The following is a 57,671-nucleotide window of genomic DNA, read 5'->3' on the forward strand; positions in this document are numbered from 1 at the left end:
CCCAGCAAAGTACTATTATGAATATGACATCTCTTGATGAACAAATTATTAAAACAAAACAACTAATTAATGAAGATATTTTACAAAAGGTAATCGATAAAATTGAAAGTGCCGATCAGATTCTTTTCTTTGCCGTAGGATTATCAAGATTTGCTGCGGAAAGTCTTCACCATCGACTTCGAATTGTTGGGAAAATGAGTCACACCTTTGTTGATCCACATATAATGAAGCATAGCGCAAAATTAGTAGGACCGAATGACTTAACTTTTACTATAAGCGTAAGCGGATCTACAGATACCCCACTCCACGCGACTACTATCGCTAGAGCCGCTGGAGCTACAACAGTTAGTATTACTGGATTTTCAAACAACCCACTATCAAAACTAACCGATTATCAATTTTATGGAATGACATCAGAAACGTATATTGATGGGATTGATATTTCTGAACGTCTCAGCTTTCATTATTTAACGAATTATATTTTAAATGAGTATGTTAAAAAGTATCATTTATAGGAATATCTAGCGGAAAAACCATTCATTTTCCATTGTTTTTTTCTAAACTCATCACACGAAAAAAATTGCCATAATAGCTTTTATACCATTGGAAACAAGAGACTTTATTCCTTTTTCAATACTTCCTGAAAAATTTATGGCAGGTACTTTAGACGCAATTCTTGGTAATCCTTCATTAACTTTTCCTCGAATTGATTATTTGTAATCCACCTTTCCTTTGATCCGCAAATCATAGTACGGAAGGATTGTTTGGGAGTACTAATCACTGACTAATTAAAACAAAGCGAGATCCATAGGATCCCGCTCCTTGTAATGATTTTTTAGAGACAATCTGTTTACATTATTTTAACTCTGGCCAATATTCTTTATTAGCTTCAATTAGAGCATCTAGAACAAGTCTTGCCTTTTTGGCATCCACAATTGTACGATTTAACGTCAAAGCTTGAAGAGCCTTGGTGTATGATCCTTCAAGATATGCTTCGACCGTCAACTTTTCATATGCATGCTGACCTTCAATTAGTCCTTTATAGAACGATTCTATTTCTCCTACTGCATAAGGTGCAGGTCCATTAATACCTAATGATGCCGCTACCTCTATCATTACATCATTCGACAGATTAGAGACAATCCCGTTATTTGGAACAATAACAATATAGGTGCGCCGTAAGTTATTTGATATAGATGCTGCTACCTCTACAATCATATCACCATGTGCATCGTTATGAACAACTTGAGATTTTTTAGCTGTTCCTTTTAAAACAATATCTCGACATTCTTCAAAAACTTTCTTTTCACGACCTTCCATCACTTCGTTTGCGCGAGTATGATGACTATCCAACTTTGCCGCTTTATACTGTGGATATAAATAGTATTGCAGGTATGTGTTCGGTAGATATTCCGGAAAATCTCTTACCATATCTTCGACTAATGCGTACGTATCTAACCATGATTGATCACGTTGTTCCGCATCAACTGGGCGGAATCCACCCTGTAAAATCATCTCTTTTATTTTTGGCGCAAGGTCATTTCCATTTTCATCAAAAATATGTGTGAACCATCCAAAATGGTTAAGCCCGAAATATGTTGGTTCAAACTTATTGTAATCATAATTTATTAGGCGACCATAAGAGCGGAGTAAGTTAACTGGCTGGTCACAAATATTTAGAATTTTTTTGTCATCTGGAAACACTCTATCTAGTGCTAGTGCGACAATAGCAGCCGGGTTAGTGTAGTTTAAAATCCAAGCATCGGCACTATAATGTCTTACATCATTGACCATTTCAATCATATCCCGAATAGATCGCATTCCATATGCGAAACCACCAGCTCCACATGTTTCTTGCCCAATTACTCCAAAACCGAGCGGGATTTTTTCATCCTTTTCACGCATTGGATATCCACCTGTACGCATTTGACAGAAGACAAAATCCATATCGCTGTATGCTTCAATTTTGTTTGTGGTATAAGTAAATTCTACTTCTGGCGCTTCTTCAGCGAATAAAATCTTGGCAAACTCTCCTATTACTTCCTGACGTTCTTCGTCAACATCATATAGTACAACACGTTTTAACGGAAATTCATGTAAATGTTTTGTGAGTGCTTTTAAAATTCCCGGTGTCCATGTTGAACCTCCACCTACTAGTACTATGTTATGTTGTTTCATTTAGTCCAACTCCTTTTTACTTCTAAAGCTATTTTTTCGACTTGCGGCCCATAAACGACCTGAAGATTATTTTCATTTATTTTTACAATTCCTGCAGCTCCTGTTGCTTTTATTGCTGCTTCATCAATTTTGTCGATTGATCCTAGTACAAGTCGTAAGCGGGTGAAGCAATTCTCTACTTCTTTAATATTTTCTGATCCACCTAGTGCTGCTACGATTGCATCACCTTTATCGGAAGTGGTTGATGCGACCGTTTCTTTATAAGCATCAGGAGATAAATTCGAATCTTCTTCGCGACCTGGGGTTTTCACATCAAAACGCTCAATTACCCATTTAAAAACAAAGTAGTAAGAAATTGCATAAACAGCTCCTACAATAATTGTTGCAATCCAATTCGTTGATGTTCCTTGAAGTACTCCAAAAACGGCTAGGTCAATTATCCCGCCTTGAACGTTACCGATCGCTACATTCAAAATGTCCATTAAAAAGAATGACATACCTGCCATAAAAGCATGGAAGAAGAATAATAATGGTGATACAAATAAGAAAGCAAATTCTATTGGTTCTGTAATTCCAGTTGTGAAACTAGCAAGTGCTGCCGCATATAATAAACCTTTAACATGCTTCTTCTGACTTGGCTTGGCTGCTTTATACATTGCCAAGGTAGCAGCCGGAAGACCAAATACCATAAAAGGAATTTTTCCTTGCGCTAGAAAACGTGTAGCTTCCTGCATAACATTCCAATCAAAGGTACCCTGAGCTAGCAGTGTATTAAAAATATTTAACGCACCAACAGTCTGTTCCCCATTAATATCTGTTACGCCACCGACAGGTGTGAAACGAACTAGTTGGTTAAGGATATGATGCAAGCCAGTTGGTACAAGCAGGCGCTCGAATGACCCAAATAAAAATGAACCGACTGCTCCAGAGCTAGCTATGACTCCACCTACCCAAACAATTGCATCATTAAAGAATGGCCAGATGAAAAACATCCCTAAAGCAAGTATGGGAATTGTTACTGTGACAATAATCGGAATAAATCGTTTTCCACCAAAGAAGCTGATTGCCATAGGAAGCTCGATTTGGTAAAAACGATTGTGCATAAATGCCGTCCACATACCGACAATAATTCCACCAAATACATTCATACGGAAACTAAATATTCCAAGGACTAATTCATATTGAGATGCAATTGTGGTTGCTTCAAGTTCATTCAACCCATTCTCTTTAAGAGCATCAATTGATGTGGAATCTGGTGTAATTCCTTGAATACCTAGCACATAACTGATTGTGACATGAAATAAAAGAAATCCAATTATTGCTCCAAATGCAGCTGTTGCTTTCTCATCCTTCGCTAAACCGATGGCTACAGATACAGCAAAGAGGATCGGTAAATTTCCAAATAAAGTTCCAACTAACTTTCTAACAAATCCCAGAAATTGTTGAACAGTCTCGATTTGAACAAAACTTTCACCGACAATATTTGGGTTTTGAAGTACCGCGGCCAACCCTAAAAAGATACCCGCTGCAGCTATAATAGATATTGGCATCATCAGCGATTTTCCTAGTTTCTGCATAAACCCTTTCACTTTAGCTTCCTCCTTATTTATATTTTGTTTGATCGATCATGTTTAGATTATATAAATAACTGTAAACGTTTCCAATAGTATTCAGGTAAGTTCGCATAGATACACAAAGGTTATAACTGTACACATTTTCGTGTACAAATACACAAATGAATGGGGGGAGGGAAATTTATTTGAGAGGAATTTATTTATTGAAAAAAGGTATTGTGGATAACATAAAAAAAGACCGATCTCTATAAATAGAGAGACGATCAATTTTTAATAGAATTACATCTTATTTGTTAGTAGATGACTTCAGATTGAGATAGTAGAAGTGCGCTTCCAGCTAACATGGAACAGAATCGACTGTATACGAATTGTATAGTATTCAAAAAAAGTTTTAAGATAGAGTCCCACTTGCATACCATCATCTAAATTGATTACTCTTTTGCATTCACAAAAGCATTTGTTTCTTTGACGGGATACCCAACTGTCTCTCTCGTTTCCTTTGCTGCTTCGATCATGATTTTAAGTGCTTCGATGGTTTCTTCGGTTCCTCTTGTTTTCAGCCCGCAGTCTGGATTGATCCAGAATCGTTTTGGATCGAGGACTTTCAGGGCGCGTGAAATGTTGGTGGACATTTCCTCAATAGTTGGTACTCGTTTACTATGAATATCATAAACACCGAGCCCAATTCCCTTTTCATAGGTGGTATCTTCGAACGATTGGATAAGCTCTCCATGGCTTCGCGACGTTTCGATTGAAATTACATCAGCATCTAAAGCGTTGATGGCATCCATTATTTCCTCAAAATCGGAATAGCACATATGAGTGTGGATCTGGGTTTCATTTTTTACTGTGGAGACTGCCAGCTTAAAGGCGTGAACAGCTGCATTTAAGTAGTTGTCCCATTTTTCTTTTTTTAATGGCAAGCCCTCGCGAAGCGCCGGTTCGTCTACTTGAATCATCTGGATTCCATTCTTTTCGAGAATGTTAATTTCTTCTCTTAATGCAAGCGCGATCTGGTTAGCAACGGTAAACCGGGAAAGATCATCGCGTACAAAGGACCAGTTCAGGATGGTGATCGGACCTGTCAACATGCCTTTTACAGGCTTCGAAGTTAACGATTGGGCATAAACGGACTCTTTCAGCGTCATCGGAGCCAAAAATGCTACATCCCCAAAAATGAGCGGTGGTTTGACGCATCTGGAACCATATGACTGCACCCAGCCAAATTTCGTAAATTGAAAGCCGCCTAATTTCTCGCCAAAATATTCGACCATGTCGGTACGTTCAAATTCTCCATGGACAAAAACATCCAGTCCTAACTTTTCTTGAATTTCAATCCACTTTTTGATTTCAGCTTTGATAAAATCTTCATATTGTTCCGTGGTCAGCTCTTTTTTACGCCATTTTAACCGTTGCTTTCTGATTTCCTGTGTCTGCGGGAAGCTGCCAATGGTGGTTGTCGGCAAAATGGGCAACTGAAAAGCGGACTCCTGCAGTTTGCTGCGGCTTTCAAAAGGAGCTTGGCGCTCGGCGTTCATTGCTTCTAGATTGGCAGTAGCAAGCTGGACTTTTGTATTGTTTCGTTCAGGAGAACCATTCAACGTCTCAATTGCAGCTTTACTGGCTTTGATATCTTTCTCAATTGCTGCTTTTCCCTCTTTTACTCCTTTTGAAAGAAGAGCAACTTCCTGCAGTTTTTCATCTGCAAACGAAAGGGCATTTTTGAGAGTGGGCGTTAATTCAGTTTCATTATTCACAGTTATTGGTACATGCAAGAGGCTTGAAGCTGGCTGAATCATCAACTGTTCACACTTTGCTGCTGCAGCAATTTTTTCAAGAAGGGTGATTCGTTCTTCTATATTTGCTCGCCACACATTTCGCCCATCAATCACACCTGCTGCAAGCATTTTGTCCTGAGGGAAGCCGAACGTATTTAATGCTTTCAAGTTTTGCCCATCATCATGGACAAAATCTAAGCCAATTCCGTGCACAGGAAGACTTGTAATTTCTTCAAAATAATCAAGATGGTCAAAATACGTCTGTAAAATCATTTTTATTTTTGGAGCCGCTTTGGTTAGTGTCTCGTATGTTTCTTTCAACAAATGAATTTCTTCGGCAGATAGGGTAGTGCACAATATCGGTTCATCGATTTGAACCCACTCCACTCCAGCCGCTTCTAATTCACCTAGCATCTGGGCATACAGAGGGGTAAAAAGCTCCACCATATCCTTTAATTCTTGTTGATCGTACCCTTTGGCCAGTTTTACGAACGTCACCGGACCGAGAATAACGGGTTTCCCATTGATCCCGAGTTTTTGTTTTGCTTCTTGATAAAAATGAAGCGGACGATTTTCCACAAATGCTGGATTTCGTTGATTTAACTCAGGGACGATATAATGGTAATTGGTGTTAAACCATTTAGTCATTTCTGATGCAACTGCAGAACGATTTCCTCGGGCAATGTCAAAATAGGTTTCGAGTGGCACTTTGCCTCCTTTGTATTCAAACCGTTCTGGTACAAGGCCAAACATCATTGCGGTATCGAGCACATGATCATACATGCTAAAGTCGCCAACAGGAATTAGATCAATCCCTTGATCCAACTGCTTTTTAAGATGATCCAAACGAAACTCTTGCATTTGCAGCAAAAAAGTTTCTTTTTCCATCTTGCCCGACCAAAAGTGTTCAAGCGCCTTTTTCCATTCACGATGCTCCCCGATCCGCGGGTAACCTAAATTTGTACTAATTACGTTTTTCAATGTGAAACACTCCTCGTTTTGTTTTAAAAAAATAGGTGAAACAACGAAAAAAATCCCTCTTTTTTGGGGAAAAGAGAGATCAATGCGCATCGTTAATTAAAGCTGAGAGAGAATCCCTCTCAACTCTGCGTATTTCACTTGCTCTATACACCCGTAGAGTAAAGTGCGTACAACAGGCAGGTCTCCTGGCTCTGGTTCACCGCTCCTTATCCCTTCCCATTTCTAGCGAAACAGTGGCTTAACGATAAGTCGCTCCCCAATACAGTGGCGGGACCGCGCCGGCTTCTCACCGGTCTTCCCTTTTAACTAAACAGCAAAGCTGCTCAGCACCTGAAGCAAACAGAGATACAGTTCTCGATAAAAAAACAGAAAACTGTAAACAAATATTAAAAATTTTTTAAATTTAATAAAAATACTAGCATGAGAAGAGGCTGGTGTCAAAAGATTACTCTTTGTTCTAATATATAGATGGTGAAAAATTCAAATTGCTGGCATTTCCTCTTTTCCTTCAAAACCTGTCCGAAGTTCGCCCTAGTTCGGACTACTTTTCCCCTTTTCCTGCTAAACCTGTCCGAACTTGGCTCTAGTTCGGACTACTTTTCCTCTTTTTCGCCGAAACCTGTCCGAACTTCGCCCCAGTTCGGACTACTTTTCCTCTTTTCCTGCTAAACCTGTCCGAACTTCACTTAATTAATCCAACTAACTTATCTGGAGTGTTTGTGAATTGGCCGTCGACTCCTTGGGAGAGGAGGGTTGTCATTTCTTTTTGGGTATTGATGGTCCATGGGTGAACGACGAGCTTGTTCTGATGGGCATTTTGGATGAATTGGGGTGTTACCAGCTCTTTGCTTGGTCCGATTCCATAGGCATAATCGGAGATTCGCTTGAATTCTTGGGATGGATCTTTGCCTTTTAGCATTTTTGCTGTGTAGAGTTGAATAAGCTTGACTTGTGGTACGATTGATTTTAGCTTGCGCAGGCTGTCCTCACTGAATGATTCGATAATGAGGTTGGGATCGTCGAGGATTTCGTTGCTTTTTAAAATATTGATCAATTTTTCTTCCATTCCAGGATAGATATTTGGAGCTTTTGTTTCTATATAAAGGCTTACTTTCCCGTCAGCCTGCTGTTTTACAAATTTAATCGCTTCGTCTAATGTTGGTACTGGCTGACCTAGGTAGTCTTTTTGAGCTAGCTTCGGGTTTGCCTGATTGAACCAAGCGCCAGCATCTAAACGCTGGATTTCTTTTAAAGTAAAATCTTTTACTCGCCATGGAGCGCGATGTGGATATATTTGTTTAACGTTCGTAGTTCTAGCGAGTGTTTCATCGTGCATCGCGATTAATTGGCCGTCCTTTGTCATTTGCAAGTCGATCTCTACATAATCTGCTTTCATTTGAATGGCCTGTTTATAGGCTGGCAATGTATGTTCCGGCCCATACGCGGACGCACCGCGATGGGCAATTACCGAAACAGTTACAATAATCGGGGCTTGGTTAACATTGTTTTGCCTTGACGCCAATGCATGAATCGCCCAGGGAACCGCTATCGGTATCAAAAAAACAAGACAAGCAAGACCAGCTAGCATTAGGTTCTTCATGATAAACATCCTTCGTGTTTGTTAAGTGTTAACGCTTATTTCTTATCGCAATCGCTCTTTCGGGAAAATCGGTAATAATCGCTTGGACTTGTACGTCTAACAGTTGGCCAATTTCCGCTGGATCGTTTACCGTCCAAACGCGTATTTTATCATATAATTCCCTTGCACCGATTTGATACTCCTCAGGAGGGGGCAATACCATTTTTTTATGAACATGCAAAGCCTCGAGGTCCAGCATGTTCATATGATCGATTGGAAAAGAAATTTTATTATTGACTAACCAGGCAATATTCGCGTCGGGAGCTACTTTTTTCATTCGCATTAACGACGGCAAATGGAAGGAAGAATACACAACTTTTCGATTGTTGCCATACTTTTTCACGATCGAATGCACTTTTTCTTCTATGCCCTCATAAACCACCGCATACGTTTTTAACTCAATATTTAGCTCCGTAGGATAGGGGGCCATTAACTCCAGTACTTCCTGCAAAGTAGGCACCGTTTCCGAATCCCACTCTTCCTCGTAGTCTGGTAATAGAACAAACCGACTTCCCGCACTAACTTGTTTTATTTCGGATAATGTCTGATCTTTAATCCAGCCTGTTCCATTTGTCGTCCGGTCTAGTGTTTCATCATGGATGACGACCACTTCTCCATCTAGTGTCAAGTGGACATCTAATTCGATTCCTTCCACACCTTGGTCGATTGCTTTTTTAAAACTAAGCAAGGTATTTTCAGGGTAGCTGCCTTTTGCTCCGCGATGGCCATAAATCTTCGTCATGTGATCACCTTTTCCTTTTATGATAAAAAAGAAAAAGCATGGCTGCCCACACCTTTTCCTTTTTCCAATGATCGGTTAGTTTCCTCTTGCTTTGTTCGCCTGTTGGATAGCATCGTTAAACTGCTGTACAGCTGTTTTATAGGTGCTATCTACGTTTTCACCATTATATACCGTTTCAAGTGCTGACTCAATAATTTTACGGCCTTCAGGAAGCATGTCCATTAATGCACCTTGAGTGGCATAGGATGGTTTTGTTGATTGCAATTGATCTACTGTTACTTTTAATTGCGGTTTCTCTGCCCAAGCATCTTTGACGAGCTTTTCTTCATAGGCAGCAGGGTTGATCGCAAAATAACCTGTTCCGACATGCCATTTCGCTTGAACTTCAGGTTTTTGAAGGTATTTCATGAATTCCCAAGCAGCCTGAGATTCTGCTTCTGGTTTGCCATCCATCATCCATAAGCTTGCACCACCGATAACAACACCTTGGCGCTCTTTGTTCTCAGGATGCGGAAGGAAAGCAATTCCAACTTCGAATGGAGCATTATCGATGATGTCTCTGGCGCTAGCTGAAGATTGGAGGAACATGGAAACATCCCCTGCCAAGAAACCAGCGACCATGTTATCGCCATTTGTACCATAATTTGCGAAAGTACCATCATCCACCATATTTTTTACCCAGTTGAAAATCGACTTTCCTTCTTCTTCACTCCAGCCAATGCTGGTTGGCGTTCCAGTACGGCCATTATCCTTGTTTAACAATAAGGCACCTTGGTTTGCAAGAAGCTGTTCCCATAACCAACCGTAAGCCTGTAGTGCAAAACCTTTCATTTTTGGATTTGACTCTGTGATCGCTTTTGCTGCTTTTTCCACTTCTTCATACGTCGCAGGTGCTTGATCCACGTTCAGGCCAGCTGCTTTAAAGGCATCTTTGTTATAGTACATAACTGGCGTAGAAGAGTTAAATGGCATGGAATAAAACTTTCCATCCAACGAATAGTATTTGGTGATATTTTCTTCCAAGCTGCTCATGTCATATTGATCTTTGTCCACAAATTGCTGAATCGGAAGAATGTTTCCACTGTTAATCATTGACTTTGTTCCGATTTCAAAAGTTTGCATCATCGTTGGCGAGCTATCGGTACCCGCAACCGCATTGAATTTCGTCAGCGCTTCATCATAAGTTCCCTGGAATTCAGCCTTTACCTGAATTTTATCTTGAGAATTATTGAAGTCATCGACGATGCTGTCTAACGTCTCCTGACCCGCACCACTCATCGAATGCCAAAAGGTGACAACTTGTTTTTCACCTGTTGTGTCTTTAGTACTGGCTTGGGATGTGTTACTCCCGCTGGAACAGGCCGATAGCAGCAAAAGAATCCCTATTGTAACAAGCAACATCATTTTCTTCATTTTTTTCTTCTCCTTTTATGGTTGAATGTGGAAAACCGTTATTTGACTGCACCTTCCGTTAATCCTTTTTGCAACTTCTTTTGACCAAGGAACAGCAGCAGTAAGGTCGGGATAATGACGATGACGGCACCCGCCATCATGACACCCCATTGGTTCAATTGTTCCTGGGTTTGCAATTGCTTCAAACCGATTTGAATCGTACGAACCGTTTCATTCGTCGATGCTAAAAGCGGCCATAAATACATATTCCAGGAAGTTAAAAAGCCATAAATTCCAAGTGTTACCAAACTTGTTCTGGAAACTGGCAAGACGACTGATAAAAAGAAGCGAAAATCGCCCATTCCAGCAATCAGGCTTGCTTCACGCAATTCCTTTGGGATTTGTTTGAAATTTTGCCGCAATAAGAAGGTTCCAAAAGTTGTCGCGAAAAACGGAACAGTCAATCCTGCATAAGAATCAATCCAGCCTAAATTTCGGATCGTGTGAAAGTTTGGAATAACCGACGCTTCAAAAGGAACCATCATCGTCGCGATAAAAAGAAAGAAGAGGAAATCCCTTCCTTTAAATTCCAAAAACACAAACGCATAGGCCGCCAATGCTGATAAAGTAAGCTGTCCAAGCGTAATGAGCATCGATACGATCAAGCTGTTAAAAAGAAAGTGAAGGAATGGCAAGCGCTCAAACGCCGCTATATAATTATCAAACGTAAACGTCGTCGGAAGGCTTCCGGTCAAAATATCCTGGTTGGTCATAAAACTCATCACGATTGCCATGAGCGCGGGACCTGCAAGCAGGAGGGCCGAAATGATCAACAGTACATAAAAAATCAGTTTCTTTCCTGTTGAGAGCATCACTGATAATGCACCTTCCTTTCGCCCAACTTAAATTGAAGGGCAGTCATCAGTAAAATCAGGATGAATAACACGACGGCCTGCGCACTGGCAGATCCAAACTGATAGTTCACGAAAGCTTCCCGATAAATCGAATAGACGATTAAATTTGTCTCATTGGCTGGACCGCCTTTTGTTAAAATATCAATCTGGCCAAACGTTTGAAACGAATGGATGATCGAGACGGTAATCACAAAGAAGAAGGTTGGCGAAAGCATCGGGATCGTAATTCTACGAAGCTTGTAAAAATAGCCGGAGCCTTCAATATCTGCACTTTCATAGAGAGACGAATCGATCGATTGCATTCCGCCCAGCAAGATCAAAAAAGTAAAGCCAATGTTCATCCATATCGTCGTGATCGACACAGCGAGAAGCGCCCACTTTGGATCCGTCAGCCACTCAATCCCCCCTGCCCCAAATGCTTCAAGGATTTTATTCAAAAGTCCCATCGTCGGATGGAATAAATACAGCCAAAATACGGAAGCGGCCGCAACTGATACTCCCATCGTCGAAGAAAAAATCGTTCGGAAAAAGCCAATCCCTTTTAATTTTTCATTGGCAATCACAGCTAAAGCAAAACTAATGATAACCGTTGGCGGAACCGTAAGAAACACAAATAAAAAGGTGTTTTTAACACTTTTTAAAAAAATCGGATCGACAAACAGTGCTTTGTAATTCTCCCACCCAACAAAAACAGTGGTTGCCCCTTGTGCATTGGTCAGAAAGAAGCTTAAGTAAATGGTCTGAAACATGGGATAGAACACGAAAACACTAAATAATATAATCGAAGGAAGTAAGAACAACATGCCTTTGAAAAAACTTTTCAGCCGGCTTTTCCGTTTTACTCGTTCTACTTGGCTGAGATATGCTTCTTCATTCGTTTCGATAGTGGGGGCGATCATACTCATACGGTTACAGCCCCTTGGCTTGTTTCTAGTTCTGCCGATTTGATCAATTCCCCTGAATCTGCATCAAAGAATAACAAGTTTTCCGGCTTCATTTGCACAAGTACTTTCTGCCCGAATTCGATCTGCCACTGCCCCGGCCATTTTGCCGTCCACAATTCTGAACCTACTTCAAACGCAATCAGCGTTTCATTTCCTAACTGCTCCACATTCACTGCTTCCAGCTTATACATATTTTCTTTTTTCGCTAAGCAAGGCTCCAAATGTTCTGCACGAATGCCCACTGTTAATTTCCGGTCCTTCGGAATATGGTGGAAAACAGCTGGGTCCACTGGAATATGCAGTTCGTCTTCAATGATGAGGTGTTTCGCATTTTCTGAAAAAACAGCATTCCCTAAATTAATTTTTGGCGATCCGATAAAAGAGGCGACGAACAAGTTTTCCGGCTCATTATAAAGCGTAATAGGCTTTCCAATTTGCTGGATCTTTCCATCGTTTAAGACCATGATTCGGTCTCCCATCGTCATCGCTTCAACCTGGTCATGCGTTACATAAACCATCGTCAGCCCTAACTTTTTTTGCAGCCGGCGAATTTCAACCCGCATATTGGCGCGAAGTTTTGCATCTAAATTGGAAAGAGGTTCGTCCATTAAACAGAGTGGTGCATGACTTACAACAGCACGTCCAAGTGCGACCCGCTGTCGTTGGCCTCCCGAAAGTTCCCTCGGTTTCCGTTTCAGCAAATCTTGAAGCCCCAACATTTCTACCGCGTCATGAAGTCTTCGCATCTGTTCTTGTTTCTCTACTTTTCGGCCTTTTAAGCCAAATAGAATATTCTCTTTTACTGATAAATGTGGATATAAGGCATAATTTTGAAAAACCATTGATAAATTCCGGTCCTTTGGTGGGAGATGGTTCACCGTTTGACCATTTATTTTCAAAACCCCGCCGGAAATTTCCTCCAGTCCTGCTATCATTCTAAGCAACGTACTTTTTCCGGAACCGGAAGGTCCAACGAGTACAAAAAACTCTCCCTCTTCTATGGACAAATCAATTCCGTTGAGCACGTCCTTTTGTTTATCATATGATTTAGCGATATTGATCAGATCAATCTGACTCATACTAGGCCTCCCTTCTAATTGACTAGATTATTAAAACATAATTTTTTTTAAAAAATGGGCTATTTACAAATTGTTTAGGTAGAATTTACACTTTATTTATCTTTTTAATATTAGAATAAAGCACAACAGGAGAAGTTTTCAGATTGGAAACGAGAGGAGCAGGCTAAATGGGAAAGGTTCAAGTATGTTCGGAACGAGGTAGCTCTTTGATCAATGAGGATGCTTTCATCCTCAATGAAAAAGCGCAAATTTATGGAGTCGTAGATGGGGCAACTTCTGTTTCACCCTACCAAAATACGAAAGGGGAAACAGGGGGCTATATCGCTTCCCAGCTTTTGGCTACCTTTTTTCAACAAGCCTCAAAAACGCAAAGCTTGCGAGACATTGTCTTAGAAGCGAATCAAGCACTTCGAAGCGCCATGGTAGAAGCAGGGGTCGATGTTAGCCAAAAAGCGGATCTTTGGTGTGCCGCTTTTATCATTGTTCGAATAAACGAAACCAATATTGAGTACATACAAGCTGGAGATTGTATGCTATTCGCAAAATACGAAGACAATACAATCAGGGTAATGACCCATTCCCAAGTAGCTCATCTCGATGGAATGACCCTGAAAAAAGCGATGGACCTACGGAAACAAGGAAAAACTTCGAGGGACCACTTGCTGCCGACATTGCGGGCAAATCGAACAAAAGCAAATACATTGTCAGGTTATTCAGTCTTAAATGGAGAGCCTCCATTTGCCGATTTTCTCGAAGCAGGCGTCTTCAACCGCGCTTGCTTAAGCAAACTCTATTTAATCAGCGATGGATTATTTTCCCCAACTGAATCTGCGGAGGAAAAAATAAACTGGGAACAAATGATCGATCAAATGGATAAAAAGGGCCTTAGTAGCTACACAAAAGAGTTAATCGCCACAGAAGAGGCAGATCCCGATTGCATCCGATATCCTCGACTCAAACGATCCGATGATAAAACAGGAATCATCATCGATTTACCATAGAGGCGAGAGAAAATAAAACAAAAGAAGCAAAAGATACGCCACGCCCCTTTGCTTCTTAAAATTATTACTCTGTCGGAAAGCCTTCCTTTTTCCAGCGATCCATACCGCCCTCTAAGTGGGAAAGCTTTTTAAAGCCTAGTTTTAATAAAGTGTTCGCAGCTGCCTGGCTGCGATGGCCAGTTTTGCAAATAAGAATAAGCGGGGTATCCGCCGAGTACTGGCTGGCTACCTCCTTTTCTTGTCCCCAAGGAAAGGATTTTGCCCCCTCTATATGTCCCGATTGGTACTCCATTTGAGTTCGAACGTCCAGAATAACTGGTTTTGGACTCTCGTTCCATTTTTCCAAGATGTCTTGCGGACTAAGATTCTCTAATGGTTTTGGGTGGCGAAATAAATTGAATAGATTCATTTAAACCCCAACTTTCGTTTTTTTGTCGTTATGGACTATTTTAACCGATTTCGAGGGTACGAAACTTCCCTTTCGAAAAATAAAGTACTTGAATTGACATACCTGCTAGGAAAGAGTAACTTCATACATATTGGGAAATTTAGGTCCAACGGGACTATTCAGGTAAGGAACCGCAGTATCAAGCTAGTATCCCATTTATCGAGTTAGGGTGAAAAATCATGCAAAAACTGATAGCTGTTGAAAATATATTGAAAAACAATCTTCATGGACAGGCAATTTTAAACGGAATCACTGCCAGTATCATCGAAGGGGAACTGATCACGATCATTGGCCCCTCAGGTTCCGGAAAAAGCACGTTTTTATCATTAATAAACAGAATGACAGACCCGGATGCAGGCACACTCTTTTATAAAGCGAAACCTTATTTAGAGATGGATGTCCTGCAATTGCGCAAAAAAATCGGCATGGTGTTTCAAATGCCGACGATGCTGCCTGGAACTGTACGGGATAATTTACTCGTCGGGCCAAAACTCTTCCGTGAAACAGTAACAGAGGAGGAACTGGACAATCTATTGGATCAAGTGGCTCTTCCCCGATCGATAAAAGAACAGGAAGCCCGTTCCCTTTCCGGCGGCCAAAAACAACGTGTTTCTTTAGCACGCACTTTGGCTAACCGGCCTGAGGTGCTGCTTTTAGATGAAGTCACTGCCTCCCTTGATCCACACAGTTCTGAGGGGATCGAAGAATTAATTCAAGAATTGCATCGACAGCAAGGAACAACCATTTTGTGGGTAACCCACAATTTAAAGCAGGCCAAAAAAATCGGACAATACACATGGGTATTCGCAGATGGGAAAATCGTCGAACAAGGAAAAACGATCGAGGTTTTTGAACGCCCACTCCATAACGTAACCAAAGATTTCATCGCCGACGCTTTTGACAAGGAGGAAGTCCTCACACTATGAGTACCACGGCTTTGTTTTTTACATTAATATTCGTAGCGTTTGCTATATTGTTATCCTTTTGGCAACGGATTGGGCTGGAAAAGGACATCATGATCGGCACCATTCGGGCTGCCGTGCAATTAATTGCTGTCGGATATGTTCTCCAGTTCATTTTCCAATTGAAATCCTGGAGTCTCATTATCCTGATGCTTGCGATTATGATTACCGTCGCAACCTTAAACGCAAGAAAAAAAGGGAAAGGCCTTCCAGGGGTAAGCTGGAGGATTGCAGTTGCTATTACATCTACAGAAATTTTAACGATGGGGTTGCTTGTCGGGTTAAAAATCATCCAAACTACTCCTCAGTACATCATACCGATCAGCGGTATGATTATCGGAAATGGAATGGTCGTCTCCGGTCTCTTTTTCAATCGCTTAAAATCAGAAATGGAAACTCGTCGAGAAGAAATAAATGTGTATCTGGCTCTTGGCGCAACTTCTAAGCAGGCGGTTTCGAGCGTGATGCAAAACACTGTGAAAGCTTCCATGCTTCCAACCATTGACGGCATGAAAACAGTCGGCCTCGTCCAGCTCCCTGGAATGATGACCGGTATGATTGTAGCAGGTGCAAACCCAATTGTAGCCGTCCGTTATCAAATATTAATCATGTACTCCTTCACCTCCGCCGCTGCGATTACTGCCATCTTACTTGGAATATTAACCCACCGGCTCCTGTTTACCAAAGCCCATCAATTGATCGACCATCTGTAAGCGAAACAGCATCTTTCGAATAGGGGTCAACCTAGCAGTTTGGATAGGAAATAAAGATAAAAAAACAGAGCTAAAGAAGCAACACCTGTAACTAATACCGAAACCGACAGTAGCGGATGGCTCTTTTGTGATAAAAACACACCTGAAACAACGACTTCTAGCACAAAAAGAACGGCCCATAAAATATTGGTTGGTGAAAATAGCGCACCAGCCAGAAAATTTAAGATGAACAAGAGATTTACTAATACAAATAGACTGAGAAGAAGTTTTTTCATAAAATTGTCACCTTTTTCTTTTTTCTTTATAATAACAAATAATAACAAGTTATAATTTTATTTAGGAGAAATTCGATGCATATTCGAAATTGTTCCAGAGCCGTGATAGTAAATGAATTTAACGAAGTTCTTCTTGAAAAATCCGAATTTAAAGATAAAAGAGTAATTTCTATGGAGGAAAATATGAGTTTTGAAAATCATCTAAAGAATATTCCTGAGTTCGAGACTGATCGTTTATTTTTAAGAAAGTTATGTTTTGGTGACTTAGATGATGTCCATGAATTTTGTTCCAATCCAAATGTTGCAGCTCCTATGACCTGGGAAACCAATAAGACGAAAGAAACAACACTTCAATTTTTAGAAGATGTTATCAACGGTTATGTTAACGGTGAAACTGGTGAATGGGGAATACTCTTAAAAGAAACTAAAAAAGTAATTGGAGTTGCTGCAATAATTGATTGGAGTAATAAACACAAAAGTATGGAAATTGGTTACTTTTTATCAGAACAATATTGGGGGAAAGGAATTATAACAGAAGCCTTAGAAAAAATCATTGAATATGGTTTTGCTGAGTTATCGGCTAATCGGATAGAAGGAAGATGCGATACTGATAACATTGGTTCTCAAAAAGTGATGAAAAAATTAGGTATGAAATATGAAGGGACATTACGTAAAAACGAATTTATTAAAGGTGAATTTCGTGATACTCAATTTTATTCAATCCTTGCAAATGAATTCAATGTTAATAAGACAATGATTCATAAACTTGGCTTCCTTTAAATGAAAACCAAGTTTTTGCATGCTCATTCGCTATTTTTATAGTTCCCTTTAAATCAATCGCAATTACCCCATCGTGAGTAGAATTAACAATTGCATTCACTTGATATCTCTCTCTATATACTTCTTCAATAAAGTTTACTAGTGACCCTGCTACCTGTAAGGAGGACAAAACTGAAGAAAATGATGGTTTAATAAAATAGAACTGGTTCATTTGATCTTTTGATATTTCATTTTTCATCCATATTGGGGCTAGTACAGCTTGATCGGATCGTACACTGATAGTTTCGTCATTTGTTATAAAGGTTAGAGGTACCTTATTATTGCTACTGTCCTTCTCGTACTCTTTTCTCAACCAATCAATCGACTCATTTGACGTAATAAATAGATAGTCATTCCGGTCCTCGAATTCAAATAATTCAACGATCGATCTTTTAATATCAAAAAAATTTATAAAAATAGGAACAATCGGATTAGGTATGTCCTTTAATTCTTTTTGAAAAAAAGAGGGTGTTATAATGACCATGGGATTCACCATCATATCCATTAAGTTGTTAATAGAATATACACAAGCTGTACGGTAACCCATCTCTTGAAATAGATCTTTCATTTCGTCCTCATAAAGATCCTTTATTTTATAAAGGGCAATCATAAAGTCCCTCCTCATCATGAAAAAGTTGTGAATTAGTTATCAAAATGACCAGCTAAATATTTTCAGGACAGTCAAAGAAATCTTCCTCATGTAATGTAATGGAATAAATAGTATCCATCACACCAATATAGTCCAAAAGTGAAGGGTTTTACTTCATTTAACTTATAATTCTTACACTTTACTTCGATAAAAAGAAGCTTAACTCCTTGTATTGTATTTATAATTATTTTTTTATTATTAAGTCACTAGTGTTACATAAATAATGTCGAAATTTTCAGTTTAATAATTTTCCTCTATTTAGAGCCAAAAAAGTAATTACCTAAACAAATGAGGCGGCATCTTGCTTTTTGGCTCTCCTTTCTATTTTTCGGCTACTCGCAGTTTTGAGTGGGATACCCCTCCATTTAACAACTTACAAGGGTAGTAGTATCAATTAGTCCTGTCAAGGAAAGCACTTGACAGGACTAATTGATACTACTGGGTGGTCTGTAAGTTAAATGAAGGAGCTACTCTGATAACTTTGTTACCCTTAAATCTAACCCACCTGCAATAAGGTAGATCATTGTTATTAGGTTTTTGGTTGAACGATATCCTCTTGCTTGGCGTTTAGCAGCTTGAATTAAGCCGTTGGTTGCCTCGAGGATACCATTTTGATACGACTCTTAAACCATTGAAGGATCCCACCACGATGTTTGTGTACACTTTTCGAATCCAGATATGGGCTGGTTTCCACAATGCAGCCCTTAAGGGTACGCCTGCTGTATAGATGCATTGCACGCGTTCTCCTCAAAAGATGTGGATGCAGATGAGGCACATCGTCTTTTGTTAGCTTTGACTTTCGTTCATAAACTTTTATTTTCCTTTGAGATTCCGTACTTTCCTATCTCAGACAGTAGTGTTTTATTGATTGTTCCTAATTGAATCTCCTCCTGATCATGATGTTTTACAACTACATGATAAAGAATGATGCCGAAATTTTTCATTAAAAATAGTGGAAAATATAAGGTTTATAGTAAAAATCGACATTAAGAAAATATCGGCATAAGGGCCATAATGCCGATATAAGCATTATGGCCCAGCGTGATTTATACATGTCTGAAATTTCGTCTGGTTCCAAATCAAAATCGGTTGGTAAGCAACTAAAGCAAGTTGCCTCTTGAATCGATCACTTTTAGGAGACGGAATTAATTTTCAGCCCGGTTTTGCGTCGTGCCGATCAACACCATTTGATTAGACAAAACAGCTGAGTCATCAGGGATCTTAAAGTCGTAAACCTTCCGAATGACTGCGTTTTTCTTCAGCCTGGTCAAAAAGAAAAAGCCATCATCCGTCATACGGTCAAAGCGTTCGTAATCAAGATATCCCCGGTCAAAGACATACATCCCTATCATCGACCATTACCTCAAGCTGACCGCGGTCGTGTTCACTGGCTTTGGTCATCACTGCCTTTTCGGGGTAGGAGATTCCTTTATGATTCCGTCGTTACCTTTTTTGTATAGTAATCTAATTTCATGGTTTTCACTTGTTCTTCAAAAGTTTTGAGATTTATTGGAGAAAACCATTGTCCAAATAAAGTTTTTCGTGTAATCTTGTCCATGCGTAAGTCCTTTTTTAGTGGATTTGGACGGGTTACCACCTGAATTATCTATTATAAAGGACTTTTTCTTTGCGTAAAACAAAAATAATGAAGATTTCGAGTTTTTTAATATTAAATTTTAATTAGTGAAACACTAGTGTTATACACCCTTAACATAAAGACCTTCACTGTCACCAGCCAAGCCTATTAGTGGTCGGATTCCATGGATTGACAACAATGGAATCATTAAAAGACGTGAACTTGCCTTGTACATTGTTCCAGTCTAATTTTTTAATGTCCAATGACTGTGACCCGAGAAAAGGATACCTTGAGGATACTTAATATGGATTTCCAACGTAAAATATCCAACCTATCCGGTAAAAAAGTTCCTAAAAAAGTAATTTGTGCGGTTCGTGTCGAATAGCTCTCTATTAGATTTATTTTGGAGAGGGATACTGAAACACTTTCATGAATTACTAAAAGCTAAATACCATTCCTTGCAATCACGTCCTGATACCAGTAATAGCTCTTCTTCTTAATCCTGCGCAAGTCTTTTTGATCTTCTTCATTGCGGTTTATATACACGAAACCATAGCGTTTTTGATAGCCATTTAGCCAGCTAAGAAGATCGGTAAAGGACCATGCACAGTACCCTAAAACTTCTACTCCATCAGAGATTGCGTCTTGAATGGCGGAAATATGAGATTCAAGGTATTTAATCCTGTAGTCATCGTTGATTATTTCGTCTTCTTCGACATTATCATATTCACCAAGTCCATTTTCTGTAATAAGCACTGGTAATTGATAACGTCCTGTAATTCTGCGCAAAGCAATACGGATTCCTTGTGGATCTATTTCCCAATCCCAGTTTGAAGTTTCAACAAAAGGATTATCTGTGGTTTTATAAAGGCCTGGTACTCCCGATTGCACTGTTGACCCCTTTTTCCCAGTAGTATTTTTTACACCAATTCCAACTCCGCCTTCAATTGGATTTTTTTCAACTGCAGAAGTACGGTAATAGTTCACTCCCATAAAATCAGGTTTCACAGATTGCAATAATTCCAAATCACCTTCTCTAATTTGTGGTGCCATTCCATTCTTAACCAAATACATCCAAGCTGATTTCGGATAAATGCCCCATACATAAACATCCATCCAAAAATAATTATTCAAATCTTCACAGTTCTCGAATGCCAAGACATTGTCAGGATTAGAATTTAACGGATAATATGGTCTATAGGCAAAGCTTGGTCCAATTTTACCATTCGGAACAAGCTCATGGAAGGATTGAATTGCTCTTGCATTAGCCAGATTAGCATTATGATTCGCCTGATACATGCGTTTCTTATCTCGAATTCCAGGAGGATGAAGCCCTGTATCATAACTATATCCAATAAAATAATTTTGTTCGTTCATAGAAATCCAATATTTAACTCTATCTCCGTAACGCTTGAATAATGTCATTGCATAATTATTAAAGTCTTCTATTATTTGACGGGATTCCCAGCCCCCATATTGCTCCAGCAGAGCCTGGGGAAGGTCCCAATGATATAAAGTGATAATAGGTTCAATATTATAGGCAAGCAATTCATCAATTAAATTATCATAAAATTGCAGGCCCCTTTCATTTACTTCTCCATTTCCAGATGGAAAAATTCTACTCCAAGCAATAGAAAAACGATATGTCTTCAAACCTTGCTCAGCCATTAGCTTCACATCTTCTTTATAGCGGTGATAATGGTCCACAGCGACATCACCATTCGTACCCTTAAATGTCGTCCCTTCCTTACGAACAAAAATATCCCAAACAGAAGGTCCTTTTCCATCTTCCTTCCATGCACCTTCAACTTGATAAGCTGCAGATGCAGCTCCCCATAAAAATTCTTTCGGGAAAGGAGTTTTTTCGAGATGTTCCATCTTGTACCCTCCATTATTACTTATTTTCAATTACGGCGTAATAGTGTCCGTCCATCACTTCTCCGTCAACCTGTCTACCAACTATTCCATTTCGTTTCACATCACATATAGCAGGTCCCTTGCTACCCTCATTCCAAAAACCTTTCGCGGTTAGCAGTGATAGCTCCGCCCAAATTTATTAGAAACGTTTTAATTTATTCTGGATTCATGGTGAATGCTCTTTTACAAAACTACAGCTGTAAGCAATATTTCCTGACTGAGAACCGATTTTTTTTCAGTCTCAATAATGTCTGTATAAATGTTTGAATTTGTAATGATAATTGGAGTCGTTACATCATAGCCTTCTTCTTGAATTTTCTGTATATCAAATTCAATCAATAGTTGTCCCTGTTCCACATCATCGCCTTGTTTTACATGTGCTTTAAAATATTCTCCATTGAGTTTTACAGTGTTAAGACCAATATGAATGAGAATTTCGGTTTGAGTATCAGATGTTAAGCCTATCGCATGTTTAGTATAGAATAATGTTGTTACTTTTCCTGATACTGGTGCGTATACTTTCCCCTCTATTGGGTGGATAGCAATTCCCTTACCCATTGCCTCAGATGAAAATGCTGAATCGTTTACCTTTTGAAGTGGAACGATTTTTCCTGACATTGGAGAAAGAACTGTTGAGCGCTGTACAGCATACTCTTTTATTACCTCCGGAGAAGAAGCGTCATGTTCTCCTTCTTCATTAAAACCAAGGATATAGGTTAAAACTACTGTAACAACGAAAGCAATTGTAATACTAATAATATAGTAAACAAAAGTGCCAGTCATAAAAGCAGGCAGTGTTGTAAGGGCCGGGAAAACATAAGCCATTACGGTAGTTTTCATCGCTCCGGCAAATCCGCCACCAAGTGTACCTCCAATTACAGCAGCTATCATTGGACGCTTATATTTTACTGAAAGTCCATAAACGATTGGTTCAGTAATTCCCGCCAGTAGGGCAGGCATCATAACGGATAAGGCATAGGATTTTAGCTTTTTATCCTTCGCTTTCAAGAAAACTCCAAAAGCTACACCAGCTTGTGCAAAAGTTGCATTTGCTACTGGCGGTCGAATTGTATCAAATCCAGTAGTACTTAAGTTATTGAGCATAGCTGGAACAACTCCCCAATGGACTCCGAACATCACAAGAAATGTCCAACCTGCACCAATAATCGCACCAGTCAGCATACCACTTTGACCGTTTAAGTAACCTATTCCATCAGCAATTGCATTACCCGCAAACACACCCATCGGCCCTATTAATCCTGCAGCTAGAGGAACCATAATCAAGAGTGAAAGCATTGGAACTGCAAACATTTGGATGATCTTTGGAATATAACGATTTAAGAAACTTTCAAGGTAAGAAAATAGCCATATCGTTAAAATGGCGGGAATAATCTGGCCACTGTAATTCATTAATACAATAGGGATATTAGCAAAATCGACAGTATCGCCTACATTTTTCATCAAACCAGTAAATTTCGGCTCGAGCAATGCAGCCATAATTGCTGCAGATACAAATGCATTTGATCCAAATGTTCTAGCGGCAGAAAAAGCAAGCATGATTGGGAAGAAATAAAATACAGCATTGGAAGCGGCGCTTAAAATCATATAGGTACTACCTTCAGCCGACATTCCAAAATAGGTTGTGAGAATGACGAGAAGCGCCTTCAACATACCAGACCCGGCAAGCGTCGGAACAATTGGTGTGATAATACTTGACATAACATTGAAAAAACGGGCAATAACATTTCCATTTTTTTCATTCTCTTGTTTTTCCTCTTGTTTTTTAGCAGCACCGCTTTCAATGTTGTAATGTTGGCTAATAGTTTCGAATACTTCGCTTACATGACTTCCTATTATTACTTGGTACTGGCCATTGCTCTTGACTGCAGAAATAACACCCTCAGTCCGTTCTAATTCCTTTACATCAAATTTACTCCCATTTTTTAATTTGAAGCGAAGGCGAGTCATACAATGATAGAGACTGATTATATTTTCTTCTCCCCCTACTCCGTTCACAATCGCCTTAGCAAGATTTGTGTAATCGGCCATTCCATTTCCTCCTAAAAAATTTAATTAAAGATTCTTTATTTTTGAGAAAAAAAACCTGAAATGAAGAAAGGATTATAACCAGCCTAAACTGATTTCTCATTCTTCATCTCAGGTAATGCCTTTTCAGTAACACCCTGATCTATTAAATTAGCTTTCATTCCTACTGGTTACCCGATTAATATGCATTACTAGATAAACCATTTCCGCATTTGATATTGACGCTCCGTAACCGTTGATCACATACTTCTCTATTTTTTTCACACACTCAAACGCCTTTGTATACTTATGCTGAACTTGATCATACAGGTAATCATCATCTTGCAACATATTTTCCTTTGATAATATCCTCTGAGCAAAAAATTTCAAATGTGTCACAAGCCTGCCATAATTCCACGAATCTTCATCGAATTCCAAACCAAAATGATATTTGATGATACCGAGAATATCCTGGACGAATTTAGTGATTTTGATTGTTTTATTTATTTCATTACCTTCTGTCTGAGCGTTGGCAAAATGGAGTGCGATGAACCCTGCTTCGTCTTCGCTAAATTCGATTCCTATTTTATCCTTTATAATATCAAGCGCCCTCATGCCAATTTCATATTCTACTTTATAAAATTTTTTTGCCTCCCAGAGAAGAACATTATGAATATTCTCTCCCTTGTTGTAGCGCGTAACAGCGAAGTAGATATGGTCTGTTAACGATAGAAAAATATAATCGCTAACTGACGAACTGATTTTCGTTCTGGCAAAAGCTATAATTTCTTCAGCAATTTCAGCATATAGAACTGGCACCTCCTTTAAAAGAGAAGCCATTTTCATCGATAGGTTTTGGGTTTGAAGTGTAAAAATTTTACTGATTTTGGATTCATCAATTAAATCTCCTGGATGGCGATTAAATGCAATACCATTGCCAAAAACAACAACTTCCTGATGCTTTTCATTTTTTGCTAGGACAACATTATTATTTAGAGCTTTTTTAAGTATCAGATCATCTCCCCCCTTACCTTCTTGAAAAATCCCGAGTTGCAGAAAAAATAAAAACCCGAATTGCTACTAATGTAGACAGATTATTCTGTCAGCATCTTGTACTCAATTCAGGTTATGCCTTCTCCAGTAACACCCTGTTAATATTAAATTGACTTCACATGTAAAGCGCTTACTTATAAGATAATCACTTTTAAACAATTTGTCAATCCTGTTTTTTAATTGGTAAATAAATATATTTATACCCTATAATTTGCCTCAAATCTGACTATTGCTATAACTTCAAGAACAATAAAGACATCATCCCTGTTCCTGACAAAATAAGTTACGATTAACATCCAGCTTATAGCTTTCATATCATCCGTGATTCATCTTAACCCTCTAGAAGTCTAATTTAAATTCTCGTTTAAGTTCTTCAAAATCTAAATCTAGAACCCTGCAGCAATCTTCAACCTCAGCAAAAAAGTTCATATTCTCCTTCATCGGCTGATCACGGTACTCATAATAGTATTGAACAAGATCGAATAGCTCGGCTACTTTTTTTACTTTGTCCATCTCTTTTATACCTCCACAATTTCCTGTTTGTTTGGTGTTACCATTCGCCCGATTGGTTTAGAAACGATCTGACCGTCTTCCATTACAGTAATTCCGCGAACAATCGTTTGAACCGGAACACCTTTAACAGGGAATTGGTCAAATGCAGTGACCTTACTTTTACTATGAAGATTTTCCCGTCTAATTACCATTTCTTTATTCATATCGACAATGGTAATGTCAGCGTCTGTGCCCACCGAAAGAGAACCCTTTTGAGGATAAATACCGAATTGTTTTGCTGGATTCACTGACAACAATTCGCAAACTTGCTGAAGGGTGAGCTTTCCATCGTTAACAGCGTTAAGCATCAATGGTGCAAGTGTTTCTACACCGCACATACCTGCTGGAATGGACCAAAGATCGCCATCCTTCTCTTCTTCTGTATGAGGGGCATGGTCAGAGCAGACGATACTGATGGTCTCATCTTCAATTCCAGACCAAAGCTCTTCCTGGTCTTCCTTATATTTTATAGGTGGGTAAACCTTCATTTTAGAACCAACCTTTTCATAGTCCTCATTATTTAAGAATAAAAAATGAGGACAGGTTTCAGAAGTAATCGGATACCCTTCACTTTGCGCCTGACGTACTAATTTTACGCCTTCACCTGTACTAACATGTAAAATATGCAACCGCGTACCAAGCTTCTTCGCCATGGCAATTCCAGTCTGGATCGTCATCTCTTCAGCGAGGTTCGGCCTGCCTTCTAGCAATGCTTCATAATCACGTTTACCAGTTTTTTCCACATCTTTTGTTAACCTTTGAATTAACTCGTTATTCTCTGCATGAATGGCTAAAAGTTGACCAGTATTTCTCACTTCTTTAAAAATATCATAAACTTCACCATCAGGGAGTGGCGGGATTACTCCCTCGTCACCATCCTTATAGTTATACATTAGCTGAAACGTGTGACTGTTAATCGCATATCCCCAAAAAAATTTAAAGCCAATCACTCCTGCTTTGTGTAAAGGAATTATATCATTTCTATTCAAATCACCCAGACAAATGGCCCAAATTCCAAAATCCACATGCGCTTTAGTTGTCAAATTATCTCTTTGTTTAATAAGGTTTTCCACATTATTAATTGGCGGATTAGTATTGGGCATTTCAAATACCATTGTGATTCCACCTGCAGCAGCTGCTTGTGTACTATAGAAAAAATCCTCCTTATACGTAGCTCCCGGGTCTCTGGAGTGAACATGTGTATCAATAAAGCCTGGGACTACATATTTTCCTGCTGCATCAGTAGTTTTAATAGGTGCACCCTCGAGTTCTTCATTAGTAATAGCCGCAATTTTACCTTCTTTGATATAGAGGTTACCTTTTACAAAGTCAGAACCTGAATAGATTAAGCCATTTTTAATTAAATGATCCCATGCCATCGTGTTGGTTGCTCCCTTCTATTTTCCCAATAATTTCTTTTAAACTAGTAATTTGGTATTGCTCCATATAATCTTGTATCTCTTGTAAAATTGTGAGCATTACTGTAGGATGAACAAAATTCGCTGTTCCAACTTGTACCGCAGACGCACCCGCGAGCATCATTTCAATTGCATCTTCTCCATTCATAACTCCGCCGCAGCCGATAATCGGTAGATTAGAAACCTGATAAACTTGATGAATCAATCGAACCACTAATGGTTTGATGGAAGGACCGGAAATTCCCCCGATTACATTGCCAATCTTTGGTTTACGTGTATGGACATCAATTGCCATTGCAATAAACGTGTTCGCTACCGTAAGGGCATCTGCTCCTCCATCCTCTGCTGCCAAGGCAATGACACCAATATTAGTAACATTTGGAGATAGCTTAATAATCAGCGGCTTATCAGTCACTTGTCGAACTGCACTTACGAGATCCCTAGTCACGTTCGCATCCATTCCAAATGCCATTCCATCTTTTTTCAAATTTGGACAGGAGATATTCAGTTCAAGTGCTGCCACTTCCTCCATCTGAGAAATTTTTTCACTAACTTCTGTAAACTCATCAATACTGTCAGCAGATATACTGGAAATAAGCGGACTTGAAAATTTTGAATAAAAAGGGACAGTTATTTGTTGATAATAGTCCAATCCTTTACTTTGAATACCGATTGAGTTAATCATACCTCCAAAAGTCTCGCAAATACGAGGTGTGGGATTCCCTTTTCGCACGGTTTTCGTAATACTTTTCGGTACTAGGGCTCCTAACTGATTAAAGTCTAGTATAGCTGCCATTTCTTCCCCGAACGTTCCGGAAGCAGGCATAATAGGGTTTTTTAGCTTCAAGCTTCCTATAGAGACTTCTAAGTTCGCCAATTTAAAACACCACCTTTTTCAACGGCAGCACCGGTCCATCCTGACAAAGCCGAATTGTCCTGATTTCATCACCTTCCCGGACATCACAAACACATGCATAACAAGCCCCCATTGCACAGCCCATTTTCTCTTCAAGGGCAATCTCTGCAAAAAGAGAATACTCCTCTGATAGCTCTCTCGATAAGACAGATAGCCGTTTAGAGCCACATGTATAGATAGAATCAACTTGTCTATGGTTTATTATTTCCTCTGCTATGAGCCTAACTGATTCTGGATCACTAGAACCATCTTGATCATTTACAAGAAACGTTTTAACCCCAACTTCATTAAGTTCTTTTTCTACTAATATATCTTCTTTCGACCGGGCACTTAAAACTGCAAAACAGGGAATGTCTGCTTTATTAGCTGCGAAAGCTAGAGCAGAGAGTGTTGCGATACCAACTCCCCTTGCCACTAACAACATTCCCTTGCCTCCTTGATGAATCGTAAATGTATTCCCAAGTGGTCCTAGAATGTCCAAAATCTCACCCGGTTTCCTTTCCTCAAGCTTTTTAGTGCCAACCCCTTTAACCAAATAAAGAAATTCTAAAGTGTTATTATCTTCGTTAATGCGATAGATACTAAATGGCCGCCTCAGTAACGGCAAGTTGTCCTCCGTTGTTTTAATATGAAAAAACTGCCCAGGATTGACTTCAGATACATTCCAATCAGAAATTTTGACTTTCATATGACGATATCTTCTGTTAAGTTTCTCATTACAGAGGATTTCGGCTTGAGTTTCTTTCATCGCTTAACCTCCAAATTGTAAGGAAGATACTTTAGCTGATTCAAGAATGGCCATCTCTAAAACATCAATTCCTACTAGAATGTCTTCCATATCGGTATGTTCTTGAGGGTGATGGCTAATTCCGCCTGCAGAAGGGATAAAAATCAAACCAACTGGTCCAAATCCTGTCATATTCATCGCATCATGTCCAGCTCCGCTTTGCATGAACCGATAAGGCAGCTTCTTCTGTTTACATATCTGTGCAATTAAATTACCTAATTCGGTAGAAAGAAGGATGGGATCTTCAAGGCTGATTTCATCACAGGCAATTTCAAGTAGCCTTTTGTTTTCAACCGAAGTAATTGTCTGAAAAAGATGATTTAAAACTCGTTGTCTTGATTCAATCGAAGAGGAGCGAATATCAATTTTCATTTCTACTTCACCCGGCACAACGTTCATTGCTCCTGGCTTAACATCTAGAACTCCTACGGTAGCAACTGTACCGAAAGATCGTTCTAGTTTAGCTACCTTTTCAAGTTCAAGAGCAATTTCCGCTGCCCCTAACAAGGCGTCTTTTCTCATTGTCATTGGAGTCGTTCCAGAATGGGAGGCACTTCCAAAAACCTTTACGATAAACCTGGCGGGTGCTGCTATTCCTGTAACAATACCAATCTTCTTTTTTTCTATTTCTAATACAGGACCTTGTTCAATGTGAATTTCATAAAACGCTTTGAACGTACCTCCCCTCCTGCTTGCCTGCTCAATATTATTAAAATCAAGTGCACATAAAGCAAATGCTCTTTCCATAGTCACACCGTCCCGATCAGTTAACAGGCGATATTTTTCTTTTTCTATCCGCCCAGCCATAGCTTTACTTCCCACTGTTGAAACGCCAAATCTTGAAGACTCCTCGCAAGCAAAAGAAATTAATTCTATCGGGTGCTCTGTGACAATTCCCCTATCATTAAGACGGTGGATGATTTCAAGTGCAGCTGTTACACCAACAACTCCATCATACTTCCCTCCTTGATAGACAGAATCTATATGAGACCCGATGATAACAGGCGGTAGTTCATTACTCTTCCCGTCTCGTCTGGCAATCAGATTTCCAGCTTGATCAAGTTTAACCGTCATTTTTGCATCCTTACACATCCGCATTAAAGCATGAGTACAAGCCTGCTCTTCATTAGAATAGGCAATTCGGGTTATTCCTTTAACACCAGAATTATATTGATTAATTTTATTTAATATTTTCTCGTATCTTTGCCGCATTGGAGTGCCCCCCTTTTAAATCACAATAATACCTTTGCCATCCTTTATCGTAATGGTGGTGTCAAATTCGCGAGATAGGACACTTAATGTCTGAAGAATTCTTTGCCCCTCCTCTTGACCGGCCAACTTCGGTCGCCCTCTACTTCCCCGACTTCTTTCATATCCTAGAGTAATCGGGATAAGCTCAATATCGCTAAATTTTCCTTGTTCAACCGTAAAGGAGGCAATTACCGACTCGAATACATTGCGGTTTGCTGCCAGTCCTCTTGTACCATTCTGACTTCTGGCATCCATTCCATCTGCTGTTGTACTCTTCGAATCAAGATTATAAAGTTGATAAAATTCTGTTGGTTGTTTTTCAACAGTATCATTCTGAAAAATAAAATCTCCCAAACTGTAAAAAATAGGCCGCCGCTTGTAAATCTCTATGCCTCTTAATATGTGAGGCCCGTGCCCTATGACAGCATGTGCTCCTTCATCAATACAAAACCGACTAAATTCCTTCAAAAAATCAGCGGGACGATCCTTCTGTTCCCCCTTCATTTCATGAGCATGAAGACTAACAAAAACAACATCCGCCTGTCTTTCTGCCTCCTGAATTGCCTTGGAAATTCGCCCAGCATCCGCTTCGTCCATATAAGTAGTGGTGCCTGTTATCCCTGCTTCAAAAAAGAGTTGACCAAACTGATAGGGGCCATCTTCCTTCTTCCAGAAGCCCTCTTTCACATTTATGTTCTTGATTGAATTCACTTCGGTAGTCGCATCGATTTCTTTCAGAGTTTGTAAATTCTTCTTACTTACTAGGTGTATGCGTTTATGTCCAAGTGGATTGACACCCGGTCTCCCTGGAACATCGGAACGCTGCTCTCCAGCCCGATGCCATTGATCATAGGTTGCAGTCACTGATATCAAGGCAACTCGGCCAGTTTTAGTTTCTAGGTATCTTGGCTGTGAGGCTTCTGCTAGGTTACGACCAATTCCGGCATATACCCACTCATTTTTTTCCAAAAGCTCAATAGTAGATAGCAACCCTCCATGCATCCAGTCAAGACTATGATTATTTGCGCAGGCAAGCATATTCAAACCGAGCCATCCTAAATCCTTCAATACCACAGGCCGGGCAGCAGCCCATGTCCCACCGCTCGTTGCCGCGGGGGGGTGTTCAAAGTTATGTAACGTTACTTCAAAGTTGGTGAAACGAACATCAAATCCAGCCAGAAGTTGTTGTAACTGTATTAAGTCTGAATCATCTTTAGGCAATCTTTGTGTGATAAAGGAATCTCCCATTACCGCAATTTTTACCATCTTTACACTCCCCTTATAGTTTGATAGAGGTCAGCATGTGCATGGACTTTAAATGATCACTAGCTTTAATTGATACGTCTTTTAACAGCCTGACGATATCGTCGAGTTCAGATTCAACCACTATCCTCTCCCCTACAACACTCAGACTTAGAGACGTATTTTGATTCTCATGAAAAATTGGAACTGAAACCGCTGAAACACCAATCTCTAATTCTTGAAGACAAAATGCCACTCCCTCTTGCTTAACCTGATTTAACTCTTTTTCTAACGCTTCACGACTGGTTAATGTATATGGGGTAATGGCAGCGAAAGTTTCTTTTTGAAGATAAGAACTGATTAGCTCCTGATTTTGATAAGCTAGAATCGCCTTTGAGGCAGCGGTACAATAAAACGGCATCCGCTGGCCAACATGCACAAAATATTTATTACGCAAATCAGACGGCTGATGAGTATGCGTACAATAAACTTGATCTCCCTGAAATCGGCTCAAATAGGAATATAGGCCTGTTTTTTCTGAGATTTCTTCACAATACTGTCCCATTAACCCCATCATGTCCTGAGAACGAAGAAATTGACTTCCCCAAAACATCGCCTTGGGACCAAGTACATATTGTTTCGTTTGGGAGTTTTGTGTTACTAGTTGATGAGAAATCATGCTACTTAACATCCGGTGAACTGTGCTTTTGCTCAGATTCGTTTTTCGAGCAAGTTCACTTATTCCTATTCCGGTAATTGGATACCCACTAATACAATCCATGACTTCTGTAAAACGATGTAACCATTCCATTATATTCCTTCCTTTGCATACTATATATGGTTCGTTGTACGGAACAATGTTCCAATATAGAAAAACAATAACACCCTTATTCTAGGTCAGATATAAGGACGTATAACTTAATAATCCCTAGGTGCTAATGATGGATATTTCATAAAGTCGCATCTTTTAAATAAGAATAAAGCTTCCCAGCTCACATATGAGAAGGGAAGCTTACTAAATTAAGTAAGTTCCATACCCTTTGTTTCCGGAATCAAAAAGATAAAAGCCAACGCTGATAATAAATAAATTCCTGAGATCAGGCTTAATGCAAAACTCAGTGAATGATTTAATGAGATATAACCTATAATAAACGGAGCAAAACCAGCTACAGCTCGACCGATATTAAAAATAATATTCTCAGCAGAAGATCGTGCTGCGGTTGGATAATGCTCCGCTAAAAGCGCCCCATAACCACCCATCATTCCGTTAACAAAGAAACCAAGAATTCCTCCGAGTGCAAGCAACATGGACATAGAACTTTGTTGGAAGTATATCCAAACGATAATTGCTGATGCAAAAAGAAAAATTAAATAAGCAGGACGTCGACCAATTCGATCAGCTAAATAACCAAAAACCATAATACCGATGACCATTCCCGTAATCGTGATTATCGTCCACCATGTTGTTTTATTGAATGTAACATTTAGCTCAGTTGCCAGCATTGTCGGCATCCAAGTCATAATTCCATAAAAACCAAAATTTTGTACACTTGTGGCAATAATTAAACCTATGGTAACCTTTGTTGTTTTTCTCGATGAAAATAACTGACCTACGGCAACTTTATTTTTGTTCTGATTTTTAAGATTAATCCATAGCTGAGGTTCTTCTAAGTTTTTGCGAGACCAAAAAGCTAATATTGCCGGGAGCACTCCTGCGATGAAAACACCCTGCCAACCGAATTTAGGAGAGATAAATAACACTGCTAAAGTAGCAAGGATAATCCCAAACTGGAAACCTGTAGCTACGACTGCTGTAGCACGAGAACGATATTTTCTCGGCCATGCCTCACTTACAAGGGTCATTCCAATACCAAATTCCCCACCTAGTCCAAGTCCAGCAAGGAATCGAAATACAATCAAGGTTTCAAGGTTTGGTGCTATCGCACATAAACCAGTAAATATTGAGAAAATTAAAATAGTCCAAGTGAATATACGGACACGTCCATATTTATCTGCTAAAACACCAAATATTATCCCACCTAAAACTGATCCTAAAAGAGTAATCGTGGATACACTACCTGCTTGGGCTGCATTGATACCAAAATAAGCAATAATGAGAGGCATAGTAAAAGCTAAAATCATCATGTCTAAGCCGTCCATCGCGTATCCAATCGTAGACGTCCAAAGTGTTTTCCATTGATAACCCGTGATCTTTTCTGAACCAACCTCAATATGCTCCGAATACCTTTGAATCTCCATTATTTAGCCCCCTCAATATATCATCGTTCCGTTGATCGGAATGATGTTCCAGTTTTTAGCTGTAATAAAGCACCTGAAATTAAAATCAATTGTTCAAAATTTTAGCGTAAACGTCACTAATGGAGATAGATATTTTTGTAGTAGATGATTTCATCACCATCCTTTTGTATAAAAAATACTCTATAATTTAATTAATATTACAATAATTATAAATTTTTTGAATACAACAAGTTGTAAGCCTACTTTTTTATTCAAGGTTAAACCCTTGTTTTATGATGAAATCCTTGATATGTCTTCGTCTTGGTTTGCTTAAATAGATTGCCATTTGTTTCGTCCATCCTTCAGTACGAACACCTCCAGTCCTCCTAGTATAATAGTCAGAGGAGATTTTCTCATAGTCTTTCAAACTTGCGACTATTTCCTCTTTGGGCCGATATTTATTATAATGGACAACTGCTTGTTTAGGAGTTCGCGGCTTTTGCCATGGCTTTTGGGCAGGATAACCTAAACACATTCCCATGATAGGTAATGTATATTCAGGAAGTTCCAACAAATCTTTTACTTCTTCAGGACTATTTCGGATCCCACCAATCATTACTCCTTCAAGACCATAGGAACGTGCTGCAATCAATGCATTCTCGGCAGCAAGAGCTGTATCTACTGCTGTCACTAAGACATTTTCAATTTCGTTAACTTCAAATGGTGTGTTCCACATTTCAGTTGTTAATTTTAGCCGATAAAAATCTGCACAAAATACTAGGAAAATTGGAGATTCTGCTACATACCTCTGAGACCCAGCTATCTCAGAAAGCACCTTCTTTTTTTTCTGGTCATCTACAACGATGATGCTATACGCCTGGACATGATGAGAGGAAGGCGCCCATTGGGCACAAGTGAGTATTTCGTCAAGGATATCCTGAGGAATAGGATCCTCCGTATATCGACGAACCGACCTATGACTTTGCAGTAAATCTACTACGTCATTTCTCATAAATACTCCTCTCTTATTAAATTCTGAATTTACTTAATTTTATACTATATTTATTTGCGCTTGTAAACAATAATTTATCAAATTTCATTTTTACCTCCTATTCATCGGCAAAATAATTTATTGGATTTTACTAATTAAGATTATTTTAAATATAATTGAATGGAGTGAATTAATATACAAACGTGTAATATTATCTAACATGGTTTTATAAAAAATTCTAGACACTCCATCCAATTTGAACTGTCCCTAGAAAAGAAGTTTAAGATAATTTTTGAATTATCTCCTGCATAGATTAGTCCGGCGTTCCCTAAAAATTAATATGAGATTGCCCTAAATCCTTTTATCAAAGGTTTTTTCTATACCCTTCGGTTATTTTATCAACCATTTTTTATAATTTTCTCTATGAATGGTGGTGCGCATAAACGCACTTCTAAAAAAACATTCATATGCTTCTGCTCCCAACCCATGAATGATAATAATTACTTCTCGACCATAAAGTTCTTGGTGTTCAACCCTTTTATAAACTCTCTCTGTTGGAGGGATGACTAGGTACAGAAAAATGATTATCTTTCAGTATCATTCAGAGTGAATTATATGGATTTATATTGAAATGGATGACGGTTTAGATATTCTTTCAGAAACTATCGTTTGTGTAAGACATGAGGTCATAATAAAGAAGTGTTCAAAAAGACAGAACCATTTCCGCTTTAACAAAAGATTTGTATCATTTCTAAAATGACTTTAAAACCACGGTGTTTCCCATATAGCAATGGAAAGTACAGGAGTATATTGGAAGACGGTATTTTATCTTAGGAGTGTACTTTGATATTCCTTTGGAAAATGCGCAACGTATTAATGATTTATTTTAGGAAAAAAATAGTTGTCTCGGATGAGGAATGGATAGCTCAATTATTAAAGTAAAAATTAATAGAACAAAGTTGCATCCTCCACAAACCAAAAAACCAGGACAGAATCCCTTTTCCCTAGTTATGAATTATGTATGTGAAACAAACGATGTTCTTCAAATCTCCCAGATAGGGAAAATCAACAATGCTCAAACACACGACTGTCAACTTGAATTCCAAAAAAAACCCCAGGCCCCCTCCATTCTTCCGGGATATTACGCAAAGCGAAAGAAGCAGAAGGTAGTCCCCTCTGCTTCTGGATATGACTTGGGAACTGCTCCCGTGTCTCACCTACTTTTTAGAAATCATCATTCACTTTATCCGTGTTGTTTTCCTCTGATGGCCACAGCACCATACTTTGCTGACCTGAATTTTGGACAGCAGTCACTGTTTCATGAATGGAAGTACCGATCATTCTCTGATTAATCGCTTCAAGTACCATTGGGAGGTTAACCCCGGTCAGAACAAAGATTTGTTCTTGTTTTTCAACTGGAAGGGAGTGTATAGCTAGAGTTGCTTGATTATAAGGACTTGCACCAAATAGGTCTGTAAATAGAAGGATTCCTTCATTTTGATCAACTCTTTTAATTGCTTCCAGCATTTGTTTATTTAAATCTTGAACATCATCGCCTTGATATAGATTCAATGTTTCAATTTTATCCGTACTGCCTATTATAAGTTCCGCAGCATCAATGATACCGTCACTCATTTTCCCATGGGTTGCAATTATGATCCCGATCATTTCAATCCCCTCCTTACGACACGTTCCAAAAAGGCAAATGCAGTATTCATGTTCTGGTCATTCAATTCATTTTTTCGCAAATCAGATCGCGATAATACGAACTGATCATTCTCTTGATTCCCGCTGATTAAATATACTAGACGTTCATTCTGGGAAAATAACAAATCAACTTCTTCTACTGCTTCTATTAATCTCGATTGATTATTATTGCGGTTTACCTGATATAGCGGCTTTTGGGAACCAATGCTATCTACCATCCATATTTTTGAACGATATTGCTCGATTAATCTTTCTAAACCTGCATTGTTGGTTGAACCACCATCTACAAAAGCAAATGCAACGTGCTTTGTCTTACACGTTGCTATACAATTCAGCAGCAACAATACAGAAGAAGTATTTTGTATTAAATTCTTCTTCTTCGGCCAACCTCTAGTAATGATACCCAGAAAATAAAAGAAGACGATATAAAACAAGATAAACGATATAGACAGTATGTTTCCAATTCCGTTCGCTTGAAAAATAGGCATCGCTACCAACAAAGTAAATAATAATCCAATCACAATATAAATCATAGAAGTAACCAAAATGAACTTTGTAGTATTTTTCATACGGTGTTCCTCATCAAAAAAATGGTATGGACTAAAGCGAGCAGCTGGAGTGTCATAATAAGTGCAGATAATTGTGTCTGCCTTTTCTGGATCCCCAACGTATAGATTTCGATATTCATTTTTATCTTTTTCATTTAATCTAAATGAATCAAGCTTAAGATCCTGTCGAAAAGGAAGCATATCAGCCGATAAGCTATTCAAGAACCGATCCTTTTGTTTTCTTGTATAGCGCTTACCAAAAATTAAATGATAGCGAATATACCAATCTTTTAGCTTTTCCTGTCCTTCCATCCATACCATTCCTTACTGAACTATAAATTGAATTTTTTTAATACATCCTTCAAGCTTGTTTTGGGTGCCGAGGGTGTAGCTTGGAAGTAAATATCCTCGACCCCATAATCTTCATTTAACTCTTTTAGTTTCAAAGCATCTTCTTTATTTAAATATACAGATTTGGTAACTAGAATATCCTTCTCTGGATTTTTCTGAGCAATACCGCCGATATTCAATTCTTTCATTGGGACACCGTGCTTCACTAAATCATACATAACATTCACAGTTTTTGCGATCAGAATACTGCTATAATCCTTAAACTCGTATTCATCCCAGTAAAATTTACATTTTTCAAGGGTCATCACGATTGTTTTTTGCCCTGTACGACTTCCAGCACTCTTATACAAACCCTTCATAAACTTATCATTTGACACAACATCATCTACGACAAATATAGAGTTTACTCCGTTTCGCTTTGACAATGTCATCATGACCTGCCCATGGATTAATCGCTCATCCACACGTGCTAAATTTACAACACCCATTGATTCCATCATCCTTTCTTCTTTGTCATTGATTTTTTACAAAATTCCAACTGCTGCCAGAACTGCCAAGATTCCAGTTAGCCACAATAGTGCTCTTGTAACCTTTAACCCCTTCTTCGTATAATACCAGTAAACTCCTAAAACAATTGCCAGTGGTAATACTCCCGGTAATATGGAATTTAGTGTATCCTGTAAAACAAACGGACGGCCCGATATCTCGAATTCCAGACTAGACGAAACTTTTACATAGTTTCCCGCGAGAATTCCCATCATGAACAATCCTAGGATCGAAAGTAGCTCTATAATATTTTGAATTCCTGCACTTTGCATCAAGCTTGTAGCATTGCGACCTGTAGTAAAGCCTTGTCGTGCGAAAAACAAACCTACTGCCACTTGATAAGTAGCAAATAAAATAAATGGGAATAGTGCCCCTAATGCACTGCCACCTTGTGCCCAAGGAATGGCAATGGCAATAAATATATATTGGATAGTACCAGAATCAATAGAATCACCAATCCCTGCTAAAGCCCCCATTAACCCTGCTTTAGTGTTATACATCAAATCATCGGTCATCTTAATTTCTTCCTGATTATAATCTTCTCTCGCGCGTTCCTGCTCCATCGAAGACATTAAACCGGTAATAACACCTCCACCCCAAGTTAACTGGGTGTTGAAGAATAATAATTGTCTCTCATATGCTGCGCGCAGGGCATCATCATCTTTATACAGCTTTCGAAGTATTGGCATCATTGCCCATAATAAAGAAGGTGCCAAGTACCGTTCAAAAGTGTGAGGGATTTCGTTTGCAAAGTGCCATCTCACATAGGCTTTCGCAACATCTTTTTTGGTGATCTCTTCCGGCTGCATAGTAGGATCTAATGCAATTTGATTTTGTGTATCAATCATCTTAAACTCTCCTTTCTATTTTCATCATCAAAAATCATCGTCATCAAAATCATCTGTATTACCTGGACCTGCTGTTGCTGCTTTATTCGTATTCGATTTAGCTAGAACAAACATAGCTGCAATTAAAGTACCTAAGATTGCATACGTAACCATGGTGATCCCTAAGTCTTTGAAAATAACACTCATAAAGAATGCTAAAAGAAAGAATACAATATACGAGCGTTTGCCGATAACATATATCGTTGTCGCAATACCAATTGCAGCTAATCCGCCACCGACAACATTAAGAATATGGATCGCTACAGTTCCTTCTAGGGCCGCAATAACATCTGCGATTACTGGTGCTCCCCAATATAATGCTACAAAGATCAATGGCACGAACAGGACAAAGGATGCAATGATAGGATAAATTATAACAGTACGAGTAATGGACTTATGATTCAATTCTTTTACAGCCTTATCTGTACCTTTCCCTATGAACGTATTGAGGAAGAAACGGAATTGATATAGATATGCACCTAACAAACCTACTGGTACTGCAACCGAAATAGCCGCACCAGGTTCCAGATTACCTAATAATGCTACCGGAACTGCAATTGATGCTGCAACTGCCGGTTCTGAAGGCATTGTACCTCCTGGAGAAAACACACCCATGTAAATTAATTGGATGGCAGCTGTTATAACCATGGCCCCAGCGACATCCCCCATAACAATCCCTACAACGAGACCTGTCATCAATGGAGAAAAACGAAGTGTCAATGTCGCTCCACCTAGTAATGCACGTGACATTACTGCTGCTACCCAAAGTGCAATAATCAAACTTTGCCAAAAAGATAAAGTTTCCACGCTTTAGAACCTCCTTATTTGTTGATATAATCTTCTAAATGGATTAATGCATCTTTTAATACTGCTTCATTTATTTCCATTGGAAGTAAATGAACCTTTTGTTTCCCATTAACGAATTGGATAATATCATTTAACAAACGATCAGATAAAGGATACACACCCATTTCTGTCAATGATTTCGGTAAATTCAATTCTTGATAAAAAGGTGATAAATCATCAATTACTTTCCATTTCCCCTCCAATGCTAATTGATAGAAAATACCGTAAGCCACCTTCTCTCCATGAAGGTAATGATGGACTTCAGGCAAATATTTAGAGATGGCATCGTGGATTGCATGTGCTACACTATTTCGAGCATATTTGTCCCCGAAACCACCAACCAAACCAGAAACAGCAATAATAATTTCCGAAACATGGATGAATTCATCTGTGATCGTTCCACTTCTCATATCTGCAATAGACTGCTTCGATTCATTTAATATGGTGTCTTTACACATTTTTGCTGCGAAACGTGCCAGCTGTGGGAAAGGTTCTAAACTAAATTTTTTTTGTTCCAAAATCAAATCTGATTCATACCACTTGGCCAATGTATCAGCAATCCCAGCAATAAAATACTCGACTGGCGAATCAATGACTAAAGAAGGTTCGGTTATAAGAAAAACAGCCTGACGTTTTACATGTTCCGTTTTCCCTTCTGCAAGGCCGTTTTCTTTATACATTACTGAAAGAGGGGTCCAGGCTGCACAATTACTTGCAAGAGTAGGAACAACTCCAAACTGTGTGTTTGTCAAATGGCTGGTATATAAAACTAAATCCGCTAACTTTCCGCCGCCAACACCGATGACAAAATCAATATGATTTTCCCGAATGATTTCTGCCATGCGTTGTCCTTCATGATAGCTGCATTCCCCACGAAATTTTTCATATAATATTGGGAGATCAAGATCGATAATTTTTTTCAAAAACGGTTTTGCTTTTTCCCAAGAAATGGTTCCGTGTATGATTAAGATGTTTCGAGCATGATGCTCCTTAAGTATCTCAGGTATAAGGTCTATTGCACCCTCACTATATCGGTAAAATTGTGGGCCAACCTTAACATTTAAATCAGTTATCATCTAAGAGGCCTCCCTACTTTAGGTAGATGCTGTCTGTTTGGATCGACCGATTTGGAAGGATGCCATCTGCCATCATTTCACAATCGGTAACACATTTGTCCCCCATACCTTTCAAACACTCCATTGTATACGCAGATGTATGCGGAGTAATGATAACGTTTTCAAAATTAAGGAGAGGATGATCTGTACGGCCTGGTTCTTCTTCAAGCACATCGGTTGCAAATCCAGCTATTTTTCCATTATCCAGTGCATTTACCAAAGCGTCTTCTTTAATCAGGGCACCTCTAGCAGTATTGGATAAGTACACAAAATCTTTCATACTGGCAAACTCTTTTTCAGATAACATATGATAATTGAATTCATTAAGATTCGCACATAAACAAATTACGTCTGAACGTTGCAAGAGCTCATCCAATTCTACTTTTCTTGCGCCAAATGCTTCTAATTCCAATGATGTTCTATACGGATCGTATCCTAAAACCTCACAGCGGAATCCATAATGAAGAATTTCAGCTACGCGACTTCCTATATTCCCTACTCCTATAACACCTGCTGTCTTCCCACTAAGCCCATGGCCAACAAAATTGGCTCTTTCTTCCCATTTATCTTGCAAAACCTTTTGATGAGCTTTGTTTGTCTGTCGCATCACATTTAATAGGTTCGTAATATTATTTTCCGCAACTGCATCACGTTCAATTAAAGCTGGTACAAGTGAAACAATTGTGTGATGTGCTTTCGCAGCCTCTAGATCAATATTGTTATAACCAATACCGTGTCTTGCAATTAACTTCAACTCATCCTTGTGCTCGAAAAACTCCTCTGTATAAAAAGGCGTTATACTAGCAATAATCATATTGAAGCCCTTCAGCTCTTTCGCTAATGTTTTTCCATCGATTTCACTATCAAAAGTAAATTTTTCTATTTCCCCTAATTGACGTAATCTTTCCAAATGCTCTGGGAAAGGCAGTCCAAAACTACTTGAATTTACTATGGCAATCCTATTTTTGTTGCTCATAATTTGTACTCCTTATTTTCAACTTCACGTAACTTCCAAACTGATTACCCATGGTTGATATTACTTTGGCTGAAAAACTTCCCTTACTTTTTAATGCAAATAATGAGATCGCTATTACCGGAAGATAGAATTTCCAAGTTCTCTCATCACTTCCTTTTGTAGATACCAAGAGCATGAATCATTCGTTAACTCATCTTCATTCTAACAAATATTTTTTCTTTGTAAATGCTTTCAGAAAAAATATTTTTTCCATTATTCATTGTGGTATTATTAATCTTAGAGGTGAGTAGAATTATGGCAGTCAATTATTTAGAAAAATTACTTCGAAATCGCTTGAAGGGATTTAGCGAAGCCGAAAAGAATATAGCAGAACATTTTATCTCCCTAGGCAATGCAGTAGTAAACAAAACACTTTCGGAATTATCTAATGATATCGGTGTTTCTGAATCGACCATTTTTAAATTTGTAAAGAAAATCGGTTTCGAAGGTTTTCAGGATTTTAAGATTTCCGTTGCTTCAAATTCTCGTACAAGTGAAGAACGGAGCCACGAGATAGTCGTTTTTGCTGATATAAGCAGTTCTGATTCTGCGTATGTTATCGCACAAAAAATTGTGAATTCAAACAAATTTTTATTAGAAAACCTCCTTCATTCTTTAAATGAAGATCAGTTAAACCAGGCTTTGAAGCTAATTTATCCATCAAAGAGTGTTCATTTCTTCGGACAAGGCGCTTCATCGGTTATTGCACTTGATTCCTATCATAAATTTCTACGAACGAAATTACCGTGTAATTATGTGGCTGATTATCACATGCAATTGAGTCATGTAACAAAGCTGGGAACGGATGATTGTGTGTTCTTATTTTCACATTCAGGAGAAACAATTGAAACGATAGAAATAGCGAAAATCCTTCGGGAAAATCAAGTAAAAATCATTACTTTAACTGGAAATGATAATTCGGAGTTAGTAAAATTATCGGATGTTTCTTTTGTCGTGTATTCTGAGGAATCTGCTTTTCGTTCCGAATCCCTTACCGCACGAATTCTATATTTAACTATTATTGATATTATCTATGTAGCTGTTATGTATCATGATGAGGCAAAAAATAAGCATTCTCTGGAGAGTATCCGAAAAGCATTAATGATTACAAAAACTAGGGGGTAAAATGAATGATGATAAAAGCAATCGTATGTGATATGGATGGCACCCTGCTTACATCTGATCATACAATCGCACCCTAAACATTAAGTATGTTAATTAAATTGCAACAAAAGGGGGTTAAGGTAATATTAGCTAGCGGTCGCAGCTATATTCGATTACTTCCTGATGCATTGAAACTTAAAATGGATCAATATGATGGAATTTTGATAGATGTAAATGGCACTTCCATCTATCATGTTCAAAGCTCTGAACGGACTAGAATAAGTATTCTAGACCGTACTAATATTCAGGATATCAATGATTTCTTTTCCTTGTTTAATGTTGAGCTTCAATATGGTCAAGATGATACCATTTATACGTATTTACCTGATCCAATTTATCAAATTAAACGGAACATTCGTGCTGAAATGCGACTACCTGAAGATTATCCTTGGGCTGGAGGTATGTACAGTTGGCTATGTGACACTCGTGACGGATACCCAAATCAATATTTAATCCGGGATTTAAAGGACTCTCCTGATTTCTGTAATAAAATGTCTATAGTTCAGGATCCTTTATATATGGAATTTGTTCGTCAAACATTACTTAACCATGCCTTTTTTCATCAATATGAATTTGTTTTTTCCGACGAAAGGAAAATGGAAGTAACCAATAAGGGAATATCAAAAGGAAAGGCATTAGATATAATTCTGGAGAAATACGGAATCCAAGCTGATGAAGTCCTGGTTTTTGGTGATAGTGAAAATGATATCTCAATGTTTGAAGGAAAAAAGTATTCTATAGCGATGGAAAATGCCCTTGTTAATGCAAAACAATCTGCCAATTATATAACCGACAGTAATAATCATGAAGGCATTTTTAATATGTTAGTCCGCATGGAAAATGATGGTTTGCTATAAGAGAAGGTTTCGGTAATGCATAAGAATAGATTATATGATTACTAGGGAAATAATGAGGATAAGTGGTGATTCGTCATGTTGTTGAAAAAATTGGACGTGCTAAGGAAACTGAATGAAGGCTATGCGATTGCTGTTATACGCGGGGAAAGTAGCGAAGATGCCTATCAAATTGCAAAACACTCATTTAATGGCGGTATTCGTTCACTGGAAATAACCTTTACTACTCCGGGAGCTGAAAAAGTGATTGCAGAACTGGTGGCTGATGGAAACCCGAATATGATTGTTGGAGCAGGTACAGTGCTTGATGCCATCACTGCTAGTATTGCTATAATGAACGGAGCCCAATTTATTGTGAGCCCCCATTTTGATAAAGACATCGCTTTACTATGCAACCGATATTCCACTCCTTATCTACCTGGCTGCGCCACGATAACCGAGATATTGAAAGCGGTGTCTTATGGAGTAGACGTCATCAAACTTTTCCCCGGAGGACATTTAGGACCATCCTTTATGAAAGATATAAAAGGACCCCTCCCTCACGTACAGCTAATGCCCTCTGGCGGAGTAAGCATTGACAATGTCGAAAAGTGGATTACTAATGGAGCATTCGCTGTTGGAATTGGCAGTGCATTAACAAAAAACAGAGTAACTGGTGATTATAGCTCGGTTAAAAAAACCGCTCGTGAATTTACAGAGAAAATACAGTCAATCCAGGGAATTTATCACTAATTAATGGGGAGTAGATCGCTATTTTAACAGGCACCCTCCCATAAAAACCAGGACAGAATTCGTTCCGCCCTGGTTTTTGCAACCGAAATTGTCCAAAGCTTCCAGACAGGGAAAATCAACATTAGCCAAACAACCCGACCGCCAACTAACTATTTCAACTTCCCAAAAGACCAAGAATTCCTCCGTCTTCCAGGATATTTCGTCACAACAGGTATCTTCTATGGGAACCGTTGCCATGTCTTATTGATTAGTTAAAACCCAAATTATTCGCCTTTATCAAAACCGAGATGAACAGAGTCTGAAATCCTTTCCTATCCAATTTCCCTTAATAGCTTGCAGTACACCGTAAAAAAGACTGAATACATCTTCCTTTTCCAATAAATACGGCTCTATTTTTCTCTCAAAGTCATGAGCATTATCATAAACTTTAAATTTCATTTTCATCGCTCCATTCATAAAGAAAGAAATCGCAGATAATCAAGAATTGAAACGAAAAGAAGTTGATCCGGGAGTCTATGTGGTTACAGATCTCGCCATCATCGCCGATTTTTAGTCAGAAGTTATTCGGCACGGTTCCACCTCCCCTTTTAGGACAGGAGCCGTCCAACCGTCCCGATGTCTCAAAAATTTCTTTTCAACATATGGTGATGTCATAGCCGATAGTAGTGCTCCATAATTTATGTCAAAGGCTACTTCATCGCCGACTTTTAACTCTGTTTTTTTAGCATCAATGATGGTATGATCACTGCTTGAGCCGAGAATTTCAATATCTATTCTTGGTGTTAGGCCGGAAACTAAGACATCTTGACAACCCACCCCGAGGATGACCCTCCTAATTTGGCCACGATCCAGAAATTGCGGCGAATCTCCAAACGCATTTTGACCCCTTTCCCCATCAGGCAAAGAGGCTTTCCACTTAGATTCGATGACCTCAGCAACGAAGGTAAACACATCCGTGAATAAACCGGGGATTTCTGTTCGACCAAGTGTTTCACGGCCGAGAAAAATAGCTTCCCCTATTCGTAAATTATTGATGTTACCGACGTCATCATTAGCCATGAACCAGTTATAATTGGCTGAATTTCCTCCTGATATATAGGTAAGGGGGATCTTAAATTTCTCCTCAATATGTTCAGCCAGGAAGGATAATGTACGCATCTTACTATCAGTTGGTTTCACTCCGCCAAGACAAGCAAAATTTGCTCCAATTCCAACAATGGTTATTTTAGGAAGTGGCAGTACCTCCTCGATAAAACGATCGAGATCTGCAGGAAGGATCCCTTCCCTCAGATCGCCCATGTCCACCATCAGAATGATTTTATGTGGGCATTCATTTTTAATGGCAGCAGCAGAAAGACATTTTATTACAGCTATCTCCGTATTAAAACTGATATCCGCATTTTTTATCACGAGGTCCACCTCGCTTAACGATGGAGTTTTTAATAAAATATATTCCGCCTTTATATTTGCATCACGCATATTTTTCAGATTGTCTATTTTGGAGTCAGCCAGAATTCGAAGTCCCTTATTTACAAGAACCTCAGCAATCTCAGGAATCCCACAAACACTTTTCGTAACACCCATAATTCCAATCTTTTTTTTGCCAAATAAATTCAATAGGACTTCGACATTGTTCCCAAGTTTCACTAGATCAATTTCCACCCTTGACGACATAAAATCAATCAATTGATGTGCACTTCCTCCAATTGATTTGTTCTTTTCTCCAATGCTGGGAATGTCTCAAGGATGCTTGTTATCAGTTTGTCACAGCCGTGTAGGAGAACATCCGTAGCCGGTATGTTCAGTTGTTCTTCATAGTTATCTATCACCTTATCAACTTCTGAATCAGTCATATTTTCATGGTTAAGGGTAACGGCAATCACTTTTGTATCCGAAAATCGCTCAATTAAGTCAATCTCACTTTCTAAGGTTGGCATTTTCATAAAGTCAAAATCTCCTAGTTGCTGACGTTTAGGAGGATGTTGAACAATGACCGCGTCCGGTCTTGAGCCTCTTAAAATTCCGCAAGAACTCACATACCCAGGATGACTCAAGGCTCCCTGGCCTTCGACGATAATCAGATCAGGACGATCATTTTCGTAAGCTTTCATGATTTCATTTTCAAGTTCCCCGATCATAAATTGCAGTGGCATGGCATCGACCGCAACACCGTATTTTGCCCCTTGAATGATCCCAGTCTGGCCGGTTGCCACAAATGAAACATGGTACCCTTTCGCCTCCAAAGCAGCCTCCAGAATGACACAAGTTGTTCGCTTGCCAACGGCACTATCGGTCCCGAGAATCGCAATTATCGGGGTTGGCATATCTAAAATTCGTCCGGAGAAAATATGTAAATCTTTATTAGGGAGGGGCTTTCGAATATCGTGGATGGCAACGCCGTACTGACGAGCATGCTTAGCAAACTCTTCATCTTCGGTGAGAAATTCTTGCAGGGGATTAATGATATCCATGCCATTTTCCATTGCTTTTAAGAAGATCTTTCTTTCCTCTTCTTTTAAAACGGCATTAGCAGGTGCAATTCCATAAATAAACTGCTCAGGTAATGGAGTCACCGTTTCCATCACATTTTCAAGGCTTGCATAAATCGGTATGTTATTTTTTTCTCCTTCGAGAAATTCACCTGAATCCAAATTTGCCTTCGTACTGTCAATAACACCGACAATCAGATATTTTTTAGAGTTTCGAATCAAACCATTTGCTGTCTTTCCATCCATTGACCCAAAATTTCCTTCACAATAAATAATCGCTGTTTTTTTCATACTAATTCCCTTCTCGTTCTATTTTTTCCCGAACAAAGAAAAAACACCTTAACCAATCGAGCAAATAAGGCTGGAGCCAATTCCGAAAGATGTAAGGTGTATTACTATAAATTTATTCTCTTCTTTGTTATTCATTATAGCACAGTGGAAGCCAGATGGGACATTTTTACTGGAACAAAAAGGAATCTGTTTTGTTTTCGTGCTATCTTTCGAGAACCACCCACCAATCCAAGTATATTAGAATTGAAACTAAATATGCCATCAAACGAAGATTTATTAACCGTCCCTATGTCTCAATCATTACTTTTTCCCTATATAATCCAAATTCCTGAAAAATAAACCTATTCAAACTGCTTATTTCGTGTTGCTAATTTGTCGATAAAATAGGCATCTTACTCTATCGATTATTTTTCTAATATTCTGTAAAGTATAGGTGAATCTAGTTTTATAGGAGGAATGACAATGGCATGGAAGAAGAAGGTTTTATCCGTATCTTTATCAAGCGTGATCGCATTAGGTGCGGTGACAGCGGTGGCACTGCCTGCAGAAGCAGTCGGAAATGGTCCAAGTACCGGTCATGGATCCCTTCAAACATCGATTTTGCATACATATGGGGGGTTGGTAGATTACCTGAAGACTCAGGATGCCAAGCAGGAGGCAATGGAACTTGAAGTAATTGGCCAGACAGTCAAAGGCCGCGATATTCACATGGCAAAATATATTTCGAATCCAGAAAACCCAACGATCTTGTTTCTGACGCAGCAGCACGGAAACGAGCAGTTGACCACCGAGGGTGCACTTGAGTTCATCAAACACTTAGGCACTGGTAAAACAAGCGGAGTACTGGATCATGTCAACATTCTTGTGATTCCCATGTTAAACGCTGACGGAGCGATGGGCGATGTCGACTTCTCTCTTGAAGACTATCTTGCTGATGGCGACCGTCACCTGACTCGTTACAACGCGAACAAGATTGACCTCAACCGCGAACATGATAAAAAAACGAACGAGATGGAGCCAGAAGCACGCGCGCTTCATGAAAATGTTTTTGCCAAATACAACATCGATTACATGATTGACCTTCATCACCAAGGCACCTTAAGTGAAACAGAAGGCGAGCTTGTCTCTGGATCGATTCTTTATCCTACAAACGAAAACGTAAAGCCAGAGGTGCTTGAAGGCTCCAAGAAACTTGGTGCAGTCGTATACAACGCACTTGAGGATACTGGTTGGGGCCACATAGGCAAATATCGCGGAGGTACCGGAGAAAACATTGGCCGAAACGGAGCGGCTGTGCGCTATGACATTTCAACCCTATTATTCGAAATGCGCGGCATGTCCGATCATTATTATGAGCCATATGCGCTAGGCCAGAAAAGCAATGGCTATCTAATCAAGCAGACCATTACCACTTTGGATGCAACCGTCAGAGCCATTGCAGACGACTCTATCGAAACAATGGATACTAGCTTCTGGGATACGCTGCCGGAACAGACGAACAGGCAAAGCGAGGAAGCGGACGAATAAAAGTCCGATAAGAATGCCAAGCATTACAGGCTCATCTCCATGCAGGGAGGTGAGCCGTTTTTTGTCGTTCATGAACTATCCCTAATCTGGCTGAAGCCAGCATTCGTCTTAAATGAGATTTCTCAGTTTACCGTATTCTTCTTCGGTAATTTTGCCTTCAGCATACCTCAAATCAATGATTTGTCTGGCTGAGTTATTCTCTGGAACTTGAGTATCCATTTTTCCAAAGAACTTTTGTAAATCGCCTGTTTTGTAAAGGTAAAAACCTATTGCCAAGATCAACAGCGTAAACATTGTTGCATTCCTCCTGAATTCGGGTGTTAACGGCCGGAAAACCGGCTCAGTTAGATTTTATAAGCCCGTGTTCCCCATACCCTGGAAATTCTGGCTGTTAGATGCGCCACCTGTGCCATGCATCCCTTTATACATATCCTCCAGGTCTTTCGTACTCAAATCAGGATGCATTTCCTGCATATATGGCTGCATTTGTCCAAAGTTGATATTCTGATCATCCATGAATTTTTGCATATCCTCAAAATCTCCTGATTTCCTCATTTGATTTATCTCATCGACAGTAATTCCTTGCTCCCCCATGAACTCCTGCATATTTCCAAAATTGCCATCACCCATGAAGTTTGCCATATTTTTAAAATCAATGCCCTGCTCCTTCATAAATTCAGCAGGATTCACTGCATTTTCCTTCGCGGATGCCATATACAATCCTGTACCTCCTGCTGCAATAAGGGCTGCAGCTAATGCGCCAGTAATAATAGTCTTTTTCATCATAGTAAACACTCCCATTTTTTTATTTATAAAAGATTTGCTTTCATTTTTTCAAATTCTTCGACAGTGATTTCTCCTCTTGCCAATCTACCCTTGGCAAGGTCCATTGCTTGATTGTTCATCGACTGGAGTGGAAGCGTTTGTTCACTCCTCCTATTCTGGTTGAAAGCCAGATACAGCAGATAGCCAACTGCCAGGAAAACTATTATCATCATCAGGGATCCACCTCCCATCCCGAAGCCTCCAAAGTAACCATATCCAGGTCCCATCATCATTTCCTTCTCTCCTTTCCATTTCTTTATACTTTCATTCTCTTTTAAAAATTTGTAGAAAGTATGGAGTAGCAAAAATTGTTGTTTTGAAGTTATCTTTGATACTCTTTTCGGACTGATGTCCCCTTGTGTCAGCCGGTCACCAATAGGCTGGATTGGTGACCGGTTTTCTGTAAAATCGAGTTTTTTGGTCACCAATGGGCTTGATGAGCGTCGAGAACCGTCCAACCGTCCCCATGTCCTTTTCTCAACCGTTCAAAAGAAAATAAGAAACACCGGGCAAACTGCGCCTGGTCCTTTTTTGGTTTTGCTGATTAACGGGCTGTTGATTGGAACGGATGAAAAAAACTGGAACTAGTATCTAAACTGCATCCAAATGCCGAAAGATACCCTTATGCAAGCATTTTTACCTCTATAAGGGCATCTTTCATGCCGAAAGATACCCTTATGCGAGCAAGAAGTAAAACTGTTTCCATTTTTTATCTCAATACATCTTTGACTTCATTTGGCAGGATCGAAGCGTCTCGAGGGGCAAGACGCTGGAGCCGAAGTTGGACAATTTTCAAAGAAATCTTTCTTATTCTTTTAAAAAAACCGGGCAATAACCGCCCGATCCTTTTTTGGTTTTGGGTAATAATCGATTTCCACTCCAGACACTCGCTTTCCGCGGGGCGTCAGGTGAGCCTCCTCCTCGCTTCGCTCAAACCTTTCCGATAGCAACCGATTTTCCCCCGGTTTCTCGTTTTTTTGGTAACCAATACGACTCATTGGTGACCTTAAATCATAATCAACTAACTTACTTAAATACTTTTTAAAAGGAGTTCATTATAAATGAAATAGATTATCTCCTCTAATCTAATGATTCGAAGAAAATGCTTAAAATTTATCAAACCGCCAGCAAATTGGATGGGACTACTTACCTTTACAGCCGTAAAGAGGCATGTGAGGCAACCTCTTTGTCCAAACTTGTATCCTTCTCGTTAACTATAAAACCAAATACGACTTTAAAATAATTATGAAAGGTATCGATGTAGAACCTAATTGGGCACAGCTGATAAAATTGGTAACAAAGGAAGCTTCTATTTTACACGGATGTGGCGCAAGCATCTGATCGAGACTATCGAATCTTTTCAAATATAGTCATAGTATTTAAGCATATTACAATAGAGGGGATGTTTTGTGGTAAGAACTATTCTAATGATCATTGGGGCAATTGTCGTGATCGGTTTTTTGTTCAGTTTGTTATAAGGTTAGTGAAAAGGGCTGCCATTGGGATAAATAGGACCTAGGCTAGCCTATTTTTTTGTCGTTTAGAATGATATGGGCTAGCTTCTTCTAAAGCTAAAAATGGTTTGTGTTGCGACTTCACAAAAAGGGTCAACATATAAATTCTGATATTATGAAATAACCCCGTTAAGGAGTCCTTAACGGGGTTTAGAGGTTCATGTTATTAATTGCAACAGTGACTATGACCACCAAATATCTGACGCGGCTTCTTCTATGATTACGTTTTTTAGATTTTTAACAGCCTGATTGAAGCCTTCGTCAATTGACATAATGGGATCTTCATGTTCAATACTGATTACATGATCGTAGCCATATGTTCTCAATGCACTTACGATATTAGACCATTCCTGGATGCTGTGGCCATAGCCGACCGACCGGAAAGTCCATGCACGGCTTTGGACACTGGAATAAGGCTGCATATCCGTTAATCCATACATATTTACGTTATCCTGGTCGATGTAAGTGTCTTTAGCATGGAAATGATGAATAGCGTTGGCCTTGCCCAGTATTTTTATCGCAGCAACCGGGTCAATTCCCTGCCACCACAAATGACTTGGATCGAGATTGGCACCGATAGCATCACAAGTAGCTTCTCTTAATTTAAGCATCGTATAAGGCGTGTGGACCAAGAATCCTGCATGAAGCTCTAAACCAATTTTAACACCATGATCTTTTGCAAATTGGCCTTGTTCTTTCCAATAAGGAATCAGTTTTTCTTCCCATTGCCACTTTAACAAGTCAGAATACTCGTTTGGCCAAGGGGTTACAGGCCAGTTTGGATATTTTGCATCTTCCTTATCGCCTGGTATCCCTGAAAAAGTATTCACGACTGGTACATGAAGTAAGGATGCCAGCTTCACTGTTTTGATAAAAGTATCGTGTGATTCTTGAGCAAACTGCTTATCCGGAGAAATTGGATTTCCATGGCAGCTGAATGCACTGATCGTTAAACCGCGGGAAGTCACTTTATCTAAGTATTCCATGCGCTTTTCCTCGCTCGCCAGTAATTCATCCAAATTGCAATGAGAGTTGCCAGGATAGCCTCCTGTTCCGATTTCCACTGCCTTTAAACCTGAATCGTGGACATGATCCAGCATCTCATCAAATGTTTTTCCTGAAAATAAAACGGTAAAAACGCCTAGCTTCAAGGTTCTCGTCCTCCATTCATCATGTGATGGAATTTCTAAAATGCGCTATCACTTGACGCATCTAATTACTGCTTTAATAAATCGAATTATTGATTTTGTGTAAAAATGCAGGGATATATCTGCCTCCGCCCACATTCTTTATTTTGTCATGCCTGCACCTTCACAGTTCGTTTAGAGGCATTTGCTTCGATAGCCGCTAAAATGACTTCTAATGACTTCTTGCCTTCTTCGCTGCTGATCGGAGGCTCTGTATCATTTTTGATTGATTGGATGAAATTTTCAATTACGTGTGTATTTTTCTGGCCGCCCGATTCATTAGACTGGATTTTTCCTAATGCGTAACGAACCACTTCTCCATTTTTGTATTGAACTATTAATGAATAATCAGGATTATCTTCAAGACGGAGGATGGCTTTTTCTCCATAAATAATGGTTGAGTTATCTTCTGCCGCTGTGTAGGACCAGCTTGCAGCTAAAGTGCCGACAACTCCGCTTGCTGTTTTTAAAATAAAGACAGCATTATCATCGACATCTATACCCTCGCGAGTTGTTTCAACAAAGCTGGCGACTTCATCGAAATCTTCACCTAATAAGTAGCGGAGAAGATCTGCTTTATGGATGCCCAAATCTCCCATTGCACCTATAAATGCTTTTTCCTTTTTAAAGAACCAGCTGTCCCTTCCTTCCACACTCCAATTTTCTGGTCCACCATGGCCAAAAGTCGTTCTAAAGCTGAAGACTCTTCCAATTTCACCTGTTTCAATCAACTTTTTAGCTTTGGCATGAGATGGAACGAATCGCTGATTATGGGCAATCATCAGTTTTTTGTTATTTTTGTGGGAAGCCTCAATCATTTGTTCCGCTTCTTCTCTAGAAGTAGCCATCGGCTTTTCACATAAAACATGGCATCCTGCATTTAAGGCTGCAATGGATACAGGTGCATGAAGGACATTAGGCAAACAAACACTTACAACATCAATGTCTTCCTTTGCAAGTAACTCTTCATAGTTCGTATAGGCCTTTGCATTGTATTTCTCAGCCATTTCATTGGCGCGTTCTTCCACAATGTCACAAACTGCAGTGATTTCCACTTCAGGATGTGCTGCATATTCTACTAAATGACGATGTCTTGCAATACTTCCACAACCAATAACTGCTGCTTTCCATTTTTTCATAGTCATATTCCCCCTTTAGTTTTTTTCTGAGATTTTTTCTAAGGGCTGTGCATTTCCATATTCATGAGTCGCAGTCTCGCTAGGCTTTGCCCACTGAACCCCATTTTTAATTACACGCTGTACATCGGCGTTATAATAAGTTTTATACGTTTCGTGTCCAGGCCTAAAGTAAAAGATTTTTCCTTTCCCACGTTTAAACGTGCAGCCGCTGCGAAAAACTTCTCCGCCTTCAAACCAGCTAACAAAAACAAGCTCGTCCGGAGTAGGAATATCAAAATGCTCTCCGTACATTTCCTCTTGCTCCAGCTCAAAAAATTGTCCTACGCCTTCAGCTATTGGGTGTGTCGGATCAACAACCCAGATCCGCTCTTTTTCGCCAGCTTCGCGCCACTTAAGATCACAGGTTGTACCCATTAACTTTTTAAAAATCTTTGAAAAATGGCCTGAATGAAGGACCACCAGACCCATTCCTTCCAAAACTCTCTTTTGTACTCTCTCGACAATATCATCCTTCACTTCACCATGAGCTTTATGGCCCCACCAGACGAGTACATCCGTTTCGTTTAATACATCTTCTGTCAAACCATGTTCAAAGTCATCAAGAGTGGCTGTTTTCACTTGTACTTGTTCTTCTTGTAAAAATTCAGCGATAGTACCATGTATTCCGTTTGGGTAATTAGCTGTGACAACTGGATTTGTTTGTTCATGACGATTTTCATTCCATACTAGTACATTCATTTTAATTGTCTCCAATCCCGAAAATAGATTATTAGTATTTTAGGTTCGATCCAACTGCCTATTAACTAATCAGGCTCATTCTTTTCCGTATAGGCTAAACATGATTCCCGTTCCTCTATGGTTGTAGGGATAATGACACTCTTTTTAACCATATCCGGGTGTTTGATTAATTCGATCAGGCCTCTGGCTGCTTCATTCCCCAAATGGTAAGTTTGTATATTCACTGATGTTAAAGGGGGGCTTGCTAGCTTGGACATTACGGTATTATTAAAAGCTAAAATACTGACGTCCTCTGGTACTTTTAATTTCATCTCTCTTAGGACTAACAATACAAATAAGGCATGGCTGTCATCCGTAACAAGTAAAGCTGTAGGTGGTACCGGCAAACTCATTAATTCTCTTACAACTTGTTTTCCTTGCTCACTTTGATCAATTAGGAAATTTTTCACATACCCCCCTTTCATGTCTATGTTATTTTCATTTAATGATTCCCTGTAACCATTGAAACGTGATTTTGATACTTCAAATCTAGGGTCTCCAGAAATAAAGCCGATCCTCTTATGACCCAGGCTTAATAAATAGTCTGTCGCTTCCTTGGCTGCAAGAACATTATCGTTGTCTACATACATGATTCTGTTTGTTTCATATGCAGGTTTCCCAATGACCACAAAAGGAATTCCGGACTCCAATAAGTAAGGAACCACTTTGTCATCCTTTTTGGAATACATGACAATCATTCCATCCACTTTTTTGCCTCTTACGATTTTTACCGTATCTTGAAAAATTTCTTCTTCTGACGCTCCGGACGTAAGACAGATGCTAAAATCTTGCTTACTACAATAATCACTGATTCCATTTAAAAATTCAGGGAAAACCGGGTTAAGAAGTGATGCACTTGTCGAGTTCTTCATCACAATCCCAATGGTTTGTGATGATTTCTGAACAAGGATCCTCGCATTCAGATTAAGATGGTACCCAAGCTCATCCATTACTTTCCGAACCTTCTTTTTTGTTTCCTCACTAATGGTAGAACTATCAGAAATAACGCGGGAAACAGTGGAAGGCGCGACCCCAGCTTTTTTGGCAACATCCTTAATTGTGATAGACATATCTTTTTTCATCCTTCTAATTTATTCCAAACAAATAAAAGAAGATTTGAAACTTATTAGCACCATCTAGTTTTGCTGCTCATCCAATGGATTTGAACTCTCAGTCATTGCTCCATGATATAAGAGGATCGATAGACTACTGCCAAAACCTAAATACTTTCAACTACTTTTTCATCACTCTTCTTGTTTACAACCTAGTGGGACACCTTCAGAAAGTTTGCCTTCAACTCCTTCAGCAGGAATTGGCAGGATACCATATTCTTTTCAGCAAATTCTGGACCAATGTCATTGATAGAGCTTATGTCCAATTACCCCGCTGCACCAATGCATCTTTTTTATTCAACCTGTGCACAATAGTCCAGCCTTAATTCAGGCTGTCCAGAATACTCAGCTTGCATGTCTAACATTCTTTTCCATTCTTTGCTGTGATTCCGCATTGAATCCTTCTACACCATCATGGTTAAAATAAGGTGCAATGCAAACGTTTGCTAAACGTTTCTAAGGACCGATGTTTTTTTTAATGTAAAGTCCCTTCAAGAGCCGCCTGTACTGCTTTTGTTTCTGACATATCTGCAAGGTAATCTCTGTATTGTTCAACCTCAGATGATTCGCCTACGTCCCCTGAAGAAAATGATGCTTTAACTGATGCAACCTAGTCATTACCGCCACCAGTTTATCATTGATTTTTACGGCAGATTTTCCTTTTCGAATTGCTAAACAAGTCTTCAAACCAAGTCTTGAACTCTAGATTGTATTGAATGACAAACAACCGTTACTTTCTTGATGCCCCTTACTGCTAGATGAACATCCAGACATTAGTACTCTAGTAGCTAAACCTGCAGAAGCAACACCGATAAAGCTTATTGCATTTCATTTTTCCAATCCCCACATTATAAATGTTCGTTATCTTGCTAATGAATTCGTTTGCATAAATTCAGTGCTTAAAACTCACTCAAACAAGCTTTTACATCCATATCGAACTTAATAAACTGCGTATTAAAGCTTTAAAACCACTGTTTTATTCAATGCAATTTTTTTGATAACGTTTGCATAACCTATTGAATTTATAGTAACATAATCGTTAAAACACAACAATATATTCTTTGATAATTCGATCAATTAATTCATTATCTTGATTGGTGACCTGTTTCCTGTCCGCAGCCACCAGCTGCTGAATATGTCACATCATCACATAATAATTCACACGAAAAAGGAGCTTAATTCTAAGCTCCTTTTTACGGTATTTTTACTAATTAGGACTGTTTACCCCATGTATCACAATGGTGATTCGATTTTATTGTTCAACTCTTCTGCTTGGCTCATAAAGGAAGCCATATTGGCATTTATAGTAATGTTTAATCCTAACCCAACTTCCCGAAGTGTAGCCCGTAATTTTTCAAAGTCCTGTTTATCCTCATCGGTTAAATCAGCAAAGCGATATAATTCATCATTTGGATATTGGTTTAATTTGGAATATAAACGTTCAAGAATTTTCTTGTCACTTTCAGACAACGTTCCTATTTGCTGTCCAGCAGTCATTCCAAGCCAAATCCCGTTTAATACATCGCCTAATTCAGTTGTAACCAAGTTGGGTTCAGACCAATTATCCTCCATCTGTTTAGCAATCGAACCTTCCAATTCCACTAAATTATTTTGTACTTCTGTAACAAGAATTTGCTCCTTGACGAAGTTCATCTTTACCATTCCCACAGCAACAATTGCCACTAGTAATATGTTCACACCTATTGATATTCCGAAAAGCGATTTTCTTTTTTTATTCATTTAGACCGCCTCCCTTTACCATAAAAATCCAACGTTAATCCATCTTGCAATTGAATTCTGCTTCTTTACTGCGACTCGAGAACCTGCCCAAGTTCTCGTCGCAATGCATTCGTGTTAACTTGTTCAACTTGAGTATCCTTCATTTTATACTTCTCCTTGATTTGGAGGATTCTTGTGACGCTGTCATTGATTCGTTCTTCTTGGATCTCACCTTGTTCAACTGCTTCCTTCAAAGCAGAAATCACCTTCACGATTTTTTCGTAATCGTGAGCAACCATGATAATATCACTGCCAGCAACAACTGATTTCACAGCGGCACTCCCAATATCATAGTTTCCCGCAATGGCGTCCATTGTCATATCATCGGTAATGATGATGCCGTCATAACCTAATTTCTTTCTTAAAATATCTGTCATGATGACTCTAGACATGGAAGATGGAAAGTCTTGGTCTATTTTTGGAAGGAGAATATGGGCAACCATCACCATTTCTGCCCCTTCATTTATAGCTTTCTTAAACGGTATCAACTCAAGCTCTTCTAGTTCTTCGATCGATTTATCAACAGTTGGCAACTCTAAATGAGAGTCGACAGATGTATCGCCATGTCCAGGGAAGTGTTTGATCGTTGGGATGATGTTCACGGACTGTATTCCCTTCATCGTCGCAACTCCTAACTCACTGACGAGATTGGGATTGTTGGCAAAAGAACGATCTCCGATTACAGGATTTTTCGGATTGCTATTCACATCAAGGACGGGTGCAAAATCAATATTAAAGCCGTATGCTTTCACTAATTTTCCAAGTATAGCCCCTAATTCAAATGAGAAGGTGGGATCGTTCTTTTTTCCAACTTCCAGATTGCTCGGAATATCGATTAAGTTTCCTGGTAGCTTCGAAATCCTGCCTCCCTCCTGATCAATACCGAAAAACAATGGAACCTTATTGAAACTATTTTTCGCTTTCAGGGCATTGAGATAAGCTAGTGTTTTCGAAGAATCTGTGATATTTTCGCTGTTAAAAATAATTCCCCCTACCTTATAACCTTGAATTAACTGTTCAGCTAATTTATTTGGCTCTGTACCTTCTACGCCCGCAAAAATCATCTGCCCAATCTTCTCATCCAGACTCATGCTTTCGATTTTTTCGGGTAGAGTTGTTGAAGGCTCTAAAGCAACTACGGAAATATGATGCAATGTAGGATTCGGTTCTTTATTCGTTGGTTTATCAAGAATCCACTTTAATTGAAAACCG

At 39.1% G+C, this 57,671-nt stretch carries 52 protein-coding genes, 1 pseudogene and 1 riboswitch (2 of these 54 only partly in view); of the genes and pseudogenes, 9 read left to right on the forward strand and 44 right to left on the reverse strand.

Features of this window, described 5'->3' with window-relative positions; translation table 11 throughout:
* Nucleotides 1-515: the 3' portion of a MurR/RpiR family transcriptional regulator gene (locus tag J2S25_RS02305; protein WP_307191130.1), read on the forward strand. 223 nt of this gene lie to the left of the window's left edge; 515 of the gene's 738 nt are visible here — the last part of the coding sequence; its start codon lies beyond the left edge, outside the window; the stop codon is at nt 513-515.
* Between the two features lie 340 nt (nt 516-855).
* On the opposite strand, the gene J2S25_RS02310 is transcribed toward J2S25_RS02305, so the two are convergent.
* The 9 genes from J2S25_RS02310 to J2S25_RS02350 form a co-directional block, all read right to left on the reverse strand.
* Nucleotides 856-2,178 (reverse strand): 6-phospho-alpha-glucosidase, encoded by a 1,323-nt coding sequence (locus tag J2S25_RS02310; RefSeq protein ID WP_307191131.1) that lies wholly within the window; start codon nt 2,176-2,178, stop codon nt 856-858.
* Nucleotides 2,175-3,767: a PTS transporter subunit EIIC gene (locus tag J2S25_RS02315; RefSeq protein ID WP_307191132.1), complete on the reverse strand. Its 1,593-nt coding sequence runs from the start codon at nt 3,765-3,767 to the stop codon at nt 2,175-2,177. Before J2S25_RS02315 ends, J2S25_RS02310 begins: the two co-directional genes overlap by 4 nt.
* Nucleotides 3,768-4,183: 416 nt before the next feature.
* Nucleotides 4,184-6,511, reverse strand: coding sequence for a 5-methyltetrahydropteroyltriglutamate--homocysteine S-methyltransferase (metE, locus tag J2S25_RS02320; protein WP_307191133.1), 2,328 nt, complete (start codon nt 6,509-6,511; stop codon nt 4,184-4,186).
* Between the two features lie 158 nt (nt 6,512-6,669).
* Nucleotides 6,670-6,860, reverse strand: a riboswitch (cobalamin riboswitch).
* A 333-nt stretch (nt 6,861-7,193) separates the two neighbouring features.
* A complete protein-coding gene (locus tag J2S25_RS02325) occupies nt 7,194-8,111 on the reverse strand; it encodes a glycerophosphodiester phosphodiesterase (protein WP_307191134.1) in 918 nt (305 codons plus the stop codon).
* 28 nt (nt 8,112-8,139) lie between these two features.
* A complete protein-coding gene (locus tag J2S25_RS02330) occupies nt 8,140-8,892 on the reverse strand; it encodes a glycerophosphodiester phosphodiesterase (protein ID WP_307191135.1) in 753 nt (250 codons plus the stop codon).
* A 75-nt stretch (nt 8,893-8,967) separates the two neighbouring features.
* Nucleotides 8,968-10,305 carry an ABC transporter substrate-binding protein gene (locus J2S25_RS02335; RefSeq protein ID WP_307191136.1) on the reverse strand — a complete coding sequence of 446 codons (1,338 nt, stop codon included), beginning with the start codon at nt 10,303-10,305 and terminating at the stop codon, nt 8,968-8,970.
* Nucleotides 10,306-10,343: 38 nt separating this feature from the next.
* Nucleotides 10,344-11,156, reverse strand: coding sequence for a carbohydrate ABC transporter permease (locus J2S25_RS02340; protein ID WP_044394094.1), 813 nt, complete (start codon nt 11,154-11,156; stop codon nt 10,344-10,346).
* A complete protein-coding gene (locus tag J2S25_RS02345; protein ID WP_439117480.1) occupies nt 11,156-12,097 on the reverse strand; it encodes a carbohydrate ABC transporter permease in 942 nt (313 codons plus the stop codon). Before J2S25_RS02345 ends, J2S25_RS02340 begins: the two co-directional genes overlap by 1 nt.
* Nucleotides 12,098-12,099: 2 nt before the next feature.
* Nucleotides 12,100-13,221: an ABC transporter ATP-binding protein gene (locus J2S25_RS02350; RefSeq protein WP_307191138.1), complete on the reverse strand. Its 1,122-nt coding sequence runs from the start codon at nt 13,219-13,221 to the stop codon at nt 12,100-12,102.
* A 167-nt stretch (nt 13,222-13,388) separates the two neighbouring features.
* Between J2S25_RS02350 and J2S25_RS02355 the strand changes: the two genes are divergently transcribed.
* Nucleotides 13,389-14,222, forward strand: a complete 834-nt coding sequence (locus tag J2S25_RS02355) for a protein phosphatase 2C domain-containing protein (protein WP_307191139.1) — start codon at nt 13,389-13,391, stop codon at nt 14,220-14,222.
* Nucleotides 14,223-14,286: 64 nt separating this feature from the next.
* Here J2S25_RS02355 and J2S25_RS02360 read toward each other — a convergent pair whose 3' ends face one another.
* The gene (locus tag J2S25_RS02360) at nt 14,287-14,631 is read right to left on the reverse strand and encodes a rhodanese-like domain-containing protein (protein WP_307191140.1); all 345 of its coding nucleotides are present in this window, start codon (nt 14,629-14,631) and stop codon (nt 14,287-14,289) included.
* Between the two features lie 218 nt (nt 14,632-14,849).
* On the opposite strand from J2S25_RS02360, the gene J2S25_RS02365 reads away from it, so the two are divergent.
* Together J2S25_RS02365 and J2S25_RS02370 are read left to right on the forward strand one after the other, a co-directional pair.
* Nucleotides 14,850-15,596: an ABC transporter ATP-binding protein gene (locus J2S25_RS02365; RefSeq protein WP_307191141.1), complete on the forward strand. Its 747-nt coding sequence runs from the start codon at nt 14,850-14,852 to the stop codon at nt 15,594-15,596.
* Nucleotides 15,593-16,345, forward strand: coding sequence for an ABC transporter permease (locus J2S25_RS02370; RefSeq protein ID WP_044394087.1), 753 nt, complete (start codon nt 15,593-15,595; stop codon nt 16,343-16,345). The genes J2S25_RS02365 and J2S25_RS02370 overlap by 4 nt, the downstream gene beginning before the upstream one ends.
* Before the next feature lie 26 nt (nt 16,346-16,371).
* Here the strand turns inward: J2S25_RS02370 and J2S25_RS02375 are convergent, their stop codons facing one another.
* The gene (locus J2S25_RS02375) at nt 16,372-16,620 is read right to left on the reverse strand and encodes a hypothetical protein (protein WP_307191142.1); all 249 of its coding nucleotides are present in this window, start codon (nt 16,618-16,620) and stop codon (nt 16,372-16,374) included.
* Between the two features lie 75 nt (nt 16,621-16,695).
* On the opposite strand from J2S25_RS02375, the gene J2S25_RS02380 reads away from it, so the two are divergent.
* Nucleotides 16,696-17,400, forward strand: a complete 705-nt coding sequence (locus tag J2S25_RS02380; RefSeq protein WP_307191143.1) for a GNAT family N-acetyltransferase — start codon at nt 16,696-16,698, stop codon at nt 17,398-17,400.
* Here the strand turns inward: J2S25_RS02380 and J2S25_RS02385 are convergent.
* The 22 genes and pseudogenes from J2S25_RS02385 to J2S25_RS02495 all read right to left on the reverse strand — a co-directional run bounded on the left by J2S25_RS02385 (nt 17,363) and on the right by J2S25_RS02495 (nt 41,030).
* Entirely contained in the window at nt 17,363-18,049 is a 687-nt protein-coding gene (locus J2S25_RS02385) for a hypothetical protein (RefSeq protein ID WP_307191144.1), read from the reverse strand. The genes J2S25_RS02380 and J2S25_RS02385 overlap by 38 nt on opposite strands.
* A 506-nt stretch (nt 18,050-18,555) precedes the next feature.
* On the reverse strand, nt 18,556-18,693 hold the full coding sequence (locus J2S25_RS02390; RefSeq protein WP_439117481.1) for a transposase: 138 nt from the start codon (nt 18,691-18,693) through the stop codon (nt 18,556-18,558).
* A gap of 365 nt (nt 18,694-19,058) precedes the next feature.
* Nucleotides 19,059-19,646 (reverse strand): annotated as a pseudogene (locus J2S25_RS02395) (transposase); the annotation flags it as partial.
* Nucleotides 19,647-20,108: 462 nt separating this feature from the next.
* Entirely contained in the window at nt 20,109-21,542 is a 1,434-nt protein-coding gene (locus tag J2S25_RS02400) for a glycoside hydrolase family 1 protein (protein ID WP_307191145.1), read from the reverse strand.
* Nucleotides 21,543-21,764: 222 nt separating this feature from the next.
* Nucleotides 21,765-23,630 carry a beta-glucoside-specific PTS transporter subunit IIABC gene (locus J2S25_RS02405; RefSeq protein ID WP_307191146.1) on the reverse strand — a complete coding sequence of 622 codons (1,866 nt, stop codon included), beginning with the start codon at nt 23,628-23,630 and terminating at the stop codon, nt 21,765-21,767.
* A 147-nt stretch (nt 23,631-23,777) separates the two neighbouring features.
* Entirely contained in the window at nt 23,778-24,662 is an 885-nt protein-coding gene (licT, locus tag J2S25_RS02410) for a BglG family transcription antiterminator LicT (protein ID WP_369293525.1), read from the reverse strand.
* 336 nt (nt 24,663-24,998) lie between these two features.
* Entirely contained in the window at nt 24,999-25,172 is a 174-nt protein-coding gene (locus J2S25_RS02420) for a hypothetical protein (RefSeq protein ID WP_307191148.1), read from the reverse strand.
* A gap of 5 nt (nt 25,173-25,177) precedes the next feature.
* Nucleotides 25,178-26,590: a dihydroorotase gene (locus J2S25_RS02425; protein WP_307191149.1), complete on the reverse strand. Its 1,413-nt coding sequence runs from the start codon at nt 26,588-26,590 to the stop codon at nt 25,178-25,180.
* Complete coding sequence (locus tag J2S25_RS02430; RefSeq protein ID WP_307191150.1) at nt 26,568-27,506, reverse strand: dihydroorotate dehydrogenase; 939 nt, start codon at nt 27,504-27,506, stop codon at nt 26,568-26,570. The genes J2S25_RS02425 and J2S25_RS02430 overlap by 23 nt, the downstream gene beginning before the upstream one ends.
* Before the next feature lies 1 nt (nt 27,507).
* Nucleotides 27,508-28,293: a dihydroorotate dehydrogenase electron transfer subunit gene (locus J2S25_RS02435; RefSeq protein WP_307191151.1), complete on the reverse strand. Its 786-nt coding sequence runs from the start codon at nt 28,291-28,293 to the stop codon at nt 27,508-27,510.
* Nucleotides 28,294-28,296: 3 nt separating this feature from the next.
* The gene (locus J2S25_RS02440) at nt 28,297-29,544 is read right to left on the reverse strand and encodes a M20 family metallo-hydrolase (RefSeq protein ID WP_307191152.1); all 1,248 of its coding nucleotides are present in this window, start codon (nt 29,542-29,544) and stop codon (nt 28,297-28,299) included.
* Nucleotides 29,545-29,559: 15 nt separating this feature from the next.
* Entirely contained in the window at nt 29,560-30,849 is a 1,290-nt protein-coding gene (locus J2S25_RS02445; protein WP_307191153.1) for a CapA family protein, read from the reverse strand.
* 13 nt (nt 30,850-30,862) lie between these two features.
* Nucleotides 30,863-31,636 (reverse strand): IclR family transcriptional regulator, encoded by a 774-nt coding sequence (locus J2S25_RS02450; protein WP_307191154.1) that lies wholly within the window; start codon nt 31,634-31,636, stop codon nt 30,863-30,865.
* Between the two features lie 209 nt (nt 31,637-31,845).
* Nucleotides 31,846-33,084: an MFS transporter gene (locus tag J2S25_RS02455; protein ID WP_307191155.1), complete on the reverse strand. Its 1,239-nt coding sequence runs from the start codon at nt 33,082-33,084 to the stop codon at nt 31,846-31,848.
* Between the two features lie 247 nt (nt 33,085-33,331).
* The gene (gene nfsA / locus J2S25_RS02460; RefSeq protein WP_307191156.1) at nt 33,332-34,075 is read right to left on the reverse strand and encodes an oxygen-insensitive NADPH nitroreductase; all 744 of its coding nucleotides are present in this window, start codon (nt 34,073-34,075) and stop codon (nt 33,332-33,334) included.
* Nucleotides 34,076-35,278: 1,203 nt separating this feature from the next.
* Nucleotides 35,279-35,722 carry a PTS sugar transporter subunit IIA gene (locus J2S25_RS02465; protein WP_307191157.1) on the reverse strand — a complete coding sequence of 148 codons (444 nt, stop codon included), beginning with the start codon at nt 35,720-35,722 and terminating at the stop codon, nt 35,279-35,281.
* Nucleotides 35,719-36,621 (reverse strand): hypothetical protein, encoded by a 903-nt coding sequence (locus tag J2S25_RS02470; RefSeq protein ID WP_307191158.1) that lies wholly within the window; start codon nt 36,619-36,621, stop codon nt 35,719-35,721. Before J2S25_RS02470 ends, J2S25_RS02465 begins: the two co-directional genes overlap by 4 nt.
* A gap of 20 nt (nt 36,622-36,641) precedes the next feature.
* The gene (locus tag J2S25_RS02475; RefSeq protein WP_307191159.1) at nt 36,642-37,148 is read right to left on the reverse strand and encodes a PTS sugar transporter subunit IIB; all 507 of its coding nucleotides are present in this window, start codon (nt 37,146-37,148) and stop codon (nt 36,642-36,644) included.
* Between the two features lie 36 nt (nt 37,149-37,184).
* Nucleotides 37,185-38,054: a PTS system mannose/fructose/sorbose family transporter subunit IID gene (locus J2S25_RS02480; RefSeq protein WP_307191160.1), complete on the reverse strand. Its 870-nt coding sequence runs from the start codon at nt 38,052-38,054 to the stop codon at nt 37,185-37,187.
* A gap of 27 nt (nt 38,055-38,081) precedes the next feature.
* Nucleotides 38,082-38,900: a PTS mannose/fructose/sorbose/N-acetylgalactosamine transporter subunit IIC gene (locus J2S25_RS02485; RefSeq protein WP_307191161.1), complete on the reverse strand. Its 819-nt coding sequence runs from the start codon at nt 38,898-38,900 to the stop codon at nt 38,082-38,084.
* Nucleotides 38,901-38,914: 14 nt separating this feature from the next.
* Entirely contained in the window at nt 38,915-40,015 is a 1,101-nt protein-coding gene (locus J2S25_RS02490; protein WP_307191162.1) for an iron-containing alcohol dehydrogenase family protein, read from the reverse strand.
* A gap of 13 nt (nt 40,016-40,028) precedes the next feature.
* Nucleotides 40,029-41,030: a D-isomer specific 2-hydroxyacid dehydrogenase family protein gene (locus tag J2S25_RS02495; RefSeq protein WP_307191163.1), complete on the reverse strand. Its 1,002-nt coding sequence runs from the start codon at nt 41,028-41,030 to the stop codon at nt 40,029-40,031.
* Nucleotides 41,031-41,324: 294 nt separating this feature from the next.
* Here J2S25_RS02495 and J2S25_RS02500 point away from each other — a divergent pair, with 294 nt between their 5' ends.
* The 3 genes from J2S25_RS02500 (at nt 41,325) to J2S25_RS02510 (ending at nt 43,819) form a co-directional block, all read left to right on the forward strand.
* On the forward strand, nt 41,325-42,194 hold the full coding sequence (locus tag J2S25_RS02500) for a MurR/RpiR family transcriptional regulator (RefSeq protein WP_307191164.1): 870 nt from the start codon (nt 41,325-41,327) through the stop codon (nt 42,192-42,194).
* An 86-nt stretch (nt 42,195-42,280) separates the two neighbouring features.
* Nucleotides 42,281-43,090: a Cof-type HAD-IIB family hydrolase gene (locus J2S25_RS02505; protein ID WP_307191165.1), complete on the forward strand. Its 810-nt coding sequence runs from the start codon at nt 42,281-42,283 to the stop codon at nt 43,088-43,090.
* Nucleotides 43,091-43,171: 81 nt separating this feature from the next.
* Nucleotides 43,172-43,819, forward strand: coding sequence for a bifunctional 2-keto-4-hydroxyglutarate aldolase/2-keto-3-deoxy-6-phosphogluconate aldolase (locus tag J2S25_RS02510; protein WP_307191180.1), 648 nt, complete (start codon nt 43,172-43,174; stop codon nt 43,817-43,819).
* 549 nt (nt 43,820-44,368) lie between these two features.
* Here the strand turns inward: J2S25_RS02510 and J2S25_RS02515 are convergent.
* Both J2S25_RS02515 and J2S25_RS02520 read right to left on the reverse strand, forming a co-directional pair.
* Nucleotides 44,369-45,505 carry an alanine/ornithine racemase family PLP-dependent enzyme gene (locus J2S25_RS02515; protein WP_307191166.1) on the reverse strand — a complete coding sequence of 379 codons (1,137 nt, stop codon included), beginning with the start codon at nt 45,503-45,505 and terminating at the stop codon, nt 44,369-44,371.
* A complete protein-coding gene (locus J2S25_RS02520) occupies nt 45,502-46,599 on the reverse strand; it encodes an N-acetyltransferase DgcN family protein (RefSeq protein ID WP_044394084.1) in 1,098 nt (365 codons plus the stop codon). The genes J2S25_RS02515 and J2S25_RS02520 overlap by 4 nt, the downstream gene beginning before the upstream one ends.
* A 462-nt stretch (nt 46,600-47,061) precedes the next feature.
* Here J2S25_RS02520 and J2S25_RS02525 point away from each other — a divergent pair, with 462 nt between their 5' ends.
* A complete protein-coding gene (locus tag J2S25_RS02525; RefSeq protein ID WP_044394082.1) occupies nt 47,062-48,126 on the forward strand; it encodes a M14 family zinc carboxypeptidase in 1,065 nt (354 codons plus the stop codon).
* Between the two features lie 108 nt (nt 48,127-48,234).
* Here the strand turns inward: J2S25_RS02525 and J2S25_RS02530 are convergent, their stop codons facing one another.
* The 9 genes from J2S25_RS02530 to J2S25_RS02570 form a co-directional block, all read right to left on the reverse strand.
* The gene (locus tag J2S25_RS02530; RefSeq protein WP_307191167.1) at nt 48,235-48,420 is read right to left on the reverse strand and encodes an SHOCT domain-containing protein; all 186 of its coding nucleotides are present in this window, start codon (nt 48,418-48,420) and stop codon (nt 48,235-48,237) included.
* Nucleotides 48,421-48,477: 57 nt separating this feature from the next.
* Nucleotides 48,478-48,912 (reverse strand): hypothetical protein, encoded by a 435-nt coding sequence (locus J2S25_RS02535; RefSeq protein WP_307191168.1) that lies wholly within the window; start codon nt 48,910-48,912, stop codon nt 48,478-48,480.
* 23 nt (nt 48,913-48,935) lie between these two features.
* Nucleotides 48,936-49,409 carry an SHOCT domain-containing protein gene (locus J2S25_RS02540; protein ID WP_241768438.1) on the reverse strand — a complete coding sequence of 158 codons (474 nt, stop codon included), beginning with the start codon at nt 49,407-49,409 and terminating at the stop codon, nt 48,936-48,938.
* Nucleotides 49,410-50,647: 1,238 nt separating this feature from the next.
* Complete coding sequence (locus J2S25_RS02545) at nt 50,648-51,616, reverse strand: sugar phosphate isomerase/epimerase family protein (protein WP_307191169.1); 969 nt, start codon at nt 51,614-51,616, stop codon at nt 50,648-50,650.
* Nucleotides 51,617-51,762: 146 nt separating this feature from the next.
* The gene (locus tag J2S25_RS02550) at nt 51,763-52,791 is read right to left on the reverse strand and encodes a Gfo/Idh/MocA family protein (protein WP_307191170.1); all 1,029 of its coding nucleotides are present in this window, start codon (nt 52,789-52,791) and stop codon (nt 51,763-51,765) included.
* 15 nt (nt 52,792-52,806) lie between these two features.
* Nucleotides 52,807-53,529, reverse strand: a complete 723-nt coding sequence (locus J2S25_RS02555; RefSeq protein WP_307191171.1) for a ThuA domain-containing protein — start codon at nt 53,527-53,529, stop codon at nt 52,807-52,809.
* Between the two features lie 65 nt (nt 53,530-53,594).
* The gene (locus J2S25_RS02560) at nt 53,595-54,650 is read right to left on the reverse strand and encodes a LacI family DNA-binding transcriptional regulator (protein ID WP_307191172.1); all 1,056 of its coding nucleotides are present in this window, start codon (nt 54,648-54,650) and stop codon (nt 53,595-53,597) included.
* A gap of 1,263 nt (nt 54,651-55,913) precedes the next feature.
* Nucleotides 55,914-56,420, reverse strand: coding sequence for a hypothetical protein (locus J2S25_RS02565; protein ID WP_044396540.1), 507 nt, complete (start codon nt 56,418-56,420; stop codon nt 55,914-55,916).
* Nucleotides 56,421-56,485: 65 nt separating this feature from the next.
* A protein-coding gene (locus J2S25_RS02570; RefSeq protein ID WP_157841639.1) for a glycoside hydrolase family 3 N-terminal domain-containing protein crosses the window boundary here: on the reverse strand, nt 56,486-57,671 show its 3' portion. The gene runs 290 nt beyond the window's last position; 1,186 of the gene's 1,476 nt are visible here — the last part of the coding sequence; the start codon falls outside the window, past its right edge — the gene reads right to left on this strand; its stop codon occupies nt 56,486-56,488.

Source organism: Mesobacillus stamsii (genome assembly GCF_030814065.1).
GTDB classification, from domain to species: domain Bacteria; phylum Bacillota; class Bacilli; order Bacillales; family Cytobacillaceae; genus Mesobacillus; species Mesobacillus stamsii.

What these genes read in the sequence shown, in the direction of transcription:
- J2S25_RS02325 (WP_307191134.1), bottom strand. Translation starts at nt 8,111, where the DNA reads ATGAAGAACCTAATGCTAGCTGGTCTTGCTTGTCTTGTTTTTTTGATA.
- nfsA (WP_307191156.1), bottom strand. Translation starts at nt 34,075, where the DNA reads ATGAGAAATGACGTAGTAGATTTACTGCAAAGTCATAGGTCGGTTCGT.
- J2S25_RS02445 (WP_307191153.1), bottom strand. Translation starts at nt 30,849, where the DNA reads ATGGTAAAAATTGCGGTAATGGGAGATTCCTTTATCACACAAAGATTG.
- J2S25_RS02420 (WP_307191148.1), bottom strand. Translation starts at nt 25,172, where the DNA reads ATGGACAAAGTAAAAAAAGTAGCCGAGCTATTCGATCTTGTTCAATAC.
- J2S25_RS02535 (WP_307191168.1), bottom strand. Translation starts at nt 48,912, where the DNA reads ATGATGAAAAAGACTATTATTACTGGCGCATTAGCTGCAGCCCTTATT.
- J2S25_RS02370 (WP_044394087.1), top strand. Translation starts at nt 15,593, where the DNA reads ATGAGTACCACGGCTTTGTTTTTTACATTAATATTCGTAGCGTTTGCT.
- J2S25_RS02425 (WP_307191149.1), bottom strand. Translation starts at nt 26,590, where the DNA reads ATGGCATGGGATCATTTAATTAAAAATGGCTTAATCTATTCAGGTTCT.
- J2S25_RS02375 (WP_307191142.1), bottom strand. Translation starts at nt 16,620, where the DNA reads ATGAAAAAACTTCTTCTCAGTCTATTTGTATTAGTAAATCTCTTGTTC.
- J2S25_RS02310 (WP_307191131.1), bottom strand. Translation starts at nt 2,178, where the DNA reads ATGAAACAACATAACATAGTACTAGTAGGTGGAGGTTCAACATGGACA.
- J2S25_RS02365 (WP_307191141.1), top strand. Translation starts at nt 14,850, where the DNA reads ATGCAAAAACTGATAGCTGTTGAAAATATATTGAAAAACAATCTTCAT.
- J2S25_RS02490 (WP_307191162.1), bottom strand. Translation starts at nt 40,015, where the DNA reads ATGATAACTGATTTAAATGTTAAGGTTGGCCCACAATTTTACCGATAT.
- J2S25_RS02480 (WP_307191160.1), bottom strand. Translation starts at nt 38,054, where the DNA reads ATGATTGATACACAAAATCAAATTGCATTAGATCCTACTATGCAGCCG.
- J2S25_RS02560 (WP_307191172.1), bottom strand. Translation starts at nt 54,650, where the DNA reads ATGAAAAAAGATATGTCTATCACAATTAAGGATGTTGCCAAAAAAGCT.
- J2S25_RS02450 (WP_307191154.1), bottom strand. Translation starts at nt 31,636, where the DNA reads ATGGAATGGTTACATCGTTTTACAGAAGTCATGGATTGTATTAGTGGG.
- J2S25_RS02520 (WP_044394084.1), bottom strand. Translation starts at nt 46,599, where the DNA reads ATGAAAAAAACAGCGATTATTTATTGTGAAGGAAATTTTGGGTCAATG.
- J2S25_RS02525 (WP_044394082.1), top strand. Translation starts at nt 47,062, where the DNA reads ATGGCATGGAAGAAGAAGGTTTTATCCGTATCTTTATCAAGCGTGATC.
- J2S25_RS02530 (WP_307191167.1), bottom strand. Translation starts at nt 48,420, where the DNA reads ATGTTTACGCTGTTGATCTTGGCAATAGGTTTTTACCTTTACAAAACA.
- J2S25_RS02470 (WP_307191158.1), bottom strand. Translation starts at nt 36,621, where the DNA reads ATGGAAGGACAGGAAAAGCTAAAAGATTGGTATATTCGCTATCATTTA.
- J2S25_RS02400 (WP_307191145.1), bottom strand. Translation starts at nt 21,542, where the DNA reads ATGGAACATCTCGAAAAAACTCCTTTCCCGAAAGAATTTTTATGGGGA.
- J2S25_RS02355 (WP_307191139.1), top strand. Translation starts at nt 13,389, where the DNA reads ATGGGAAAGGTTCAAGTATGTTCGGAACGAGGTAGCTCTTTGATCAAT.
- J2S25_RS02440 (WP_307191152.1), bottom strand. Translation starts at nt 29,544, where the DNA reads ATGCGGCAAAGATACGAGAAAATATTAAATAAAATTAATCAATATAAT.
- J2S25_RS02475 (WP_307191159.1), bottom strand. Translation starts at nt 37,148, where the DNA reads ATGGGTGTTGTAAATTTAGCACGTGTGGATGAGCGATTAATCCATGGG.
- J2S25_RS02340 (WP_044394094.1), bottom strand. Translation starts at nt 11,156, where the DNA reads ATGCTCTCAACAGGAAAGAAACTGATTTTTTATGTACTGTTGATCATT.
- J2S25_RS02550 (WP_307191170.1), bottom strand. Translation starts at nt 52,791, where the DNA reads ATGAAAAAATGGAAAGCAGCAGTTATTGGTTGTGGAAGTATTGCAAGA.
- J2S25_RS02500 (WP_307191164.1), top strand. Translation starts at nt 41,325, where the DNA reads ATGGCAGTCAATTATTTAGAAAAATTACTTCGAAATCGCTTGAAGGGA.
- J2S25_RS02565 (WP_044396540.1), bottom strand. Translation starts at nt 56,420, where the DNA reads ATGAATAAAAAAAGAAAATCGCTTTTCGGAATATCAATAGGTGTGAAC.
- J2S25_RS02335 (WP_307191136.1), bottom strand. Translation starts at nt 10,305, where the DNA reads ATGAAGAAAATGATGTTGCTTGTTACAATAGGGATTCTTTTGCTGCTA.
- J2S25_RS02505 (WP_307191165.1), top strand. Translation starts at nt 42,281, where the DNA reads ATGTTAATTAAATTGCAACAAAAGGGGGTTAAGGTAATATTAGCTAGC.
- J2S25_RS02435 (WP_307191151.1), bottom strand. Translation starts at nt 28,293, where the DNA reads ATGAAAGAAACTCAAGCCGAAATCCTCTGTAATGAGAAACTTAACAGA.
- J2S25_RS02385 (WP_307191144.1), bottom strand. Translation starts at nt 18,049, where the DNA reads ATGATTGCCCTTTATAAAATAAAGGATCTTTATGAGGACGAAATGAAA.
- J2S25_RS02455 (WP_307191155.1), bottom strand. Translation starts at nt 33,084, where the DNA reads ATGGAGATTCAAAGGTATTCGGAGCATATTGAGGTTGGTTCAGAAAAG.
- J2S25_RS02465 (WP_307191157.1), bottom strand. Translation starts at nt 35,722, where the DNA reads ATGATCGGGATCATAATTGCAACCCATGGGAAAATGAGTGACGGTATC.
- J2S25_RS02495 (WP_307191163.1), bottom strand. Translation starts at nt 41,030, where the DNA reads ATGAGCAACAAAAATAGGATTGCCATAGTAAATTCAAGTAGTTTTGGA.
- J2S25_RS02330 (WP_307191135.1), bottom strand. Translation starts at nt 8,892, where the DNA reads ATGACGAAGATTTATGGCCATCGCGGAGCAAAAGGCAGCTACCCTGAA.
- J2S25_RS02350 (WP_307191138.1), bottom strand. Translation starts at nt 13,221, where the DNA reads ATGAGTCAGATTGATCTGATCAATATCGCTAAATCATATGATAAACAA.
- J2S25_RS02380 (WP_307191143.1), top strand. Translation starts at nt 16,696, where the DNA reads ATGCATATTCGAAATTGTTCCAGAGCCGTGATAGTAAATGAATTTAAC.
- J2S25_RS02405 (WP_307191146.1), bottom strand. Translation starts at nt 23,630, where the DNA reads ATGGCCGATTACACAAATCTTGCTAAGGCGATTGTGAACGGAGTAGGG.
- J2S25_RS02360 (WP_307191140.1), bottom strand. Translation starts at nt 14,631, where the DNA reads ATGAATCTATTCAATTTATTTCGCCACCCAAAACCATTAGAGAATCTT.
- J2S25_RS02345 (WP_439117480.1), bottom strand. Translation starts at nt 12,097, where the DNA reads ATGATCGCCCCCACTATCGAAACGAATGAAGAAGCATATCTCAGCCAA.
- J2S25_RS02555 (WP_307191171.1), bottom strand. Translation starts at nt 53,529, where the DNA reads ATGAATGTACTAGTATGGAATGAAAATCGTCATGAACAAACAAATCCA.